Origin of the sequence: Flagellimonas onchidii (assembly GCF_004804315.1) — a bacterium.
Classification (GTDB): domain Bacteria; phylum Bacteroidota; class Bacteroidia; order Flavobacteriales; family Flavobacteriaceae; genus Flagellimonas; species Flagellimonas onchidii.
Genome location: NZ_SRXX01000004.1, coordinates 57,672 through 115,342, shown reverse-complemented (window position 1 = coordinate 115,342; position 57,671 = coordinate 57,672). Strand labels below are relative to the sequence as shown.

Sequence of the window (57,671 nt, the reverse complement as noted above, 5' to 3'; positions counted from 1 at the left end):
CTGAATCACGAGGTGTTGCCCAATGTGGAATTGCGTACGGCCTATAAGTTTTATGATGTGAAAACGGATTATCAAACGGGGCTTTTACAAAAACCGTTGCAAGCCAGACATCGATTTTTCACCAATATTGGCTATAACACAACTCCGACCGAAAACGGATCACAATGGCGTTTTGACCATACGTTGCATGCTCTTGGAGAGCAACGATTACCGAGTACTTCTTCGAACCCTTTCAATTTTCAATTGGCGGATTTCGCCGATGGATATAGCTTAATGAATGCCCAAGTGACCAAGGTCTTTTCAAAGAAATTTGAGGTCTATTTGGGAGGTGAGAATTTGACTAATTTTAGGCAAGATAATCCAGTTTTAGGGTCCAATGACCCTTTTGGAACAAACTTTGACACAACCATTGTATATGCCCCAATTTTTGGACGAATGGTGTATGCAGGTTTTAGATTTAAATCCTAACAACTTAAATATATAATGATGAAAAATAAAGTTTTGATTTTAATATGCGTACTGGTTTCAACAATTGGTTTGGCACAGGATAAGAATAAAAAGATGGCGTTTGAGGTAGATGGCAAATGCGAAATGTGCAAAATGCGAATTGAGAAAGCTGCTTTGGGTGTGCCCGGTGTTAAATACGCCCTTTGGGATATCCCGTCGCACCAACTATCACTGGTAGTTGATGAGCGAAAGACCGATGTCATGAAGATAAAAACGGCTTTGGTAACGGCCGGACACGATACCAAAGAATTAAAGGCTACTCAAGAGGCATATGACAATATTCATCCTTGCTGCAAATACCGGGAAGATGATTCGGACGATAGTGATAAGCATTAAAAAATCATGAAACATTCGTATAAAGTCACAGGAATGACCTGTGAGGGATGTGTGGCTTCTGTAAAGGAAAAACTTTCAAAAGTGAAGGGAGTTACAGATGTCGATGTGGATTTGGAGGCTTCAATGGCGCATATCACTGTGGAAAGCCATATTCCCATAGCAGATTTTAGAGCGGTATTACCAGATAAATATGGGATTCACGAACAGTTTCAAAAGGAAGTTGTATCAACTGTCGGGGAAATGATGGGAGAAAAATCAAAATGGGTGCAATTACGTCCGTTATTCCTGATTTTCGCCTATTTATTTACGGCTTCTATTTTGTTGAACTATCAAGATTGGAATCTTGGTGAAGCTATGCTGGACTTTATGGGATTGTTCTACATTGTCTTTAGCTTTTTTAAGTTTTTGGACTTGAAAGGATTCCCGGAGAGTTTCAGAATGTACGACCCTTTGGCCAAGGTCTTGCCTGCATATGGTTGGATATACCCTTTCTTGGAATTGGGTTTGGGTTTTTTATTTTTAATGCGCATTCAAGTGACCGCAGCTTTAGTTATCACTGTTGTTATTTTGGGCATTACAACCATTGGAGTAACCAAAACCTTGTTGGATAAGAAAAGTATTCGCTGTGCGTGTTTGGGAACCGCCCTAAACCTGCCCATGACCGAGGCCACGTTTATTGAAAATGCAATTATGTTGGTTATGGCATTTTCAATGCTTTTTCAGATGTTGTGATAAGGAAAATGCATAAAAAAACCGCTTCAATTAATTGAAGCGGTTTTGAAAGTTTATTGGTTCTTGATTTATTTTATTTTAATGACGAACGCTTTGGTCTTTAAAAGTTTGGGTTTTAGGCCATCAGGGATTTCAAAAACTACACCTTTTTCTGATTTCTTGGATTTGATCCTGCTGCTAAACCCTAATATGCTAGCTCTTGTTTTTCCTTTTGGATGATAATCTGGAAAGACGATTTCATTGGGCAAAGAATCCTGACCTTTCTCAACCAAATAAACAAGATAAACGGAGCCATCAGGTTTTGAGGTTATACATACATTATCGAATTTGTAGGGAGCCATGGAACGGGTGCCATAAATCGCCTCGCTATTTATTTCCATCCAATCGCCAATTTCTTCAAGAAGTTGATAAGCACCTTGATCCCATTCACCTTTTGGGCTAGGTGCAATATTCAAAAGAAGATTTCCTCCTTTGGCAACGATATCCACAAGAGTATGCACAGCCTCTCGTCCTGACATATATTTTGCATTGAATGAATAAGACCATCCTCCGCCAGCGATAATACAGGATTCCCAAGGGTATGGCAACGGTTTTTCGGGAACTCTGTTTTCGGGGGTCAAATAGTTCTGGTTTTTGCCATGAACAGCCCTGTCGACGACAATCAATCCGGGTTGTTTTTCTCTGGCCTTTTCAACCAATTCATCCATTTTAATGTCTTGGTTGATGTTTCTGGTTTTTAAATAACCCGTTTTATTGTTTTTCATTTGCCTATCGTACCAACTGCTAATTGTAGAAGCGGTTTTTTTGGCAACCCAACCGCCATCCAGCCAAAGGATGTCCACTTTGCCGTAATCTGTTAGCAATTCCAATATTTGGTTATGGGTAAAATCCACAAATTCTTGCCATTTTTCAGGCTTGGATTCCGGCTCATAATTTACATTTCGGTCACGAGGGGGGTAGTAAGGATCCCAATAAGCGGGCATGTGCCAATCTGGTTTTGAAAAATAGGCACCAGCCCAAAAATTCTGCGCTCTAAACGCATCAAAAATCTCTTTGGTCACATTGGCTTTGGGATGGGTTGAAAAGGGAGTTTCCGGGCCGGTAATTTTGTAATCCGTGTACTTGGTATCGAACATGGAAAAGCCATCATGATGCTTTGTGGTAAAGACAACATATTTCATTCCCGCATGCTTTGCTGCTTTTGCCCATTTTTCGGGGTCAAATCCAGTTGGATTAAAGGTCTTCTGTAGATCTTCATACTCCTTTTTATAGGCAAAATAATTTTCGGGATTGGATCCCTTTGTTCGCTCACACCAACCATACTCTTCTGGGCAAATGGACCAAGATTCAACAATACCCCATTGGCTATAAGGACCCCAATGCATCAATAGCCCAAACTTTAAGTCTTGCCATTTTTCCAGTTTTTCCAATACCAGAGGGTCGGTTTCGGGAACGTAGCGTTCATCCTCATAAATTGCTTGCGACCAGCTTATGTTGGTTGCAAATATTGTACAAGTCAATAAGGCCATCAGTAATGGCAAACGATTCTTCATTCTTTTGGTTTTATATTAATTGATTATGATCTCATCTGAAAAAACCCATGAGGGCAGCCCGGCGGCATGGTGCCAATATGGGGTTTCGGTATTTTTAGCATGAACTTTGATATAGCGTAAGTCTTTCGGGTTAAATTTTAAGTCAAAATAGTTGATGTCGTTGACCTTACTTTTTTTATTCAATGGAGAAGGGTTTTTTACCTTTCCTAATTCTTTGAAGTTAACCTTGTCGTTAGAGCCATAATAGGTAACTGAAGAAGGAAAAAATACAACATGGTTGGTCACTTGTAAAAAGGCCATGGAGATGTCACTAATATTCTGTGTTTCACCTAAATCAATAATAACTTCCATGTCATTCCCCTCATATCCCAACCAATTTGCGTAGAAACTGCTTCCGCCCAGGGCACTATCGGTCAAAACCATGGGGTCTTCATCGGCATATTTTTTAGGTTGGGTCAAGCTTACCACTTTTTTCCCTTTCGCTTTGTTAGGTCTTTGTGCAACTTTTAATGCTGACATATAATTTGAAGCATACTCGTTTACGGTAAACCTCATTTCATTCATCATTGTGATATTGTTATTTCGTGCCGTATTGATGAAATTATCTAGTAATGTGGCCACCATTGGGTTTATGGTCTGTTTGGCAGTTTCATCTTCTACCATTAAACTATAGTTTTCCGTAAGGTTCTTTCTGCATGCTTCCAATACTGCATAATCGACACCCAGCCTAGCCATTTTAACCCTAGCCACAATCGACGGTTTGTCAGCTACTGCTTTTTCGGCTTGATCAAATAAGTTGGAATACTCTTCCAGTAAGCTTGGATTTAAATAGGAGGAAAACGCTTCCGATGGGTCTCCGTACAGGAACAGAAAGAAGTCTGGATGTTCCTTAATTTTTGAATGAATCAAATCCACGTAACTTTTTACAAATGGACCCGCTTCTTGATAATACCCATTGGTAAATTCAGTTAATAGTGAATTAAAATCCAAATCTGGGTTCCAAAGCAGTTTTGCGGTGATGTATGAACGAAGCTCAAAAAGTTCACTTGGATTATTGCTGTGCTGTTCAAAAACCCATTTGGCATTGTTGTCTCTAAAGAGACGAATATTGGGCTGGATAGTGCCAATGTTGGGAAAAGGTGCCAAAAAGTTGGTGAATTGGGTGGTGTAATCCCAAATTCTTATGTTGTCGGTGAGCTTGCCCCATCCGATGAGATCATCAGCAAAATCCTTGCATTTTTCAGCAATTGGAGCGCTTCGGTCACATTCTATGGAACAAAGAGTGATCAATACATTTGATGCGGGCTTAATTTTAGGGGGCTTTCGGGTGTATTGATAAGCTAATGTTGAAATGGTTTTTTCGGGAAAGTTAGCTGCAACCTTGTTCACGAAATGAATCATTGAACCCGCTGGACTACCTTCTTCTAAATCGATTTTCCTGCAATTATCACATTGACAATGCTGCTGATTGTCATCTTGGCTTACTGAAATAACCGATGTTTTCGGATTTCTTTTAAAATAGGCAGCTACAGAATCCTTAACTATTTCCAAAACGGTCTCGTTGGTAAGGCAAAGTTGTGTAGGTAGTCTTTTGCCATCTCTTAGCGCATAGTATTCAGGGTGTGATTTATAGAACGTTTCTTCCGGCATAAATCTGTGAAAAGTATGTACCCGGGCATTAGGAACATAATAAGGGAAGGCTTCGTAAGTAACTTTTAACTGATCTGCAAAATCATGATTGTCATAAAAAAGTCTAGAGTGTACTGTTCTTGTTGTTATTTCAGGGATGTAGCTAAAATTCAGATTGTCTAGAGCAACCGTTCTTAAAGTTGGAACCGATTCAACTCCTGGAGCGTACCATTTACATCCTAAATAACTTTCAAAAAACTCGAAAACGGCATTTTGTGTTGCAAGATCAGATTCACCGTAAATGAACAAATCGTTGTTTTGTGACTCAATTCTTATTTCATGGGGTTGAAGATTTTCTTCTTTCGGGATTCCAACATATATTTTTCCCTTCTTTATATTTTGATCGTCCTCTGAAACAACAGCCAGTTCTGCCTTACTTACCTTTTGAAGGTACTGCTGAAGAGTTTGTGCTGATTTATTGATGGTTTCACTTGCATCTTTTGGGATGACAATTTCATAGTTGGTTTTTCCATTTTTGGCAAGGGTCAACCCGTTGTCCGAACAAGAACAGAGGCAGAGTGCAAAAAGAACTAAGATTAATGGAATTAGCTTTTTCATTGAAGTAGTTTGGTGGTTATTTTGGCTATTTTTTGGTTGAAGCGTCGTAAATGGATTTTAAAAGACTGTTCTTTTCTTTGGTGTCATTGCCCAATTGCCAGAACATTATGCCCCCTAGTTTCTTTTTCATGGCATATTCTGTTTTTAAGCGCACGGAAACAGAATCGTCATAGCTTATGAAAATACTGTCTTTGGCATTATAGATGTAGGGCGCCTTTGCAATTGGATCCCAATACCTTTTATAATCTTCATTGGGTTCAAATTCTTTGCGGATTTGTTTATAGGTACTCCATCCGATGTGAGCTCCCGAATTCATTTGGTAGAGTCCGTTATTTTCAGGATGAGCACCTTTCCAGGCCCTTCCATAAAATGCAGCACCTATTATGATTTGTTCCTTTTTCACGCCTTTATCCATGCAATAGGCGACAATTTTTTCAGCAGATTGAGGCTCATAAGCATCTCGATCTTTATCTGAGGTTTTTCTTCTTTCTTCTACATATTTCCATGCAGGAGTGTTTTGAACATCCTTTTCTTTGATCCAGCCCAACGCGGTATGATGTCCTGTAAAGGGCGAGTTGGAACCAATCTGATCATAGGTCATTACATTCATGTAATTGGCATACCTCATTACCTCACCAATCTCAATATTCTTGTAATACGGTTTCCATCCTGCAGAAGCAAAAGTCAATGTTTGTTCCCTGTCTAGACCGTCAAGAGCTTCCCTAAGTTCTTTCATCAATGATGTGAAATTTTGTTTGTCTTCGGGGCGTGCACCTGTTCCTGCTGCAGGAATAGCGGGATATTCCCAATCGATATCAATTCCGTCCAATTCATATTTTTTGTTGAATTCAACCACACTTTGTACAAATTTCTTTCGATTTTCTGCGGTATGTGACATGTCTGAAAAGCCATCGGCTCCCCATCCACCACAAGCAATCATTACCTTTAAATGTGGATGATTCTTTCTTTGAGCGACCAACTGACTGAGTTTTCTGCCAGTTTCTTCATTTTTGAACTTCATTTCACCATCAATGACCTTTGTAAAAGAGAAGATAATATGGGTCAACTGCTCCAACGGTAATTGCTCAGGTCTATAATCTAGCTCTGGAACATAATAAGCCATTACGGCAAAAGAAGGTCTTTTATCCGTCTCTGAGGAGCTCATAAACGAGGCGAATATTACTAAAATAAAAATGGGAATATAGATTCTTGAGTACTTCATTTCAGATGAAAATTATCAACTTTAAAAAGTAGTCAATAAAAGACGTATTTGCGAAAGTATTAGACAGAGGACATTTGGGAAAGTACCAACAACGGATTTGGAAAGAAATAGTTTTTGAGAGTTTAAGGTATAAAAAAAGCCCACAAAATTTTGCGGGCTTTTTTTATTATGGTTGTTTGGAATTACATCATTCCTGGCATTCCACCGCCTCCTCCCATTGGAGGCATTGCTGGAGCATCTTCCTTGATATCGGTCAATGCACATTCCGTGGTCAAGATCATTCCTGAAACAGAAGCAGCATTTTCTAAAGCAACACGTGTCACCTTTTTAGGGTCGATGATCCCTGCTTTCATCATTTCAACATACTTGTCTGATTTGGCATCATATCCAAAATCAGCTTTTCCATCCAAAATTTTGGCCACGACCACTGAACCTTCTCCACCAGCATTTTCAACTATGGTGCGAAGTGGAGATTCAATAGCTCTTGCCACAATCTGTAATCCAGTTGCTTCATCATCATTTGCTGTTTCTACTTTTGAAAGTACGGACTTGGCTCTAACCAAAGCAACTCCACCACCAGCAACGATACCTTCTTCTACCGCAGCTCTTGTCGCATGAAGCGCGTCATCTACACGATCTTTTTTCTCCTTCATTTCAACTTCAGATGCAGCACCTACATAAAGAACGGCAACCCCACCAGCCAATTTGGCCAAACGCTCTTGGAGTTTTTCCTTGTCGTAGTCAGAGGTAGTCGTCTCAATCTGGGATTTGATTTGGTTCACACGAGTTTTGATGTTCTTGGCATCACCAGCACCATTAACAATGGTTGTATTGTCTTTATCGATGGTAACTCTTTCAGTGGTACCCAACATGTCTATAGTGGCTGCTTCTAAAGAGAAACCTCTTTCTTCAGAAATTACGGTGCCGTTGGTCAAAATTGCGATGTCTTCCAACATGGCCTTTCTTCTGTCACCGAATCCAGGAGCTTTTACAGCTGCAATTTTCAATGAGCCTCTTAGTTTGTTCACGACCAAGGTGGCCAAAGCTTCACCATCTACATCTTCAGCAATGATTAACAAAGGTTTCCCTGATTGCGCAACAGGCTCCAATACTGGAAGTAAATCCTTCATGGAAGAGATTTTCTTGTCGAACAACAAGATGTAAGGGTTCTCCAAATCGGCAATCATCTTTTCAGAATCTGTTACGAAGTATGGAGATAGGTAACCTCTGTCAAACTGCATACCCTCAACAACGTCAACATAAGTATCGGTTCCTTTGGCTTCTTCCACGGTGATCACACCTTCTTTTCCAACTTTTCCAAAAGCTTGCGCGATCAAATCACCGATGGTCTCATCGTTATTGGCAGAAATTGCTGCTACTTGTTTGATTTTCTCTGAGGAATCTCCAACTTTTTTGGATTGTTTCGATAGATTTTCAACGATGGCGTCTACTGCTTTGTCGATACCTCTTTTAAGATCCATTGGATTGGCACCAGCAGCTACGTTTTTAAGACCTTCTTTTACGATGGCCTGAGCAAGTACGGTCGCTGTTGTGGTTCCGTCACCTGCAAGGTCATTAGTCTTGGAAGCTACTTCCTTAACCATTTGTGCACCCATGTTCTCAAGGGCGTCTTCCAATTCGATTTCTTTTGCAACGGTAACACCATCTTTGGTAACTTGTGGAGCTCCGAAAGATTTACTGATGATTACGTTTCTACCTTTTGGTCCTAATGTAACCTTTACAGCATTGGCCAAAGCATCTACACCTCTTTTTAGGCCATCACGTGCTTCTATATCGAACTTAATATCTTTTGCCATTTTTCTCTTAGTTGATTTTTAATTAAACAATTGCTAAAATGTCACTTTCACGCATTATCAAGTAATCGGAACCGTCCAATTTTAATTCGGTGCCCGCGTACTTGCCATAAAGAACCGTGTCACCAACTTTTACAGTGACAGCCTCATCTTTGGTTCCCGGGCCAACAGCTACTACTTTTCCTTTTTGAGGTTTTTCTTTTGCGGTATCTGGGATGATGATACCAGAAGCTGTTTTGGTCTCGGCTTCAACAGGCTCGATAAGAACCCTATCTGCCAATGGTTTGATGTTAACTTTAGCCATATTATTAATCTTTAGGTATTTGTTTTAAAAATTCTCGAAACTTTGGGCAGAAATTATGCCATTACCAAAAAACTGACAGGTTTATAAAGCAAAAATGCCAGCTTGTCATTTCAAGCTGGCATTATGTATTTGCTGTGTCATTATTTTAGTTGATGCTGTCAGAAGGATTTGTAGCCGGAACTTGTTCTGGTATTTCTTCTGGAACTGATTCAGGAATGGTTGTTTCAACATCATCTCCTTGTAACAACTTGGAATCTGCTTGGCTATAATTTCCCTTTAGGGAAACGTTGGAAAGCAGAATCAATACAATCAACAAAGTGGCAAGGGTCCATGTACTTTTATCCAAAAAGTCCCCCGTTTTTTTTACTCCACCTACAACTTGGTTTCCACCACCGCCAAATGAAGAAGATAATCCACCTCCTTTTGGGTTTTGGACCATGATTACCAAAACCAATAGAAGACAAACTATGATGATCAGTATTAAAAAAATTGTAAACGTGCTCATTTTTCTATCTTATTCTTTTTCTTTCTGCAGCTTCTTCACCGCCCGAATTTGATCTGCAAAGAAACCACTTTTTTCTGGATATTTCAAACTCAATATTTTAAAGGCCTGAATGGCCTTTTTATACTTTTTTTGCTCCAGATAAACCTTGGCCAAAGTTTCGGTCATCAACTCATTTTTGTCCATTTTTACGGACTCTTTGATGTTGACTTTTGCTTTAGATTCTTGATTAGGGACAATCTTTGGCCTACTTTCTATAAACTTGTCCAACAGGTCGAATTTTTGCTTTTTGTCAAGCTCAACCGAGGATGGGGCAACGTGTTCTTCTTCCTGATTTTTGGAGGTGAGCTGGAGCCATTCGGTAAAGGAGTGCTTTTCTTTTTTTGTAAATGGGATGGGTTTTCCCAATTCCAAGTCTACTTCTGGTTTAGATTGTTCTGTTACTGGCGGGTCAGATTCTTTCTCAGAGTCTTTGGATTCAAACAAGGCTGGATCTAAAATCTGTTCCGCATCTTGAACATTTTGAGGCAGAGCTTCTTCAGACCCCCCTAGGATGGATTCTGCATTAGGATTTGGTTCGATTTCTTCGGAAACGGCTTTTTTGTCCTTTAGTTTGGGGACTCTGCCCGCTATGGTGTCGGCAATATTATTTTGAGCAAATTCTTGAGAAGTTATAAAATCAAAAAGCACATCCCTGTCAGCCGTATAAGCAGCGGCTACCTTTAAGGCTCCATTGTATTTATAGCTGTCCAGATTTTTCAATCCCTTTAGGTGAAGTGCGCGAGCTGCCTGAAAGTAGGGATATTCCTGAAGAATGCCCTCCAGTTCCCTAGTCTGTTTTGGAGACAGAATTGTGTCTGATTTTTGAAGAATCTGTATGAAATCGGATACGTTCATGTTTACCAATTGCCCAAAGAAGCATTAAAAATATCTTGCGTTATACGTTCAAAAATTTCTTCGTGCGCCGCTGCCTGAACCGCGGTAAGTGAAGCCGCAGCATCAAAATCATGGAAAAATGAAAAACGGCGCTCAAAATCTGCATCTTCCTTGGTTTTGTTGAAAAAGCGCACGTTGACACTCATGGTCAAACGGTTTTGAGCGGTACGCTGATCAGCGGTCGCGGTCATCGGAGTTACACGGTATTCCACAATCTCCCCTTCATATAATAAATCCCCATTGCTTCCCGTCAATGACAAGCTCGTTAAGTTATTGATCAAATCTTGAAGGGCCAAGGTAAAGTCACGACCAAGCCCTGGTTGTATAGTCGACCCTGGATTTTGGTCGGCATAATTTTGGAAGAAGTTTACTTGAAATGTTGTGGCGGTTCCAATATCAGCTCCTGAGAAGTTATAGACCCCGCAGCTATTGGAGCTAAAAAGGATACTTAGGAACAATATTTTTATACCAGAATGTTTCATTATGTTCAAAGTTCAAGTTCAAAAATCAAATATAAATACAAAATCAAGGAAAAAAGCTTGGGTTTGAGGGTAAGGTGTTCAATCCAAAAATCCATTAATCCAAAAAGCTATAAATCGTACTGTTTAATCTTTCGATATAGCGTTCGCTCAGAAATTCCAAGTTCAGAAGCGGCAGCTTTTCGTTTACCTCGATTCCGCTCCAAAGATTTCTTTATCAGTTCGATTTCCTTTTCCTGTAAAGATAAAGTTTCTTCTTCTTCAATTTCTTCCGCAAAATGGTAACGGTCTTCCTGCGGTTCTGCAACTACTTGGGGAGATTCAACAACAGGTTCTGGAAGATGAAGTATTTCGGTTACACTATCTTCTTGCGGAGTAACTTCTTCCTCTTTATTGCCGTATATTTTTCGGATGAGATTTTCGTTCTCTTCTTGAACTTTTTCTGTATCGTTGTTTTTCAACAATTCCAAAGTCAATTTTTTAAGATCGTTCAAATCTCCCTTCATGTCAAAGAGCACTTTGTAAAGAATTTCCCTTTCGTTGCTGAAATCACTATCCTTTTTGCTTTGTTCCACCACCGCTGGTAGATTGGTGTTGCTAGCATTGGGAAGGTAGCTGTTGAGGGTGCCGGCAGAAACGGTACGATGTTCTTCCAAGACTGAAATTTGTTCGGCAATATTTCTCAGCTGCCGTATGTTACCAGGCCATCTATACTTCTGAAGCAATTGAACTGCTTGGTCATCCAATCGGATGGTAGGCATTTTGTATTTCTGTCCAAAATCTGAAGCAAACTTTCGAAATAATAGATGAATGTCTTCTCTTCGCTCGCGCAATGGAGGGATATTGATTTCGACAGTGCTCAATCTATAATAAAGGTCTTCTCGGAACTTTTCCTTTTTAATGGCCTCAAACATATTGATATTGGTTGCTGCCACAATTCGCACATTGGTTTTTTGAACTTGCGAAGACCCTACTTTCAGGAATTCTCCATTCTCCAAAACTCTCAACAAACGTACTTGGGTAGTAAGGGGAAGCTCTCCAACTTCATCTAAAAAAATGGTACCTCCATCGGCAACTTCAAAATAACCGCTTCGGGTTTGGGTAGCACCTGTAAAAGCCCCCTTTTCGTGTCCAAAAAGCTCACTGTCGATGGTTCCTTCAGGAATGGCCCCGCAGTTTACGGCTATATATTTTGCGTGCTTACGATGTGATAAAGAATGTATGATTTTTGGAATAGCTTCTTTACCCACACCGCTTTCTCCAGTTACCAAAACCGAAATATCGGTAGGGGCAACTTGAATAGCTTTTTCTAAGGCACGATTTAGCTTTACATCGTTTCCAATGAGTTCAAAGCGTTGTTTTATGGATTGTATTGATTCCATATTTTTGTCATTCCTGTTCAAGCAGGAATCTTTTATTGTTTAAAAAATGGATTCCGCAACAGATACGGAATGACATTTATTATTAGTTATTTTCACTGAGCCCAACCGCTTCACCGATTAATGTAGCTGAGGTACATTCGTTGATTTTTACGTTCACAAAATCGCCGACTTTATAGTTTTCCTTGGGAAAAACAACCACGGTGTTTTGCGAATTTCGCCCCATCCAGTGGGCATCGGATTTTTTAGAAGAACCCTCAATTAAAACCTCTTCTATTTTTCCAATATGTTCCTGGGTTCTGAATAGACCATGTCGTTGTTGTAAATCGATAATTTCCCTCAATCGTCTTTTTTTGGTTTCCTCAGGAATATCATCGTCCATTTTTCTTTCTGCCAAGGTTCCAGGTCGTTCAGAATAGGCAAACATAAAACCGAAGTCGTATTTCACATATTCCATTAGACTTAAGGTGTCTTGGTGATCTTCTTCGGTTTCTGTAGGGAACCCCGTTATCATATCTTGACTGATGGCGCAATCGGGTATGATTTTTCGGATGTTGTCTATCAATTCAAAGTATTCCTCTCGTGTATGAAGACGGTTCATCGCTTTCAGAATTCGATTGCTTCCACTTTGTACAGGTAGATGGATGTATTTGCAAATGTTGTTGTATTTCGCCATTGCTTCGATAACGTCCAAAGTCATATCCTGTGGATTGGAAGTGGAAAAACGGATACGCATTTTAGGCTGGGCCTCTGCTACAAGTTCCAAGAGTTTGGCAAAGTTGACCGAGGTAGCCTTTTGCATATCGGAAGCCTTTTCAAAATCTTTCTTCAATCCGCCCCCATACCAAAGGTAACTATCAACATTTTGCCCTAAAAGCGTGATTTCTTTGAAACCTTTATTCCAAAGTTCATTTACTTCTTCCAAGATAGACTGTGGGTCTCGGCTTCGTTCACGTCCTCGTGTAAAGGGTACTACGCAAAATGTGCACATGTTGTCGCATCCACGAGTAATGGAAACAAAGGCGGTAACTCCGTTCGAATTCAATCTTACGGGAGCAACATCACCATAGGTTTCGTCTTTGGAGAGGATAACATTTACAGCATTTCTACCTTCATCGATTTCTTGGATGAGGTTTGGGAGGTCTTTATAGGCGTCTGGCCCAACGACCATGTCAACGATTTTTTCTTCTTCCAGAAACTTACTTTTCAAACGTTCGGCCATGCAACCCAATACCCCGACCTTCATTCCTGGATTGGTTCTTTTTACCGCGTTGAATTTTTCCAATCGCTTGCGTACCGTCGTTTCTGCTTTTTCACGAATGGAGCAGGTGTTCACCAAGACCAAATCTGCTTCTTCAAGAAGCTGGGTGGTGTTAAATCCTTCTTTTGCTAAGATGGAAGCTACAATTTCACTATCGGAGAAGTTCATTTGACAACCATAACTTTCTATGTAAAGTTTTCGGTTGTTGTTCTCGTTCTTTTCCAGTGTCAAGGTACTTCCTTGCTGACTTTCATCTATGATTTTCTCAGTTCCTTCGTTCGTTGTCATTTCGCTCTAATGGTCTGCAAAGATAGTGCATATTCCAGTTTAGTGACAATTTGGCAGTTAAATTTTGCACAAAGTTGAACGCAACGTTGACAAGGTGTTTTTATCTATATGATGTTATCTATCCAAAAAACATAAACAACTATGAAAAAGAAAATCCTGTTTATTTTAACTCTGACCACTTTGGTTTTTGTCTCCTGTGACAAAAACGATGACAATGATGGCTACGCAGAATATTTAGTAGCCAAACCTTTGGTAATCAATAAAGCTGAATTCGCCAATAGTGTTGATATAATTGCACCCCGCCCCATTGAGGAATCTGGCAAGGTCTATACTTATAAAGATTACATTTTTATAAATGATAAATTTCAAGGAATTCATGTGATAAACAATAGCAATCCTTCACAACCTCGAAAAATGGGTTTTATCGAGATTCCTGGTAACGTGGACATTTCGGTAAAAGACGATTTTTTATATGCAGATAGCCTATCCGATTTAATCGTGATTGATATATCGAACATAACAGATATCAAATTTGTAAAACGATTGGAGAATGTACTTCATAATAACATTTTCTGGCCGTTTGAAGCTGACATCGTTGAAAATGCGGATTTTGATTATGAAACTGAAATTTTGATAGGGTGGAAAACCGTCACCGAAAGAAGGTTGATTTCTGAGGTTGAGGAAAACAGAAACATAGATATCATGTTTGGAGACTTGGCTTTGGCAAATACTGCAGAAAGAAGTACAACTGGCCAGGGAGGTTCTTTGGCACGGTTCAAGATTGTGGATGACTACCTGTACGCTGTGGATAGCCACAACATTAATATTTTTAATATTTCAGACTTGGACAATCCGCAAGATTTAGAAGATGTTTACGCAGGGTTTGATATTGAAACTATATTTAATCGGGGCAACCATCTGTTTTTAGGAAGCATGCGAGGTATGTATATATATGATATTACCACTCCCGACAAACCAACCTTGGTGTCAGAGTTTGAGCATGGGACCGCTTGTGACCCGGTAGTGGTTGATGGTGATTATGCATATGTCACCCTACGTGGCGGAAATGGTTGTGGAGCATTGGAAAGTGGTCTGTTCATTGTGGACATTTCGGATATAGCAAATCCCGAATTGGCCAAAACATATCCAATGGATGAACCCTACGGTTTGGGAATCAAGGATGAAAAACTATTTGTATGCGATGGAAAATCAGGACTTAAGGTTTACGATAAAACGGACATTGAGGACTTAAAGACATTAAATCACTTTAAAGATATTGTTACGTTTGATGTGATTCCATTGGAGAGTCATTTGATTATGGTTGGAGACGAAATTCTATACCAATATGAATACTTGGATGATAGAATCAGGCTTCTGAGCCAGATAGGGCTCAATTAGAAAGACACAATATTGTACTTGAATATCCCGTTTTTTAGCGGGATATTTTTTTGGTTGGGATTTGATAAAAAATCCGAAATCGAAAAATTCATATACTTTTGTTACCTCAAAATCCAATGCATGCCTAAGAATTTAGTAATAGTTGAGTCACCTGCAAAGGCAAAGACCATAGAGCGTTTTTTGGGAAAGGACTACCAAGTTGAATCCAGTTTCGGACATATTGTAGACCTCCCATCCAAAGAGCTTGGCGTAGATGTAGATAATGATTTTAAGCCAAAATATATAGTTGATAAGGAAAAGAAGGCCTTGGTCAAAAAACTGAAAGATCTTGCCCAAAAATCTGAGACCATATGGTTGGCAAGTGATGAAGACCGAGAGGGAGAAGCTATTTCTTGGCATTTGGCCGAAGCTCTTAAATTGGATAGGGACAAGACCAAGCGGATTGTTTTCAACTCCATTACCAAATCGGCTATTCAAAAAGCAATTGAAAACCCAAGGGAGATCAATTATAATTTGGTAAATGCGCAACAGGCCAGAAGAGTTTTAGATCGACTCGTAGGGTATGAACTTTCACCGGTACTTTGGAAAAAAATTAAGCCGGGATTATCTGCGGGACGTGTACAATCGGTTGCGGTAAGATTGATTGTTGAGCGAGAAAGGGAGATTGAGGTGTTTACTCCTGAAGCTTCCTTCAGGATACGAGCCGAGTTCAAAACAAACAATGGGAGTGTTTTTTCTGCAAAGCTGAACAAGACATTTGACACGAAAGAAGCTGCAGAATCATTTCTCAAACAAAATATAGGAGCCGATTTTTCCGTAGCAAATTTGGATAAAAAGCCGGCCAAAAAATCACCAGCACCACCATTTACGACATCAACCTTGCAACAAGAAGCCTCGCGGAAATTGTTTTTCTCGGTGAGTCGTACCATGCAGGTCGCGCAGCGATTGTATGAAGCAGGTCTCATTACCTATATGAGAACGGATAGTGTAAACCTGTCCAATGAAGCTTTAAATGCTGCTAAGGATGCCATTATAAATAACTATGGCGAGTCTTACAGCAAGGTTCGTAACTATACGGGCAAATCAAAAGGCGCACAAGAAGCGCACGAGGCCATTAGACCTACGGATATGAAATTGTCATCACCTTCTTTGGAGCGTGATCAGGCAAAATTGTATGAACTGATTTGGAAAAGAACTTTGGCTTCCCAAATGAGCGATGCACAATTAGAGCGTACCAATGTTAAGGTAAAGTCAACCTCACATAACGAATTATTTGTCGCAACGGGTGAGGTAGTGAAGTTCGATGGGTTTCTAAAAGTATATTTGGAAGGAATCGATGAAGAGGATAGGGTAGAGGAACAAGAAGGAATGCTTCCGGCACTTGCCGTTGGAGAGGCGTTGCAAAATAATTTCATTACGGCAACCGAACGTTTCTCAAGGCCACCATACAGATATACCGAAGCATCTTTGGTAAAAAAATTGGAAGAATTGGGAATCGGAAGACCATCCACTTACGCCCCGACCATATCCACGATTCAAAATAGAGGATATGTGGAAAAAGGTACCGTGGAAGGCACGGAGCGCAAATATGTACAATTGGTTCTTGAAGCAGGAAATTTTGCCGAAAAGCAACTTTCAGAAATGATAGGTTCCGATAAAGGAAAACTGGTTCCTACCGATATTGGTATGATTGTCAACGATTTCTTGGTAAGCAACTTCAAAACCATATTGGATTATAACTTTACTGCCAAGGTTGAAGAGAATTTTGATGAAATTGCTACAGGAGATGAAGATTGGCAAAAGATGATGAAGGATTTCTACAAAGATTTCCACCCCAATGTTTTGGATGTTGAGGAAAACGCTGATCGTGCTAGTGGTGAACGTGTCTTGGGGACTGATCCCAAATCCGGAAGACAGGTTGCTGCCAGATTGGGTCGTTTTGGCCCTATGGTTCAAATAGGCACGGTGGATGAAGAGGAAAAACCTTTGTTTGCCAGTCTGTTGCCAGAGCAATCTATTACTACCATAACCTTTGAAGAAGCTATGGAGCTTTTTGAACTCCCAAGAAAGTTGGGAACTTATGAAGGCGAAGAGGTAGAAGCCAACGTAGGCCGCTTCGGGCCTTATGTACGGTTTGGCAAGAAATTTATTTCCTTGGCCAAGGGCGAAAGTGCCTTTGATGTAGATATGGACCGTGCCATTGAGTTGATTAAAGAAAAACAAAAGGCTGATGCACCTATTGCTACCTACGAAGGAAAAGAAGTAACCAAAGGTGTGGGTCGTTTTGGACCTTTCATAAAATGGGACGGGATGTTCATCAATGTGAACAAAAAGTACGATTTTGACCATCTTTCACAATCGGACATCAACGAGCTGATTGAAGCTAAGAAAATCAAAGAGGCCGAAAAACTGGTGCAGGAATGGCCCGAGGAAAAAATCAGAATAGAAAAAGCTCGTTGGGGCAGGCACAATATTATCAAGGGACGAATTAAGGTTGAGTTGTCCAAAGATGTGGACGCAACTAAAATATCCTTGGAAGAAGCACAAGCACTTATAGAAAAGAAAAGTCCTAAGAAAAAAACAAAAGCCAAAGCAAAGGCAAAAAAATAAGAGATGGCATTCGATTTTTTGATTCCCGTCAAGAAAAAAGTCCTGGCATTTTCAGAATTATTGCCGCCCCAGGCACTTGGCAAGAACATTCATAAACATACCGAGAAAAAAGGACTTCCGGTCTTTGCCAATGCTACGGTTGCCATATTTGGGGTGCAAGAATCCAGAAACGCATTCGAGAAAAAAACCGAGAAACTGGATTTGAATGAAATTCGTATTCAACTCTATCGGTTAATGATGGGCAACTGGAACTCGACCATTTTGGATATTGGTGATGTGGAAGAAGGTGATACGGTTGAGGATACTTACTTTGTGGTCAAGGAAATTGTGGCTGGGCTTCTGGAAGAGAATATCATACCTATTATTATAGGAGCCACACAAGACATTACATTTCCAGCTTACAGGGCTTTCGACGGTATTAGGGATATGGTCAATCTGGTATCTATAGATAGCCGATTCGATTTTGGAGAGGATGATGAACTGATTTCATCTCATTCCTATATGTCCAAAATCATCACAGATAAACCCAATAACCTGTATAATTTTTCCAATATTGGTTATCAAAGTTATTTTAATGCCCAGGAAGAGATGGACTTAATGGAACGTCTTTTCTTTGATGCTTACCGATTGGGAGAGATTGCTGCCAACATAGAACTTGCAGAACCGGTGCTAAGAAATTCCCATATTGTGAGTTTGGACCTTAGAGCCATCCGGGCAGGGGAGATGGGGTTACACCCTAATTTTTCGCCCAATGGATTTACCGGAAGGGAAATTTGTGCCATTGCACGCTATGCCGGAATAAGCGATAAAGTTTCCTTGTTCGGAATTTATGAAGCTGAAAATTCTTCACAGACATTTCAAATGATTGCGCAAATCATATGGTATTTTATTGAAGGCATCAGTTTTAGGGTCAAAGAATTCCCAAGCTCTAAAAGTGAGGACTTTACCAAATTCACAGTGCCAACTGATACCGAAGAACTCGTCTTCTACAAGAGTCATGTTACCGAACGTTGGTGGGTAGAAGTTCCTTCAATTTTGCCTGAACATACTAAAACAAATTCGGTGGCGTTATTACCTTGCACCGAAGGGGACTATTTGGCTGCTTGCAACCAGAACATTCCAGAAAGGTGGTATAAGGCCTACAGAAAGGGCTTTAACTAAATAAACTAAATTTTAAGCATTAAGTGTTTTTACACAATAAATTGTTCAAAAATCAGTTTTGATGAATAATGAATTTGTGTAGCACAGTTTATAATCTTAAATCGAAAATTTAACCTAAAGTATGAGAAAGCTATTCTTTTCATCAATAGCATTTGTTTTTTTACTCGCAAGTTGCGGTTCAAATTCAAATTCAAAAGGTGAACTGGTCGGGGTCAAGGGAAAAAAATGGTACCCGGAAAAACCCTATGGGATGGAACTGATTCCCCGAGGCTCCTTTGTTATGGGTAAAGCTGAAGAGGATCAGGCAAAAGTATTGAACGCCCCTACAAGAACCGTTACCGTACGTTCCTTTTATATGGATGATACGGAAATCACAAATAGTGAGTATCGACAGTTTGTGGAGTGGGTGAAAGATTCTATTACTAGAACTAAATTGGCCATCTTGGCTGATGAACTCGGTTTTGGACCAGAGGATGAAGGTATAGGTGAATATGGATTCAAGGATACCGATACCACCAAAATCTCCGTTTACGAAAAATATATGCTCGATAATTATGCAGGTCTTGGTGAAACAGGATACGAAGGAAGAGCATTGAATACAGATGTTGATTTGGTATGGGATACCTCTGAATACCCAGATGAATACTATGCAGAGGTTATGGATTCCCTATATATCGCTGAAGAAGAGAGCTACAATGGTTTGCGCACAATAGATGTTACCCAGTTGAAATACAAATACAGCTGGATGGACATTGAAGCAGCGGCAAGGGCCAAAACAGGACGAAGAAAAGACTTTATCAAGCAAGAAGAATTGGAAATCTATCCTGACACCACGGTTTGGATTAAGGATTTTGAATATTCTTATAATGAACCCATGCACAATGATTACTTCTGGCACGATGCGTACAGTGATTACCCTGTAGTTGGGGTGAACTGGATGCAGGCCAAGGCATTTTGTAACTGGAGAACCAAATTCAAGAACGATGACCAAAAAAGTCGTGGTAAGCAATTTGTGAATCAGTTTAGATTGCCCACCGAAGCCGAATGGGAGTATGCCGCAAGAGGTGGTATCGAAGGAGGTACATATCCTTGGGGTGGACCATATGTGATAAGTGATACAGGTTGTTTTATGGCCAATTTTAAACCACAACGTGGAGATTATGCTGCTGATGCTGCTTTGTATACAGTAGAGGCAAAATCTTATGAGCCCAATGAGTACAACCTTTACAACATGGCCGGTAACGTAGCTGAGTGGACAAGCTCTAGCTTTGATCAAGGAGCCTACGAATACCTGTCGACCATGAATCCGAATATTGGGTCAGGTCAAAATCAGAGAAAAGTAATTAGAGGAGGATCTTGGAAAGATGTTGCTTATTTCTTGCAAGTAAGTACCAGGGATTATGAATACCAAGACTCTGCCCGAAGCTATATCGGATTCAGAACCGTTCAAGATTACATGGGCGAAGAAGATTCCACTAAAGGTCAGGGACTTCCAAACTAATTGCAAAAGAGAGAGAGAACATTATATAAACATAGTAACCAAATACTTATTTATATAACTTAATTAAAACTAGAATTATGGCACAGTCAAAATCAACAAAAAAGCTGTTTAACATGGCCTACGGGCTTGGAGCATCGGTAGTAATTATTGGTGCATTATTTAAGATCCTTCACTGGGAATTCGGACCACTGAACGGTGGAATATTACTTGCTATTGGACTTATTACTGAAGCATTGATCTTCGCCATCTCTGCGTTTGAACCAGTAGATGACGAGTACGATTGGTCTTTGGTTTATCCTGAATTGGCAAACGGTCAAGCTAAAGGAAACAAGAATGACGCTAAGCAAGCTAAGGAAGCTGAAGGTCTTCTTTCCAGAAAATTGGATGATCTATTAAAAGAAGCGAATATCGATTCTGAGCTTTTCACAAGTTTAGGAGATAGCATCAAGAATTTTGAAGGTGCAGCTAAGGGTATCGCTCCAACTACAGATGCTATCCAACACACTAAGAAGTACTCTGAAGAGTTGTCTCATGCAGCCGCTCAAATGGAATCTTTGAACAGCTTGTACAAAGTACAATTGGAAAGTGCTAGCCGTCAAGCTTCTATCAACGAAGAAGTGGTGCAGAACGCAGGCGCTCTTAAAGAGCAAATGGAATCTTTGGCTACCAACCTTTCTTCATTGAACGGAGTTTACGGAGGTATGCTTTCTGCCATGAGCAAAAACTAATTAGGGTTTAATTGATATACCAAACCCCAGATCAAATTAATTATTAATTCTAATTAGAAAATAACATGGCATCAGGAAAAGAAACCCCACGTCAGAAGATGATCAACCTTATGTACTTGATCTTCATCGCGATGTTGGCATTAAATATGAGTAAGGAAGTACTGGCCGCATTCGGATTGATGAATGCCAAGCTGGAGACTTCTAACGAAAAAGCCGAAGCAAACAATTTAGCCTATTTTGAAGGTCTTGGGACCAAGGCATCTGAAGATGCGATAAAGTACGGTCCTTTGTATGAAAAGGCTCAAATAGTTCAAAAATTATCCCTAGAGTACTATGAGTACTTGGAGGAGTTGAAAAAGGGTATGTTGGCCGATCAAGAAGACCCTAACAACTATGTTGTTATGGACAAGTCAGACTATTTGGACAACCTATTTTTTCAAGGAGATAATCTAAAGCCCGAAGGTAAAAAGTTCTTGGATAACGTGACCAATTATAGGGAAAAAATATCTGCTGCGCTTCCAGAAAACATGTCTGAGATCAAGAGTGCTGTTCAAACCCGTTTTGAAACTGGTGATGCGAATGGTAAGGTTAAAAGACAAAGAGATGATGTCCTGGTAGATTGGATGAACTATCACTTTGAGGGTTACCCATTGGTAGCTTCGTTGACAAAAGTTACGCAACTACAAGCGGACATTATGTCCACTGAGCAAGAAGTATTGAAAGGACTACTCGAAGGTAACCTTACCGAAGCAGTTTCTTTGAAAAACTTTGCTACTTCCCTTGATGCTTCTAAATCGGCATTCTATGCTGGTGAGAAGTACGATGGTAAAATTATTATCAGTAAGACGGATAACTCTTCAAAGCCAGTTAGAGCTGAGTTAAAATTGGATGGCAGAAACTTGACGGATGGAAAGGATTATGTTTTGGAAGAAGGTGGAATCAAAATGTTGATCAGTGCTGGTTCAGCTGGTGATCATACTATTTCAGGTACCATGTTCTTTATGCAAGATGGTGAGGAGATTCCTGTTGAAGTGAACAACACTTTTGCTACAATCACTAAACCTAATGCTGCGGTAATCTCTGCTGACAAGATGAATGTTGTGTATCGTGGAGTTGCTAACCCAATGACAATCTCAATCCCTGGTATTCCAGATAACAAAGTCAATGCAAGAGCAACTGGTTTAACAAGAAGAAGCGGTAGCAACTACATTATGAATCCTGGTAAAGGAAGAACAGTTACCATTACAGCTTCAGGTACACTACCTGATGGTCAAGGCATCTCTACCAAATCCGAATTTAGGATTAAAGATATCCCAAGACCAGGTGGTACCATACGTGGTGAGGCTGGTAGTGTTAAAATGCCAAGAAGAAACCTTGAGATTTCTACTGTCGGTGCAATGTTGGAAGACTTTGATTTTGACTTGAACCTAGCCGTTAACGGATTTAAGTTCAAGGTGCCAGGTCAGCCTACCATCGTAGTAAAAGGAAACAAGTTGAACAGCCAAGCTAAATCTGCTTTGAAAAGAGCTAGAAGAGGTGATGCCGTTCAAGTATTTGACATACAAGCTTACATTACCAACAACAGAACATACAAGTTGAAAAAAGTATCTCCTGTAGTTGTGGAGCTTACAAACTAATAAAGTATAGAAGTTAGTAAATCATGAATTGGAAAAATGCATTTTTAATTGGAGCTTTAAGCTTATTACCAGTATCAATAATGGCTCAGGCGAATATTTTGAACGCCAAATTGCCAGATGATATTGGGAAAAAGACCGAAGCTCAAATAGAGCAAGACAATGATGCTCCCCTAAAGTATGGTTATGTGGATGATAGGGATATCCTTTGGTCCAAAACCGTGTGGGAGGTGATTGACTTGGATGAGCGTGTTAATTTTCCATTATACTACCCAACCGATACCATAGGTATTGGAGCGGATAGAAGGTCATTGTACCATGTTTTGATGAAGAACATCAAAAATGGAAAACTGACCGAGGTATACACGGACTCATACTTCACTGAAAAGCGAAAGTTTGAGGATTTAACCGCTACATTGAGCAAAGTCGATACTACCGACCTCGGATATGAGCAATTGAATGCTGGGGAACAGATTTCTGCGGAATTTATCAACCAAAGAGATTTGAACGCAGCTGATATTGAAGAATATCGTATAAAGGGTATTTGGTACTTCGATAAGCGTCAGGGAGAGTTAAAATACCGGCTATTGGGTATAGCTCCGGTAGCTCCCGATGTAAACTTTATCGATGACGAATCCGTAGATCCTGGTGAGAATAAAGTAGAATTGTTTTGGGTCTGGTATCCAGCCGCAAGACAAATTCTACACGATGCAAAGGTGTATAACCAGCGCAACTCCGCCAGACCAATTTCTTATGATATGCTGTTGAACGCTCGTCGTTTCAATGGAGTAATCTATAAGGAAGACAATGTTCACGGTGACCGTGAGATTGATGACTACGTTTTCGACAATGCCTTGTTCCAATTATTGGAAGCCAAAAGAATCAAAGAGGTTATCCGAGACAGGGAGCAAGATATGTGGGCTTACTAAGCCAAAGATTAAAATTTCCAATTCAAATCATACAGACGCCGCACAAATGTGCGGCGTTTTTTATTACATGTGTTAAATGTTCCTTTCGCTGTCACCCTGAGCGCAGTCAAAGGGAAGAAAGGTGTCCGCTTTAGTGGACGGAAAGGGTTATCCTTCTCATTCGTCAATTCAAAACAGGCATCCGTCAATTTCGGCGGGCTTTTCAGTCCCGAAACCTATAGCTTCACTTACCCACACTGAATTTATTTCAGTGTTTCAGTATCGTGCCAAAGAATCATTAAAACGATTTTTAGCTTAAAAAATGGATGTAAACGAAATTAGATTTTATCATTCTAAAAAAAGCTCAATACTCTTAAGTATTTTTTTGGGCATTTGCTTTCTGACAAGTTTAGTTTTCACCTTACTTTTTCTGAAAGACTTTATAAGTAATTTGGATTCAATTGAAAGGATAGGAATTTTTCTATTTGTATCTACTTTTCCTGTCCTTTTATCATTTGTCCTTGCAAACTTATTTTTTAGAAGCGTACGAAATAGAAAGCCAATTTGTATAATAAATCAAAAAAAAATGATACATATTGAATTTGATAAGCATGCAACAATAACTAAAGAAATATTGCTCAGGAAAATAAGTGAAGTGAAAAACCGAAAAGGACTATTTGGGGAATGTTTTATAAAAATTAAAACAAAAGATGGTAACAACTATCCAATTGTATATATAAACAGTTTTTTGTCTATTGGAGATAAAATTGCGATAATAAAAGAATTGAATAAGCGAATAACTGCAAACAAAAAAGTGTTGTTGTAATCACTGTAGATTTGATTACGTCTAAATCCACCCGGGTATCGCGAATGTCAGTACTAAATCAGAAATCGACAAATATAAACCTGTGACTAACGGTTATACTAGACTTATAAGTGCAGCCCTTTCATTTAGACACATTTTGACCACAAAAAGAAAAAGCGAGACCTATACCTTTCATCCTTCACCCACCACCCAACATTCGTGACAATTAGTGTAATTCGTGTCAATCCGCAAATAAACCAACGCACTATGCGTAATTATTTGGTAATAGGCCTAGGTTTGGCTGGTATTTTCTTTCGCCAAAAATTTGAAGCCTTATGCAAAGGAAAGGAACCCAAAACCAATTTTTTCCTCTCATTCGTCAATTCAAAATGGGCATCCGTCAATTTGGGTGGATTTTTAATCCCGATAGCTATAACTTCACTTATCGGTTGCTAAACAATCATTAAAACAATTTTTAGCTTATAGCTTTATAACTAATGAAAACCATAATATCACTTTGTGTTGGATTATTCATTTTGAGTCTGAGTTGCCCCAACTCATCGAGCAGTTTATCAGAAAGTCTAGATAACTGTTCTTGCGACACAATAAGGGTAAAAGAAACAATTCTTTCCCAAGATTATTTGTCAATCGATAAATACGATACTAATTCGTTTATTCCAGGCAGTTTATATTCTCTTTCATCAGAAGAAAATAGATTGCTTTGGTTTAGAGACATCGAAAGCCCAGATACAACTAAATTCACACCTTATTGGAATGATTATGTTCCGAATAATTACCACGCTAGCAATTCCGACTTTATTAAATATTATAAAGATGATAAGGATATAGAAATGGCTTTCCAATTTGGGCCTGGTGGTGTTATGTGGACATATTATTCTTTTGTGATTAAAAAAATAGAATGCTGTTATGTCATTACTCACTCCTCTTTTACACATGCGCGATTCAGATACAGAGCGTACGCTTTTCTCAACAATTCAGAAATGGATAAACTTCGGAATGTTTTAGAGCCATATAAACAGACGCTGATTCCGTCTAAGAAAGAATATGGTTATCATGGACATTTTATTGATAATAGAAATGGCAAAATCTTTTTTATTGACTTCGAAAAAGAAGTTGATTCAACCAATAATCCTACAAAAGAAATTATGAAGTTGTACAATTTCTTGGATGATTCAATAAAATGGAACGTCACATATAGCACGTAAGATAGCTATAACACTAGCCAAAATCCATAATTTGAGCTGTGTCGTAAATTCGTATTTTTGTCAAACCGATAAGCGCAATCCCTCCCGTTCTAGCATTTTTGACTCAAAAAAAGAAAAGAAAAACCTGTCAATCAATAGGCGATTCAGCATCCTTCATCGAACACCCAACATTCGTGACAATTGGTGCAATTCGTGTCAATCCGCAAATAAACCAACGCACTATGCGTAATTATTTGGTAATAGGCCTAGGTTTGGCTGGTATTTCCTTCTGTGAAAAATCAGAAATCTTGCGCAAAAGAAAAGAACTCAAAACCAATTTTTTCCTCTCATTTGTCAATTCAAAACAGGCATCCGTCAATTTCGGTGGGCTTTTCAGTCCCGAAACCTATAGCTTCACTTACCCGCACTGAATTTATTTCAGTGTTTCAGTATCGTGCCAAAGAATCATTAAAACGGATTTACATCCTTTTTAGTTGTGTGTCAGCAACAAACAGAAATTGAATAAATTTAGAATGCTTTCAAGTTTAAATTTACTTCAAAGAATAATTTTATTAGTATTTGGAATTTGTCTTGTTCTAAACATTTATTATCAATATGATATAAAAGACGAGAAAACAATTCTTAACCCTAACCCTTGGGAAAGTTTTCCAAAAGAAGAGAATCATCAATGGATAAATGCTGGATTATTTGAATTAAGGTCTTACCAAACAGAAGTCAACTCTTTTCACAGGAATAATTTTTGGGGATTAACCTATGACATATTTTGTGAAATTAGATGCAAAGAAGAAAATCATAGTGAATTAAAAAATAGTATCAGTTCATTTTATATAAATCAATCCCTTGCAGAAGCACAATCCATTCAAAATGCAAAACATATTAAATTTCATAATACAGATTTGATTTTTTCAGAATACGCTTTCGGGGATAATATCAATTTCTACAAATCGTCAGAATATAAAGGATATTACAAGTCTAATTCCGGTCTGAATATCCAATTCCATTCATCTTATTTTACACCAAAATATATTAAGTTAAATCTTGATGATCAAACTGCAATTTGGGTAAAAACAAATCCTTTATTATTGTTCAATAGCTTTGTGGTTAGCTCGGTCTTTTTCAGTTTAGGAATCATTTTATTGTTCGCTTTGGCCATTTATGGTGGATATGAATCTTTTGTGTTTTTAATTGTTCCTTTGTTTTATTTCTCCTTTAGTGATTATTATGTATGGTTTTACTTTTTGTTCCTTTTTTGCTTAAGCATCTTCTTTAAAATAAAAATGAGAGCAATTACTGTCAAATGGCTACATCTACCATTTTTGTATTGGAAGGCTCTTCCTATAGTTTTTGTTGGACTGGTGCTATTTACTCATAAATGGGAAAAAGAATTTAGCTGGGATGGATTGTTTTTTGAATCACTGCTTGCTCTTTTTTATATGTTTATCACTTGGCTCATGGCTTATGTGAGTTCATCAAGCATCTACGCAATTTATATGTATATTTTCTGTGGAGAAAAGGATATTGATAACCTGACATTTATTGATTTTTCTTCCAATATGGATGTAGGATATGGGGGTAGACGAATTCCTTATTATGAGTCTACAATTAAGTTTAAGGGTACGATTGTTTATAATGTTAAGATGAATTATTCCTGTTGCTTTAAGGCAAAAAAGAATGAAGAAGTTAACATTTCTAAATACAGAACAGACAACAAAGGGAATTATCTATTTTACTGACAATGCCGAATATATAACCTAGGCCATGTGTAATACGATCAAATGGTAAAACCAAAAGTTCATTGCCCTTCACCCACCACCCAACATTCGTGACAATTAGTGTAATTCGTGTCAACCCGTGGACACTATATTCAACATCTACCCGAGATGCCTACTTTTGCACCATGGTTGACTATTTAGTTGTAGGCCTTGGATTGGCCGGAATTTCCTTTTGTGAAAAATTAGAAGCTGAGGGCAAGTCCTTTAGAGTAATATCTGATAATTCCCAACAAGCTTCGTTGGTTGCCGGGGGGCTTTATAACCCTGTTATTCTGAAAAGGTTTACCATGGCGTGGAAGGCCAAAGAGCAACTGGAAAAAGCAATGCCATTTTACCAAGGATTGGAAAGGAAGTTGAACGTCAAATTGGATGAGAAAATTCCTGTACTCAGAAAGTTTGCCTCTATCGAAGAGCAAAACACATGGTTTGAGGCTGCGGATAAACCTGGACTTGATTATTTCTTGTCCACTAACATCATTAAAAACGAAAACCCCAGTATTGATGCTCCTTTTGGTTTTGGTGAAGTAAAGCACACAGGGCGCATACATACAAACACTTTAATTGCTTCGTATGGCGAATACTTAGAGCAAAATGGGCTTTTGCAAAAGGAAACTTTTGATTTTTCTTGTTCTGAAGCCTTTAATGACCATATTTCCTATAAATCGATAAAAGCCAAGCAAATTGTTTTTGCCACAGGCTACGGGCTTAAAAACAGTCCCTTTTTCAACTATTTACCATTAAATGGCACCAAAGGAGAGTTACTTACCATAAAAGCCCCGGATTATAAGGAAACCAGAGTTGTCAAATCTTCGGTTTTTACCATTCCTTTGGGAGATGATTTATACTTAGTGGGAGCAACGTACAAATGGAAAGATAAAACCAATATGCCTACCGAAGATGCTAAAAATGAGCTTCTAGAAAAATTGAAAACCTTTCTCCAATGTGACTTTGAAATTGTGAACCACGTAGCGGGAATAAGACCTACTGTTGTGGATAGAAGACCTTTGGTGGGCCAACATCCGGAACACAAAAACATGTACGTTTTAAATGGTTTTGGCTCACGGGGAGTAATGATAGCGCCCTACGCTTCTGAACAATTGTTCGATTATATTGAAACGGGCAATGAACTCGACTCGGAAATCAATATCGATAGATTTACCAAAAAGTATTATTCCAATTGATTTTGTGTCTCTGGTTCGTATTTAAAAAAGAAGTTGATCCAAATATTTCTTGATAAACGAATGATTACCGGCAAAAAAACAACTAGCGTCAACACAATCGCTATAAAGGTACTTACCAGAGAAGCCCCGAAAATCACAAATGCTATTACAAAGGCCGCTGTTGCAAATGCTATCCCGACAGCATAACTTACATACATCGAACCATAAAAAAAAGAAGGCTCTATTTTGTATTTGGTATCGCAATGCGAACATCTTTCATGCATGTTAAAAAGCTGTGATAGCATATAAGGGTTCTTATTGGTGTACATGCTCTCCTGATGGCATTTAGGACAACTTCCTGTTAAAATACTGTAGAGTTTGTTTCCTTTTTTTAACATTTGCAGCGATTTTGTGCAAAATTACGGATTCGTGCACATTTGTGCAGAACATAAGCCCATATAAAATGCTAAATATCCATAACCTTTCAGTCTCTTTTGGTGGAGAATATCTTTTTGAGGAAATCGCTTTCAGATTAAATGGCGGCGATCGTGTGGGACTTATTGGTAAAAATGGTGCTGGAAAATCAACCTTGCTGAAATTACTTTCTAAAGAAATGGGCCCTGATACAGGTACTATAGCAATGGAAAAGGACATCAAGATTGGTTTTTTAAAGCAGGATATTGATTTTGAACACGGAAGAACCGTTTTGGAAGAATCATATCAGGCATTTCATGAAATCAAGAGCCTGGAGTTAAAGCTCGAACAGATTAACCAAGAACTTGCCGAGCGAACGGATTATGAAAGTGACGGCTACAATCAGTTGATGGTAGATTTGACTGACATTACGCATCGTTATGAAATTTTGGGTGGATATAACTACCAGGGAGATACGGAAAAGGTTTTATTGGGGCTGGGTTTTAAACGAGGCGATTTTGACAAACTCACTGATACTTTTTCCGGTGGATGGCGGATGCGTATCGAATTGGCAAAACTTTTATTGCAAAACAACGATGTGCTGCTGTTAGATGAGCCTACCAACCACTTGGATATCGAATCCATTATTTGGTTGGAACAATTTCTAAAAAACTATTCTGGTGCCGTGGTAATCGTATCCCACGACAAAATGTTCTTGGATAATGTGACTAACAGAACTATTGAAATATCCTTGGGTAGAATTTACGATTACAACAAGCCCTATTCAAAATTCCTAGAGCTTAGAAAGGAAATCAAGGAACAGCAACTGAATGCCCAGAAAAACCAGGAAAAACAAATTCAGCAAACCGAAAGGCTCATTGAAAAGTTCCGTGCCAAGGCCACAAAAGCCTCAATGGCGCAATCCCTGATTAAAAAACTGGACAAAATTGAACGTATTGAGGTCGATGAAGAGGACAATAGCGTTATGAATGTCCGTTTTCCTGTGTCCATAACACCTGGTAAAGTGGTGGCCGAATTGGAAGAACTTTCCAAAAGTTACGGACCAAAAGAAGTGCTTACAGGAATAGATTTGTTGGTTGAGCGTGGCAGTAAAACGGCATTCGTGGGTCAAAACGGGCAAGGGAAGACCACTTTGGCCAAGATTATGGTCGGTGAATTGGACTACACGGGAAACTTAAAGATTGGGCACAACGTTCAAATAGGCTATTTTGCCCAAAATCAGGCTGAATACCTTGATGGAGGCAAGACCATTTTGGATACCATGATCGATGCCGCCAACGAAAGTAACAGGAGTAAGGTAAGGGATATTTTAGGATCCTTTTTGTTTAGGGGAGATGAAGTAGATAAACAGGTAAAAGTACTTTCCGGGGGAGAGCGTAACCGATTGGCTCTAGCCAAAATGCTTTTGCAGCCCTTCAATGTTTTGGTAATGGACGAACCTACCAACCACCTTGATATCAAATCTAAAAATGTATTGAAACAAGCTTTGCAAAAGTTTGAAGGTACTTTGATATTGGTTTCGCACGACCGTGATTTTCTACAGGGGTTGACGGATAGGGTATACGAATTCAAGGATGGGAACATCAAAGAATACCTCGGTGATATCGACTTTTATTTGGAGCAACGTAAAGCTGAGGATTTTAGAAAAATCGAAAAGGGGGACAAAAAAATTCAACCCAAAGCAGAAACAAGCCCAAAACAAAATGATTATCAAGCGCAAAAGAAGATAAAGTCCCTTAAGAACAAATTAAGTGGATTGGAAAAGAAAATTGCGCAACTGGAAAAGGACATAGCCACTATTGACCATGAGATGCTCATGGATTACGATGCCACTATAGCAAAACCCGGCTTTTTTGATGATTATCAGGGCAAAAAGGTAGTGTTGGAGACTTTGATGGAAGATTGGGAAAAACTCTCTGAGGAGCTGGAACAGCTGGATTAAGCTTGAGAATAAGTCCGTACACCACACTTTTGGACACATTTACAACATAATTTCAGGGATACACTAAATTAATTTGTAAACCCCTTGATTCCATCCTTAATTTGTAGGTAAATTCTTATATATTGAATTTGCAACCTCTATGAAACTGACCATTTTAACGTTTTTGTTCTTGCTGATTACCGGAGTTGGGTTATCAAATGCGGAAATTTCACAAAAGGAGAAAAGTGCATTGATAGAACTGTTCCAAAGTACTAATGGAAAAAGTTGGAGTACACCATGGGACCTAAATGCCCCGGTGCATACTTGGAAAGGAATTAAGTTGGTCGATGGTCATGTGGTAGAAATAAATCTGTTCAGAAACAATTTGGCGGGAACATTACCGGAAAGTTTGGGGAGGCTGAGATATCTCACTCATTTGAACTTGGCATTCAATAATATTACAGGGGTTTTGCCAAAAGACATTGTAAAGCTCAAAAGACTCAGAGTGCTCAGATTGGAAATGAATCGCATAAAAGGTTCTTTACCTGTTGGAATAGGACAGCTTCAAGAACTTGAGGTGTTTTCCATGTTCAATAATTTTCTCAACGGGTCAATTCCACCAACATTTGGAAATCTGACAAATCTTAAAGAATTGAACCTGTCCAGCAACAACCTCAAAGGAATCATTCCAAATTCAATTGGAAATTTGACCAAGCTGGAAGCGTTGGGGCTTTTTGAAAATAACCTTGAAGGGTCTATTCCCGAGGAAATGGGAAAATTGGGCGAGTTGCGCGAGTTGGTATTGGCAAATAATCAATTGGGTGGTGAAATCCCTGCTGAATTCAGCCAGTTGGCGAGCCTTAAGATTCTACAGATTCAAAATAATCGGTTTGATTCTTATACAGGACTCAGACAAATGAACACAAAACAATTTTTGGTCTTTGATACCGATGAGAAGACTTTAAATCCAAAATTCAACGATATACAGCTTCAACGTACCCGCATGGCGGATACAAAATTTGAAGATGATGACGATAATGAGTAGTTAGTTATACTTTAGTTTGTTTGGTTTGGGGATACAGGCGTGTATCCCCTTTTTTTGTGTTTATAAATAGCACGGCAGCGCAACAATTTATGAAATATTTAACCTATTTCACATCATTGAGCCAATAGCTTTGCAAAGCTAATTCTCTCCAACAATGCGCAAGTTGATTATTTCCGTCATAGTGGGCGGTCTCATTATTTTTGGGTCTATATATTTTGCTGGGCTCATAGCCGGAAGCAAAAAAGACAGAAGGCCAAAATCCCAAAAAGTTGTAAAGACAGTTTTTGTTGATACTGTAAAAAATGGTACAATTCCTATTATTATTCCGGCCAATGGTAACCTAAAGGCGAAAAGAAGGGTCGAATTATTTTCAGAGGTCCAAGGCGTTTTTAGGTCGGGAAGCAAGTTGTTTCGGACAGGACAGGAATATAATGCCGGACAAACATTGATTCGTATCGACGCCAATGAATATTATGCCAGTGTACAATCGGCAAAAAGTAACCTATACAATTTGTTGACATCCATTATGCCGGACCTACGATTGGATTATCAAGAGGTCTATCCAAAATGGCAAACCTATCTCAATAGTTTCGATTTGAACAAAACTACGCCCAAGTTACCCAAAATGGACTCGGAGAAAGAGAAATTCTTTATTTCTGGAAGGGGAGTGATGAGCAGTTATTACAATGTAAAAAACTTGGAACAACGTTTATCTAAATACACCATTTCTGCACCCTTTAAAGGGGTGTTGACAGATGCGTTGGTGACTGAGGGAACTTTAATACGTTCTGGGCAAAAACTGGGTGAATATATCAATACCGGTGTTTATGAATTGGAAGTTTCTGTAAGTAAGACTTTTGGCGATTTCTTAAAGGTTGGAAAGCAAGTAGAGCTATTCAATTTGGATAAGAGTCAAACATATATGGGAAAAGTAACCCGCGTAAATGGAAGGGTAGACCAGACTTCACAAACCATTACGGTTTTCATTGAAGTTAGCAATAGCGACCTAAAAGAAGGGCAATATTTGGAAGCCAAACTAGAGGCGAGGGAAGAACCTAATGCCATAGAGATTGACCGTTCCCTGTTATTGGAGAACAACCAAATCTTTGTGGTCAGAGATTCCATTCTTGATCTGATAGATGTGAAACCGGTTTATTTTACAGATAAAAAGGTGGTCTTAAAGAATGTTCCAGATAGTGAGGTTATCGTTGCCAAGGTGATGACAGGTGCCTATGAGGGTATGTTGGTCAAGATTTTTGACGGGACAAAACCTCCTAAAAAAGCGAAATCGTGAAAAAGGTCATTTCCTATTTTATAAAATACCATGTTGCGGTGAATGTGATTATCATCGCATTCTTCATTTTTGGACTTGTAGGGGCCTTTTCGTTGAAATCCTCCTTCTTTCCTTTGGTGGGATCTAAGAATGTTCTGATCAACGTAACATACCCTGGGGCTTCCCCTCAGGAAGTGGAGGAAGGCATCATACTAAAAATTGAAGATAACCTAAAGGGGCTTCAAGGTGTGGAACGTGTTACTTCTACCTCAAGGGAAAATAGTGGTTCCATCAATGTTGAGATTGAAAAAGGAAGGGATATTGACTTTATGCTATTGGAAGTCAAAAATGCAGTCGATAGGGTGCCGACCTTCCCAACCGGAATGGAACCTTTGGTAGTTTCTAAGTTGGAACCTGTAAGGCCTACGATTTCCTTTGCTGTAAGCGGCGAAAATATTCCACTTACTACTCTAAAACAAATTGGACGTCAAATAGAAAATGATCTTAGAGCTATTGATGGAATTTCTCAGATTGACATTTCTGGCTATCCCGACGAAGAGATTGAAATTGCTGTTGATGAAAACCGCCTTTTGGCCTTTGATGTTTCGTTCAATGAGGTAGCCCAAGCTGTTTCAAATGTCAATATTCTGGTTACAGGGGGAAACATCAAGACAAATGCTGAGGAATATTTGATTCGCGCCAACAATCGGTCCTATTACGGTGATGAACTATCTAATGTAATTGTTAGGGCGGACGCCAGTGGAAAAACAATCCGGTTAAAAGATGTTGCCACGATTCGTGACCGCTTTTCTGAAACACCAAATGCTTCCTATTATAACGATGGTTTGTCGGTTACAGCAACTGTGACAAGTACCAATACGGAAGATTTGATTGGTTCGGCCGAAAAAGTAAAGGAATATATATCGGATTTCAACCAAAAATACACCAATGTCCATTTAGATGTGGTACGCGACCTTTCCAAAACATTGACACAACGTACCGACTTACTTACCGAAAATGCTATTGTGGGAATGATTTTGGTACTGATCTTTCTTTCATTGTTCCTAAATACCAGATTGGCATTTTGGGTGGCGTTTGGCTTGCCCGTAGCATTTTTGGGGATGTTCATTTTTGCTCCCATGTTCAATGTGACCATCAATGTATTGTCGCTGTTCGGGATGATTATTGTAATAGGTATTTTGGTTGATGATGGGATTGTCATTGCAGAAAACATCTATCAACATTACGAAAAGGGAAAAACCCCGATAAGGGCAGCAATTGACGGGACCATGGAGGTGATTCCACCGATTCTTTCAGCAATCATCACAACTATTTTGGCATTTTCAATCTTCCTTTTTTTGGATGGTCGAATAGGGGATTTCTTTGGGGAAGTGTCGGTAATAGTAATGTTGACGTTGATAGTCTCATTAGTGGAGGCGTTAATCATTCTGCCGGCGCACTTGGCGCATTCCAAAGCATTACAACCACAAAAAGAAGGGCCAAAATCGAGTATTGGACAAGCTTTTGCAAAACTTAGAATCATCAACAAAAAGGGTGATCAGGCCATGGCTTGGATGCGGGACAAATTATACAGTCCTGCTCTACGATTTGCACTGGATTATAAATTGTTGACGTTCGCACTGTTTTTTATGGCTTTGGCCTTGACTTTTGGGTCTATTGGGGGCGGTATCATTAGAACCTCTTTTTTCCCGAGGATAGCAAGTGACCGGATTCAGGTTGATTTGCAAATGCCCAATGGAACCAATGAAAAGGTCACAGATTCCATCATAAGTGTGATTCAAGAAAAAGCTAAAATCGTTAATGAAGAGTTGACCGAAGAGTATTTGAAAGGGACAGATAAAGAACTCTTTCAAAACATGCTCAAGAATGTAGGCCCGGGCTCGTCAACGGCATCACTGGTAATCAATTTACTCCCAGGGGAGGAACGCCCTGATGAAGTTGTAGCAAATTTGGTGACAGGAAGATTACGGGAATTGGTCGGCCCGGTCATTGGTGTGGAAAATCTTATTTACGGATCTGGAGGAAATTTTGGGGGAGATCCCGTTTCCGTGTCGCTTTTAGGGAACAATATAGCCGAGCTCAAAGCAGCAAAAGCGGAGTTAAAGACTGCAATGTTGAACAATGCCCTATTAAAGGATGTGGCGGACAATGACCCAGCCGGAATCAAGGAAATTCGATTGAAACTTAAAGAAAATGCTTATTTACTGGGTCTTGACCTTCGAACAGTAATGAATCAGGTAAGGGCAGGATTTTTTGGAACGCAGGCGCAACGCTTCCAACGTGGACAAGATGAAATTCGCGTTTGGGTACGTTATGATCGAGAAAACAGATCTTCGATAGCAGATTTGGACGAAATGCGCATTTTGGCACCCAATGGTGAACGCATTCCGTTGAAGGAGATAGCGAACTATACCATCGAACGGGGAGATGTGGCAATCAATCATTTGGACAGTCAAAGGGAAATCCAGGTTTCATCCGACTTAACCGACCCGAATACCACTAGCGGTACGGATGCCATGACATGGATAAAAGATGAGGTGATGCCAGATATTCAATCTAAATACCCCTCGATTACACCCTCTTACGAAGGACAAAATAGGGAAGCAAACAAACTTTTGGATTCACTCACCTTTGTTGGCCTTTCGGTGTTGCTCTTAATTTATATCACCATAGCGTTCACTTTTAGAAGTTTCAGTCAACCGCTATTGTTGATATTATTGGTGCCGTTTAGTTTGACAGCTGTAGCCTGGGGACATTGGTTTCATGGCTTTCCAATCAATATTTTGTCCATGTTGGGAATTATTGCGTTAATCGGAATCATGGTGAATGATGGCCTTGTACTCATTGGTAAGTTCAACATCAACCTAAGAAATGGCCTTAATTTCGACGAAGCTTTGTACGAAGCAGGACGTTCCCGCTTCCGTGCAATATTTTTAACTTCTGTCACTACCATTGCCGGCCTGGCACCATTACTTCTGGAAAAAAGTAGACAAGCTCAATTCTTAAAGCCCATGGCCATTTCCATAGCTTACGGAATAGGCTTTGCTACCGTGCTCACTTTGTTGATGTTGCCCTTGTTTCTTTCGTTTGGAAACCACGTGAAAGTTTTGGCAAAAAGAGCATGGACAGGCGAAAAGGCTACCCGGGAAGAAGTGGAGCGTGCCATAAAGGAACAGAACGAAGAATTGCATATGTTGGAAGAAGGTACGCATCAGTCCAATGGGAGTGCAAGTAATGGTGAACTGAAACAAGAATCTTCAAAAGCTTTAGAAGAAACAATAGAATGAGAAGTACTTTTTATATCCTATCCCTTGTTTTTCTGACTCAAATATGTGTTGCACAAGCTCAAGATAAATTGCTTCCAAAAGAAGAGGCAATAGCTTTGGCGTTGGAGCAAAATCTTGGAATACGGGTTGCAAAAAACACCCTAAAAATAAACGAAAACAATGCCAGTATCCTAAATTCTGGGTATTTGCCCACGGTTACTGCCAATGCAGGCGGAAGCATTGATCGACAAAACACAGAAGGACAATTCGCAAGCGGGGATTCCCGAACTGCCGAAGGAGTAGAAACTAGGCGATATAATGCTTCTGTGAACGTTAATTATACGCTTTTTGATGGATTGAACCGCCATTATAGTTACAAAAGCTTTCAAGAACGCTCAAAGCAATCTGAATTGGAAGTCAGGCAAACTATTGAAAATACCATTTTACAACTGTTCTCTGTGTATTATGAGGCTGCACGGCTTACAGAGAACACCAAAAACTTGGAGCAAGCGCTGGAGATTTCAAAGGACAGGTTGAAAAGAGCCCGTTTTCAATTTGAATATGGACAAAATACAGGACTGGATGTGTTGAATGCCGAAGTGGACATCAACACCGACAGTATAAACCTGTTGAATTCGCAGCAGCAATTGCGCAATACGATGCGAGATTTAAATCTTGTATTGAACCAAGATTTGACGGCACAATTTGTAACGGATACCACGGTTAATTTCGTTCCTGGGCTGCAAATGGAAAATATGCACAACGATGCCAAACAGAACAATATTCGATTGCAATTGGTAGAAAAGGATATGAATATTTTAAGGTATGATGTAAAGGCCGCCAAAAGTGTCTTCTTGCCAACAATTGGGCTTACTGGTACATATGGATGGAATGAATCCAATAATAATAGCCCCTTAGCTTTCTTGATTCAAAATACTTCGACAGGATTGACAGGTGCTGTAAACTTGTCGTGGAATATTTTTGATGGCGGACGGGGCATTACTGGAATAAAGAACGTTAAAATTGGTTATGAGAACCAAGAATTACTGAAAAAACAAACCGAATTGGAGGTAGAACGGGATATTAGAAATGCCTGGGACAGTTATACCAATGCCCTGTATGTTTTTGAGGTACAGGAAAAAAACCTTCAGACCAATCAGGACAATTTTAATCGTACCAACGAAAAGTATAAATTGGGCCAAGTGACCTCTATAGAGTTTAGACAAGCACAATTAAATCTGCTCAATGCTGAATTGGCGAAAAGTCAGGCCAAATACAGCGCTAAATTGGCAGAACTTCAAATGCTTCAGGTAAGTGGACAATTGTTGAATGTGGAGTTTTGACCCATGTTTGAGTACTTTTTTCAATGCCCTTACTGGACGAGCTTCAAAGTTACATATTGAATTTGGGGAGAAGGAATTCACCGCAGCGCTTCACGGTATGTAAAGAGTGTAATGCACTATGCCAAAATAATGGGTATTCAGGCTTGTTCGAGAGGACTTCGACATAGTTTTGCCGTATATGCCGTTTCTAGGGCGCCTCTTACAATGGTAAAAAAATGGCTCGGTCACGCTAAATTAGAAACTACCGAAATCTACCTGAATGTTATTGGTCATGAAGAAAGAGAAATAGCCAAAAGGATTTGGCAGTAATTATTGCAAAGAAGATTTACTACTGTCATCTGTTCATAAGCAACTACACGAGCTCGAGGAAAACCTGATACAAATGGACGGTTTGATGAAAGCGTTGCAACAGGTTTTACCTGATGGCGAAGTACATAATACTGTGGCCGATGCTCTTGAGCAAAGATTAGAGTGCTTTCAAAAACAATTTTACCATCATTGGGAAACGTTATCTGGTCAAGAAAGGGATTAGAGAATGCGTTTTTGCTTATAGCATTCTGGATTTGATAAATTTGATATTGGTCTTGGTCACACCATGATTAGATGCCAAATTTTCCCATTGGCTGAGCGAATGTTTGGTCTGCTCTATGATTTCTTCAATTTTTTTCTTTTTCAAATTTGCCTCTGCGCCCAACCTAATCAAGTGTTCCGGAGTAGGGGATTGTCCTTCACCCATCACCATGGTACTTTGATGTCCTCTAGGGCCGGATGAAAAGGTTAAATCGTAAGCTGGGGAGAATTTCCATTCCCCTTTGGCATCCATCAAGAATGAAAAGTTCTTTCCATGGTCGTCACGGTTATGTGACAGGACGTTAAAGACCGCCAGTCTGTACATTTTTTCCACTTCACGAATGTCTTGGGTCAATACGCCCGTCAGGGTGAGCAAATCTTCATAATCCAGGGAGGGAACCCTGAAATTGGAATGCAGTACACCGCTTGCCGTATGGACATGTAATTTTTGATTACCGTTTCTGTCAAAACGCTGCGTGGCAAAATAACCGGCCCCTTTTTTGGCCCCAAACAAGTGAACAGGCATCATTTCAATGCCTGCTTCCTTGGCCATAAGGGCATAGACATATTCAATGGCACCTGCATCCGTTCCATCATTGCTATTGGCAAATTTGACGAGCCAATGCTCATAACCATCAATCAGAGTATGTTTACCGGAAACAATGTTCTCTTTTGAAGCATCCAGCCCGATCAGTGCTTTGGGCCGCGCACCGGCAGAAGAACCGTTCAAATCAAATAGTTCTTGTAAAACCTCACTTGCTCCACCTTCCAGAACATCTTGTGTCTGCTGTGAAAGGATATCAAGGTCAACGGCCCCATGTTCCTTTTCCAAATTGGAATGATCCGGTTCGTAGACAAGCGCACCGAGCCCGCTCATCCCTACATGGGCCAAACGGTCCAGTGGCGTAAAATCCTCCGGCAATAGATTTTGGCTGCGTACATACCTGTCGAAAAGCAACCTGCCCCAACCATCGGGCAAGCTATCGTTAAAGACACCGGGCAAGCCCTCAAAAGGCCTATGATCGAAAACTTGAAGTCCGCTGTCCAAAGGGAGTTTTAAGGGGGATATTTCCAAACCTGAGCGAAGAAAGCTGGTATCATATTCAAAATATATCTTGCCCTCCCTTTCGGCCAAACGGCCAACAGGTATCACATCAGTATCAAACTGAAGCCCTGCCTTTAATTCTTCTATGGAGATATAACTGCTCATTCGCGCCAGCCCCGTTTAGGTTTCTTTTCCTGTTTTTTATCCAAGACCTCATCAATGGACGAAAACTCGTTTTCCAAAGGCTGTGTTGCTTCAATAAGTTTTTCCAAGCGCCCCAGTGCCATGGCGATCTTGAAAAAAGACTCAAGCGAGATCACTCCTTTTTGCTCAAACTTTTTCAAAGATGCATAGCTTACACCTGAACGCTCGGATAATCCTTTTTGGGTATATCCTTTTTCAAGTCGAAGTGCCCTGATATTTTGAGCGACCTTGTTTTGTGCTTTTTTTGATGTAATAAGTGATATCATAATAGCAATAATATTCAAATATAATCATTAATTGCTATTATAGAGGTATTTATAAGTAAAAATCAAGAAATTTGATATTGAGAAAGCCAATCGATTTTTTCTTTTTTGCAAATTGGCTATATATTTGTCCTTGAGGACTTTCAAAACAAAATACTCCCCCCCCTGATAAGCTTTTAGAAAGTCTTGCGACCACAAAGCAATGGGATTTTCCGTAGCCGATAAACTAAAAAACGAAATAAAGAAAAGCTCAAAACCACAGGAGGTAGTTTATTATTTCTATGCAACTGAAGAGGCATATGAAATGTATAAAACCTCATTGGATGGTTTGTTGCAATCACCATGTATGGACTTTATGGTCGGTCAATACATTTCATCGGAGTTGAGAAATCCCGAGATTGATGAAGAGGTGTTTGATGTTGAAAGATACGCCATCATAACCCAAACAGAATACGGCAGGCTCCATCTAAATATTTGTCACAAGGTCAAGGAAAATGTCTTGGGCCCAGCATTGACTAGGCACAAAAAGTGGCATGAGCTTCAGGAAAAGAATGAAAATAGCAAAAATCCAAAGTATTAAGTTAAGGACATTTTGTGAAATTCGACCTTGCGTTTACTGACATTACTCATGAATATGTTTACAAAAGCTAACCCCATACCTGTTTGCCCTTACTTATGAAGAAAATCATTTCTTCTTTACCCTTTGTGAGATTCTTGAGCCATAGTGCCGGATTTCCTGGAATCGTGTATTTCAAAACATCTGATTTTGCACGTTGTTTACCTAGGGATTTCCATTCATCAGCCCAATAAAAAAGTTCATAGGTATCTCCCTTTTCTATAGTGTTAAAGGAGCTTCGGAACATATAGCTAATTTTGGAAATTTGTTCAGGCTTATTTAAATCCAGACCAATCCAAAATGGTCCGTCATAATTGAAATTTGTTCGGATATTTTCATCAAATACATTTTCTAAGATTCCTATATCGTGATTAGTATTTGAAATAGGTGTGCCACACAACAAGTTTCCGTCTCTGCCATGAAAAGACAGTTCAGCTATTCCGTTTCCTCTTTCAGCTCCAAACCCTATTCCCTTTGTTGTATAATATCTTACAAACCTAAATTTATCATTTTTCTCAACTCTAGTGGTTTCGAAGCGACTTGGCAAATCATTTATCTTGAACAAGGTTGTATATTTCTTAAAATCTTTATCATTTGAAGCTTGGAACTCGGCATCTTGCATGGCCATTGCAAAAGCCATTTCTCCGTCGTTTAATCCCACCTTTCTGTATAACGCCACTTTATGAGGTTTGTCCGTATCGGCTTTCAAAACATCAACTATTCCATTATCATTTAGGAATACGGGTGGAGCCGCAGGAACATAACGGTTGTTTTTATAATAAGCCGGAAGGTAAATATTCCTCACTCCCATATCCATGAAAGATGCTTTCCCTTTTTTTATCTTGCTAACAGCAACGGCATTCCATTTTTTAGAACCGTTGTCAAAATGACATAAATATAGGTGGGTTATCCCATCCAGAGAACTATCCAATGCTATCTCAATTTTGTGGGATGGAATTTGTGAAATCCCGGTAACATCTTTGATGTCTCTTCTCTGGAAGAAAGGCGGAATATTTTTTTTTGGATAATCTTCAGGGAAAATTGAATTGTTTATGCCATAGGTCATCATGTAGACTTTAGCAACTTTAAATGAGCTCAAATACACCGAATTGAAAACACTGGAGGCTTTAGTTGGGTTGGTTTCTGTTCCTTGAAAATCCACTAGGCGTTTATCCTTATCCAAAATAACGTTCCATGAATGTCCACCGAATTCGGTGACCTGAGCTACAGGGATACCTTGTGAACGCATGGCATAGGTAGTAAGGTTTCCCATGTCATAACAAGTTCCTACCTTTGCATCATAAAGCTCGCTGAGAGGAAGATCTGGATAATCTGACATTGAGGCCCAATCATTCCTGAACCATTTAAGGCTATCGTTCATAATTTGTGCCAGTCGAACCAGATTCCTTTTATCATCCTCTTTTAAGTCATTCAACCAACTGTACTTTTCATGCTGTGCTTTACGCCAATTTTCCAGTGGTTCATTAGTTCCTCTATAGGGTAAAACAAACTCACAAAACTCATCGAAGGAAAGGTGTTGAGCCCAAGGTTTTACCCTCCATATATTAAAAGCGTGGTCTATGTTTTCAATTAGGAAATTGGATGTGATTACTTCGACGTCCCGTATTTTAGGTAATTCCGACATATTTAATTTTCCATGCACTTGGCACAACGAATCCCAGTAACTTTTAACGCTGAACTTGCCAGGCATTGATGTGCTAGTGTTTGTCATTACCTCTATTCCCACATTGTACGCTGAATCCAGTGCTGATAGGATTTTTCTGTGCGGCCCTATTTTTGAATGGTCATATGAATATTTGTTGACCATATTTTTTATGAGGAACTGTGCCGCCTTTAGTTTTAGACTGTACTTGGGTTTTTCGTAGTAGGCAATGACCTTTTCTAGTTCTTTACGATTCTTTCCGGCCAATTCAAAGGCATTTTTCAATGTGTTTTCTGTATAGTCCTTTTTACATGAATACAGCAGAAATAAGAAAATGCTAACGAGTACTAATGGAATGACTCTTTTCATAAATCTGGTTCTTATGGAAATCATATTTTTAAAATATTAAGATGAAATTTTATCTTTTGTTATAGCTTTTCCCATGATTAGGTTGTCATCTTAAACGTTCATGACCGTTGAACAATTGGGTATTATATTTTTCATGTAAGTTTTGGTAAAAATTTCTGGATATAGTATCGTCTACTTTGCCATAGTAATCTATAAAGTACTTGAAGATTTCTTGATGCGGGATTGAAGGAGCCGCATAATATAATAAGTCATTTGGAATATAGGTATTTGTAATTGTCCTTAAACCGGACAAGACCCTATTTTTTTCATATGAACTAGAAGTCACATAACCATAAGCGTGTAGTGCGTCCTTATAAAGTAGTATTATACTGTTTTCGTCATTTCCAAGTTTGCCAATGAAACGTGCTTGATACAATTTTGGTAAAAAATCTCCATTACTTAAAAAAATGGCTTTTTTGTATAAATTTTTTGCTACTGATGTATCCCTATTTTCTTCTAAATATGCAAGATATGTCCATGCTCTATAGAGATTGGGAAGTTCTGCGGTAACTTCACGCAATAATTTCCTAGAATTTTCAGGATTTTCTTTCAACAGTAATCTTGCTAAACGTGCTTTTAGGATTGGATTATTATCTTGCTCTATAACTTGTTTAAGCCCTTCGATAGCTTCTTTTTTTGCTGACAAAGCCGTTTCAGGATACTTATGTGAAATTTCTTTGTAGAAAGGAGATTCCAAAACGTCTGGAGAATATCTGAGCACCTTACTCAAGTTGGATTTAATATTTGTGTGATTGTTGTTTTGAAGATCAAATAATATTTTGCTTATTCGATATGTACTGTTATAGGGGTTTAATTCGAGGGATTTTTTAAAGTACATTTCAGAACTGTCTTTTTGATTCAAAGCAAGGTGGATCCAACCCATGTTATGGAGGCTTTCGTCATCGAATGGATTTGACCTTAGCACAGTCATCAAGTATTTTTTTGATAGGCTTAAAGTGTCTTTTTCAAGGACATTAAACTCTAAGATATTTGGGTGTCTACATGAGAGTTTCATTTGTAGTGCTTTTTTCGAAAGGATAAATGCTTTGTGTTTGTTTAAAACAATGTTATTTGGTTCAATTTCTAAGGCTTTGTTCAAAGAATTGTTGGCAGTCAGTTTTTCTTCTTTTTTGTATAAGTCAACAAATAAGTTATTGGATTTATTTAATTTAGTACTTCGTATATGAATATGTGCTATGCATAAAGCCATACCTAGCACTATGGTTAACAGTCCAGCATTTAACGGTTTGGACAATTTGATTTTTTTCAATTCAATATCATATGGAATTAGAAGAAAAACTAGATGAAAAAACAAAAGATAAACAGCGTTGTCACTAAACAAAGAGGAAAAAGTCAAATCTCGTACCAAAAAAACTACCAAACCGGAAAAAATGAGTGTCAACTCTAGTTTTTCTTTTTTGGTTCTGTTCTTATTTCTTATGCCTCTTGAAATTATTAGAGCACAAATCACAAATAGGGAAAGATAGGCAACAAAACCTAGGATCCCTTTTTCAATTAATAATTGTAGATAAGTGTTGTCGGTCTTTGAGGAAAATGCTGAATCTTCGGCCACAAATGGTCTTGTATCCCTTGCTAAAATAAAATTACCATTCCCCCAACCACTAATAGGTTTGTCTTTAACGAATTGAAATGAATGCTCCCAACGATCAATTCTTCCGGAAGTACTTCGCTGCTGAGAAGAGGTTTTGTTAAAGGCAAAAGTGGTCGTCACAGAATCTCTTGTAACGGGAATAAGAAAAATTACCACAGAAACAATAAAAACACTAAAGACTAATGGTGCTTTCTTACAATTTTTAAAACCTAGATAACCGGATAAGATAACAAATAACGATAAGCTTATATAAACTCCTCTCGAGAAAGAAACAAAGATGCAGAAAACATTTAGCGATAAAATCAAAAATGTAAATAACTTATATTTTAGTTCTACCTCCCTATAAGATTGTATTGTGTTATGTGCAAGCAATAGGATTAGTACACTTGCCCATAAGTTATTCAGGTGCCCAATTGGAGTGTATAAATTTTTGAAATTTACTAATTTGCTGAAGCCAACGTTTGTCAGGCTCATCTTGAAGTAAAGAAAAGATAGAATATTAAGTATAAAAAGAAAAAAACTTAGTAAAGTAATGGCTTTTACAATTTGAAACCTTATCTGTTTTTTTTTTTTGATTAAGTACTTGTATAAAAAAAACAGCAGGACTAAAATCAAAGGCCTTGAATACAAGTCGATGCCAAAAGATGTATAAGGGGAGTTACAATAGGTGAAAATCTGGCTTAACAATATAAGGAATAGAGCCAAATCCAAAAGAGTTATGGAATACGTCTTATTGCTCAAAACAATGTTGTTTAAACAAAATGCATTACTAAGAAACAGAACACAAAAGGTGTGGCATAGGCGATACTTCTAGAATAGTTTAGGTTTTCATCATTTTTTTTAAGGATAAGAATAAAAAGAATAATTCCTATTGAGGCAAAAAGAATATCACTCAGGCTGTTTAAGAACTTAAAAGATGACTCATTGCCTATTATTGAAACAAGCTCAACTTCAGATGAGATGTTCTTGATTTTAGTTGAATATATTACCGTTATAATAAATTTAGATAGTTCTCCAACCAAGAAAGTATAAATCAATACAGTTGAAGCTCTTTTAAAAGCTTTTAGAGTTGCAGCTTTTTCTTTAAATATCCCGGATATTAGATGTGAGGCGGATACAGACAAAATGAGAAGTATGCTGAAAAAAAAGGTGCCGATTCCCAAAGTGGTATATGACCCAATCCTAACCAAGTTTGAATTGTCCAGCGTCGCAGAATTTAATATGATTTCTGCTTTAATGATTCCGATAATTAATATCACAATTGCCGTTATGAAGATTTGATTTATTAACTTTTTTATATTTATCATGGTAACAAAATTTGTTGGGTGTTAGTTTTGGTCTATATATTTTTGAGATATATAAAATTGCGAATGAAGTCTCTTCCTCATTTTAAAACCAAGAAGTATTGGAGATATATGTTGTGACACCAATCGTTAAGCTCAATAAAAAAATTCCAAAAACTCTATATCCTTTGGTTATATCTCTAAATGATATAATGAATACTATGTTTGCTAGGAACAGTATGAATAATTCGGAGACACTATTGTAAAAAAACCAGTCCGTATTATAAAGTTGACTTTGGAATGTAGTGTCAATGTCAATATCGGGTAATTCTTTGCTAAGGTAAAATACAACTAAAAACACTTTAATAAACTCTCCTGACATCAAAACGTAAATAAAATTTTGATAAGATTTGGAAAATTCATTCAACTCAATTGAGCCTGTAAAAATTTCAGAAAATTTAATGGCATCGAACATCAATATGCAAACTAGGGCGATTAATCCCAAAACTATACAGGAAACAAGCAAACTAATTAACATAGTTGTGTAACTAGCAAAAGTTGCAATGTTCTTTACGTCATCATTAAAAAAATTTAGTATTAAATGGTTTTTTGCTGCACCACAAACTAAAGACGTTAATCCGAAAATCAATATTGTTTTCACAATTTCGGATAAAGATTTTCTTGGCATATGGCTTATAGGTTAGTTTCTATTATTGCTGAAAAAACAAGCAGAATTATTGGCAAAAAAAAACTTGATAATTTGGGTAACAAACTCAAGATTAACATTTCACCTTTTAATATTGTTTTAAGAATAGTAAAGCCTTTAAACCCAATACTTCCAAACAAAAGTAGACTGATTATCTCTGTTGGACTGTGTAATAAGCCATACAGGATTTTTGAATATGGCATTTCTAGTGATATACAATTATTGATGATTTCTGAAAGAATATAGCCATTCCAGACAAAAATAATTGCTGAGATGATTCCCCCGCTTAAAAGACCTCCTATTGAAATTAAAAGTCCTACTTGTAAATTGGTAAGCAAAATATTTTGATAATTGTGCTCTTGCTCAAAAATCACAATTTTATCGGTGGGTTTATTACTTGTATTTGGGTTAAGGTCATCTTGTTTTTTTGGCAGATTATACGATAAAGTTGAACTTAAAGCACCAATCAACCAAAAGGCAATTCCGACACAAATAAAGAATTTGCGCTCCTTCATAAACTGTGAATGTGTTCAATCCTTTTAGATAAAGGAGGGTGAGTTGGACCGCCTTTTGCTACACTTCCGTCAGAAAGTTCATCTAATTTTTCTAAGCATGTTATTATACTTTCTTTTCCAACCACGGATGCTGCATAACCATCCGCTTCGTATTCGTGTTTTTTTTGTGCTTTAGTTGTCAACATCCACATGAACAACCCATAAAACAATGCGCCGTGAAAACCTCTAATAAGATGAACGTAAGTTGGGTATTTATCTATAACTAAATCGGTGTAAAAAGAAGTTGTATATCCAACTAAAAAAACAAATAGAGTTACTAGGTAAAGTTTAAGTAAATGCTTTTTTTTATGGTGTCCTACTTCATGGGCAATTAGAGCTCCAAGATTATTTTCACCCATATCTTCTATCAAATCTTTGCTTATTATAACAGCTTGCGTAAACCGGAGAACTCCTAAAGCATATGCATTTTTAAAATTTTCATTGGTCACAAACAATTTGTATTTTCCAAGGATATCTTGATATTTTTGCTCAATCAAAGGCATTTTATAAAGCCCTTTTCCTCTAATAATAAGTATGGGTTGAATAGAAAACCAATAAGCAGGAATAACGGACAAAATAACAAATACAAAAACGTTAAAATAGATAGTATTCAACTTTAATTCTGAAAAATACTCTAAGGCAAAAATTATAAAGTAAAAGAGTATTGAAAGTATGGCCAAATCGGCTAGAATAATCTTTCTATTAATAATATCTGGACTTTTGAGCTTTCCCTTTGAAAAGAAAAAAATAAACAGATTTACCAGAATATATAGGGCGCTTAGTGAAACAGATATAGCTACCGTTTTCATATAAAAAAATCCTTGTTTAGTATTTTTTAATCAATTGACGAACTAGGAGTTCAAGTTATCTTTTTGAAATTAAAAAGGAAGGACTTTTTTAGTCCTTCCTTTTCAAGAGCCGTTTTAAAGTGCTCCTATACCAGCACCTATGGCAGTTCCAATTCCAGGGGCAATTGATGAGCCAATTAAGGCTCCAACTTTTGCTCCAGCCCATCTGCCTGCCATACCAGCAGCAACCCCAGTGGCAGCCGCAGCACCTCTTTGTAAATGAGTGTTTTCGGTTACCTGACTAGCCAACCAAGAGCCAACCTGAGCTTCTGAAGTTTGGCGTACAGATTGTGCGGAAAACAGCAGTATTCCTACTGCTAATAAGCCTAAAAAAGATTTTTTTGTCTTCATAAAAACTGTTTAATACTATCTACTCTATTGAAGGATTTTCGATTTTCTCCTATAAAAACGCGAGGAAAATTAGAGAGAGATCAAAACTAAATCAAAAATTAATCCGTAAAAAAAATACGGGAAAACCAGAATTGGCAGGTAATTAATGAAACAATTACTTGTCAAGTTTCTCTAATGATTTGAAAATTTCAAATAGAAAAAGAATATTTACAAAGTCCATGATAATGTAGGCAATGATTACTGATTATTAAAATGGCATGGTCATAGAAAAACTAGTTTTCTTATTTTACAATTTATTTCTCTTGCCCATTAACTCCCGAAGTGACCAATGGATTACAACTATATAATAATCAAACTGATAATTGAATCATATCGTGCTTCAAACCATTTTTTGGGAACTGCTATACATGAATTAAAGTAAAAACTGAAGTGGTTTTTAAGAAAAACTCATGGGGAATTGATTTTTTTGTGACGAGTTTCCTTTATTATTAAGATTTGAGAAAAGTAAAAGGGTTGTTAAATCAAATTCATACAACATATAAATATTTAATAATCAGTTGGATACAGCTATAATTTCCATATCAGAAACTAAAAATAATTAATATTATAATTTAAGTGTGCAAGTTTGAATCTGGATTTTTAATAAAACACAATTGGATTTAAAAAAAAGATTTTATGGTGAGTTAGATAATCATTTTTTCACGAGCTTTTTGCAAGAGATTTTCATTGTCGGTATTGGACAATTTAAAAACTTTGACAATATTTTGTTTTCGTTTCTCTATTGTAGATAATGATAGATTAAGATGTTCGGTGAGGTTTTTTGTTTTGATGCCTTGGGCAAGTAGATTCAACAATATACGATCCGTTTGGTCTAATTGAAGCATTCCGTTTGCTTGTTCCTTGAGAAAGCGAGCTACTGTTTTACTATAATATGCCCCATCGTTAAGGATCTCACATATCATAAAAGTAAGCTTACCTTGATTTTCAAGCTCATCTTTGATTACAAAACCTTCTGGATTGACAAATTGAAAAATATCGTAAAAGCGCAAATGGCTTACTATTGATGTAATGAAAATGATTCTTGTGCCGGGCATGATTTTTCTAATAAATAGACCCAAATCTTGCCCATCGTTAACTGTTTTGGTTTCTAAGTCACGTAGTCTTAAATCTAGAATAGCCAAATCTAGTTTGAAATCGGATTTCTGAAAAGTTTGGATTTTTTGTTTAGCTGTAGTAAAAGAATGAATAGTACAAATATTGAAATTATAGTCCTTTATTTCATTCAAAACCATCTTATAATAGTTGCACAACAATGGTTCATCCTCAACAATGAGTATATTGGTGTTTTTCATTTACTAGTAGTTTGGCAAAACTAAATAGTTGTCTAAAGTCATAAATAATTACATCATTTCCTATTAAAGAATACGTAAATCATTAGAAGTAAACTAAGAAAACAACATTTCTACTTTTTTATTTTACGTATATAGCATCTAACGTAGAATACTACTAATTGTTTCACATATGTTTCACATAAGAGATAAAAAAAGGGCTTCAATCTCTTGAAACCCTTTTTTTACTAGTAGCGGGAACTGGACTCGAACCAGTGACCTTCGGGTTATGAGCCCGACGAGCTACCTACTGCTCTATCCCGCGATGTGGACAGCAAATATACAACCGTTTTTTGTTTATTTCCAAATAATAATCCATATTCACGTAATCCTTTTGGTCAAGTCCGGTTGAAATCCATAAATTCGGATTTTACTTTATGGAAGCTATCAACAACTTTTTATCCGAAATGTTGCCCTATACAGAATGGGCAATGCTAATACTTTTAATTGGTGGAGGCATATTTCTTGTTTTTCAATCTAGGTTTTTACCCTATCGATATTTCGGTCATGCCATAGCTATTACTTCAGGTAAATACGATTCGGAAGGGGCCAAAGGAGATGTGAGCCATTTACAAGCACTGTCAGCGGCAGTTGCGGCCACAGTGGGATTGGGTAATATCTCAGGTGTGGCCATTGCCATTTATATGGGTGGACCTGGAGTAGTATTTTGGATATGGGTCACGGCATTGATTGGAATGTGCATCAAGTTTTATTCATGTAGTTTGTCCATAATGTTTAGAGGTACAGATTCTGATGATAAATTACAGGGCGGCCCTATGTTCTATATTACCCAAGGAATTGGAAAAAAGGCCAAACCCTTAGCTACTTTTTTCTGTATCGCTGGCCTTTTTGGCTTTTTAGGTGTATTTACCGCCAATCAGTTTACCCAAACTTTTATGAATGTGGTAAATCCTAATGAGAGTTTGGCCTTGCTGGGAGATTTTAATTGGAAATTGATTGTTGGTATTGTTTTAGCAGTAATTACCTCATTCGTTATTTTTGGAGGGTTAAAAAAAATAGCCAAAGTGGCTTCGGCAATAGTTCCCATTATGGTTTTGGTTTATTTTATTGCGGTTTTAGTCGTGATTGTAAACAATGCGTCTGGGATTTTTCCTTCGTTAAAACTAATTATTACTGAGGCTTTTAATTTTGAAACCATGGTCAAAGGTGGTTTTTGGGGATTAGTGATCCTAGGTGTGCGTCGCGCGATGTTCTCCAATGAGGCAGGACTGGGAAGTGCACCTATGTACCATGGTCAGTCCAAAACTGATGAACCAATTCAAGAGGGTTTGGTGGCTATGTTGGGTCCTTTTATCGATACAATAATTGTTTGTACACTAACGGCTATTGTAATTATTCTGAGTGGAGCTTATTTGGAGGCGGAAAGCAATGGAATTTTAATGACATTAATTGCCTTTAAGAAGTCTTTGTTCGGCTATGGAGATGTACTCTTGATGATAATAGTATCAGCCTTTGCACTGTCCACCTTGTTTACCTATTCATATTATGGGGTAAAATGCCTTTCTTTCTTAACCAACGCTAAGATTGGGAAATACTACAACTGGTATTTTGTGGCCACTATTGTTTTTGCAGCGGTGGCCTCGGTAGATTTAGTCATTAACTTGATTGATTTGGCTTATGCACTAATGGTAATTCCCAACATGATTGCAGTATTGTTGTTGGCACCCAAAGTGAACAAGGCGGCCAAGGAATATTTCTCAAAACTTAGGGATGGAAAAGCATAAAGCAGGATTTGTAAACATAATTGGCAACCCCAATGTGGGTAAATCAACTTTGATGAATGCCTTTGTGGGAGAGAAGCTTTCCATAATCACCTCAAAAGCGCAGACGACCCGACATCGAATTTTGGGGATTGTCAATGGTGATGATTTTCAGGTGATATTGTCTGATACCCCGGGAATCATCAAGCCTGCTTATGAGTTGCAGACCTCCATGATGGATTTTGTAAAGTCAGCCTTTGAAGATGCCGATGTATTGCTTTACATGGTCGAAATAGGGGAAAAGGGGTTGAAGGACGAAGCCTTCTTTAAAAAAATAGAAAATAGTAAAATACCGGTGTTATTGTTGCTCAATAAAATAGATACTTCCGAACAGCAGGTTTTGGAGGAGCAGATTCAGCATTGGCAAAGCTTGCTTCCCAAGGCGGAAATACACCCTGTTTCAGCATTGGAAAACTTCAACGTAAAAGAAGTTTTTGAACGGATTTTAGAACTGTTACCGGAAGGACCACCATATTACCCCAAAGATCAATTAACAGATAAACCAGAACGATTTTTCGTCAATGAAACCATTCGGGAAAAAATACTACTGCATTACAAAAAAGAGATTCCCTATGCGGTTGAGGTGGAAACGGAAGAATTTATTGAGGATAAAGATATTATCCGTATCCGTTCTGTGATAATGGTTGAGCGCGACACCCAAAAAGGAATTATCATTGGCCACAAGGGAAGCGCATTGAAAAGAGTTGGAATGGAGGCACGAAAAGATTTGGAGAAATTCTTTGATAAACAAGTGCATATTGAGCTCTATGTCAAGGTGAACAAAAACTGGCGGAGTAATTCTCGTCAGCTAAGACGCTTTGGATACAATAACTAAAGCTCTAAACCCTTTTAAAATCTGATACTAATTTCCGTAGATAGGTTTTGAGTTGTTCCATTTGAGGTTTTCCCTTTTCTTTTCCCATTCTTCCAAAGGCGTAAAGAGAGAACCATACAATTATCAAAAACACCATTCCTACAATCCATAATGTAATATCCTTGCCCAAAGAATAATTGGAATAGGCAAAAGCAGCAAGAATCAAGAATAGCGTTCCAACACCAAAGTGTAAAAACATAAAAAATGTCCAGAGCGTAGGGTTGGGACCAAAAACACCATGAATTTTACTTACACCTTTTTCAAAAGAAGTAAGCTCCAAATGAAGTTGGGGAGTCCAAAAAGTAGTGCTCTTTTTTTTGAATCGGATATAGATGTGTTCATCTAAGCGTTTTACCATAAATGGATCCTCGGAACAATCATCAAAAATTTGCTTTAGCCGGTCTAACTCAGTGTTTAGGGATAGCTCAAATCGGGGTCGTAAAACAATTTCATTGGTTAAATCGCTCATAAATAAATGGTTGACATTGATGAAAAAAGGTATCATTTTTTCTTCATAAATAATGGTATTTTTGCCAAAATTTAATGCTGATGGGCGCCATTGTAGCCATTGTTGGAAGACCAAACGTAGGGAAATCCACTTTTTTTAACCGATTGATTCAACGTCGCGAAGCAATTGTCGACGCGGTGAGTGGAGTTACCCGCGATCGCCACTATGGCAAGAGTGATTGGAACGGAAAGGAATTTTCGTTAATCGATACCGGGGGATATGTGGTTGGTAGTGATGATATCTTTGAACAAGAGATTGATAAACAGGTAGAACTGGCTATTGAAGAAGCAGATGCCATTATTTTTATGGTGGACGTGGAATCAGGTGTTACTGGAATGGACGAGGATGTATCCCGATTGCTTCGAAAAGTAGACAAACCTGTTTTCCTGGCGGTGAACAAAGTAGACAATGCCCAACGGGAAGCTGATGCTGTAGAATTCTATGCTTTAGGATTGGGGGAGTATTATACCCTGTCCAGTATCAATGGTAGTGGGACAGGAGAACTTTTGGATGCCTTGGCAGAAGTGCTTCCCGAGGCCGAAGAGGAAGAAAGTGACTTACCTCGATTCGCAGTGGTTGGTCGTCCCAATGCTGGGAAATCGTCCTTTATCAATGCACTCATAGGTGAAGATAGGTACATAGTTACTGATATTGCCGGAACTACACGGGACAGTATCGATACCAAATACAATCGCTTTGGGTTTGAGTTCAACTTGGTGGATACTGCTGGAATACGAAGAAAAGCCAAGGTCAAGGAAGACTTGGAGTTTTACTCCGTGATGCGTTCCGTTAGGGCCATTGAACATTGTGATGTTTGTATCTTATTATTGGACGCAACCCGTGGTTTTGATGGCCAAGTACAAAATATTTTCTGGCTGGCGCAGCGGAACAACAAAGGTGTTGTTATTTTGGTAAATAAATGGGATTTGGTGGAAAAAGAGACCAACTCTGTACGTGATTATGAGGCTAAAATCAAAAAGAGCATTGAGCCATTTGACGATGTTCCAATTCTTTTTATATCTGTACTTACTAAACAACGGATATTCAAGGCAATTGAAACTGCAGTCGAGGTGTATAAAAACCGCTCAAAGAAGATAGTGACCCGAAAACTCAACGATATAATGCTTCCCATCATTGAGCATACCCCACCACCAGCCTATAAAGGAAAATTTGTTAAGATTAAATTCTGCACCCAACTACCCACACAACATCCTCAATTCGCTTTTTTCTGCAATCTACCACAATATGTAAGAGACCCTTATAAGCGCTTTTTGGAAAACAAGCTTAGGGAAAATTTTGATTTCAGTGGTGTACCTATAACCATCTTCATGCGAAAAAAGTAACAATAAACTAGCATTTTGATGAGTTTAGCATTTTTTAGATTAAAGTTATGTTAAGGTTGGATTGGTTTTTGATGACATAATATACTTTGCGACGAGTTATTCATCAATCAAAACCATAACCAAAACTACTACATGCGGAAAGTTCTGTTGACGATTCTGGGAACAGTATTTATTTTTTCAGTTTCTCAAGCACAAAACTTTAATATCAAGGGAAAAATTGTCGATGCCAATACCGGGTCAGTGTTGGAAGGCACCACAGTATATGCCGAAACCATTAAAGACAGTACCCTAATAACCTATTCTGTTTCCGATGCCAAAGGTTTTTTTGTTATTGAGGGAAAGACAAGGCTAAAGGAAATTAATGTTTTCTTTTCCTTCACAGGATATGAGACCTTGAAAATGAAGCTTTCTCCAAAAAGAAATCTGGATTTAGGGGAGATTAAGTTAAATGAGCAGGTACAACAGCTCAAAGGTGTGTACGTTACCGGCGATCGTATACCTATAAAGATCAAAAACGATACCCTAGAATTTAACGCAAGCTCCTTTAAAACCCGTCCCGATGCTACTGTTGAAGATGTTTTAAAAAGACTCCCGGGAGTCGAAGTAGATAGTGACGGAAAAATAACTTCCAATGGAAAGGAAGTCGACAAAGTTCTGGTGAACGGCCAAGTATTCTTTAGCAAGGATCCTAAAGTGGCCACAAAAAGCCTTCCAAAGGAAGTGATTGATAAAATCCAAATTTTGGATACTAAAACCAAGACCCAAGAGTTTACCGGTGAGGAAGGGGATGGCGATACAAAAACTATAAATCTTACCATCAAAGAGGATAAGAATAAGGGATATTTGGGAAGAGTATCGGCAGGGTATGGTACCGACGAAAGATATCAGGCCAATGGACTTCTTAATTATTTCAGGGATCAAGAACGGGTCAGTGTCATAGCTGGAAGCAATAATATAAACAATGCAGGTTTCTCTTTTGATGAGATTTACGATATGGTCGGAAGAAGTTCTAGAAGAGGAATCTCAATGAACAATCAAGGTGGTTTTTCGGTAGGGGGGCTTTCTTTTGGTTTCGGACAGGGAATTGTCACCTCTTCCAACATAGGGGCTAGCTATGCAAATCAAAAAAAAGGTGCCTACAGAACCGATGCCAACTATTTTATGGCTTTGAGTGATTCTTTTAACGATGAAAAAACGCTTCGGGAAAACATTTTGAATACCGGAAGCTTTTTTACAGAAACCGACTCAGATTTTAACGGTACAACAAATTCAAATCAAGGGGGTGCCAATCTGGAATTTGATATTGACAAGACTTTACGGGTTTCGATTCAGCCACAATTGGGCGTCACCCATACAGACTCTGAAACGGCCAGAAGGACAATATCTACTGATGATTTAGGTGATGTAATAAATACAAACAGCGTTTTGAACAAAAACAACCGAATGAACCGCAGTTTTACCAATAACCTCAGTATTCTTAAAAAGCTGGATACAATTGGAAGCTTTTTGAGGCTATCGTTCAGCAATGATAACTCGAAAGAAAAAAGTAATGCGGACTTTAATTCGGAAACCAATGTTTTTGGTGATAACCCCGTGACCGAATCTTTGAACCAGCAGACAGCTGTGGACAATTCAATTGATTCTTATCGTCTTGAGGGAACCTATCGATTGGCGCTTTCAAAAGTTTTTTCAATGGAATTCGGCTATTTGTACAATAATAGCAAAAGGGAGAATGCTAGAAATGTTTTTGATTTTGATGATGCAACCGGAAGATATTCAGATTTCAACCAGGCACTTAGCTCGGATTTTAAATTCACCAATGCCCAGAACACGCCTTCGTTAAGCTTTAGAACCAGAACGGACAAGCTAAATATTAATATTACTGCACGTTACACTAATACTGATTTGGCCAATACTGATTTTTTACAGAACAGTTCTTTTGCCAAGAACTACAACAATCTGTTAGTAAATTCTTCATTTAGATACACCATTGGTCGCAATAAAAGATTGAGCATGGGCTTAAGAACGGGGTTGAATGTTCCGCAGATAAATGAACTTCAACCGGTTCCCAATATTAACAACCCGCTCAACATTATAATAGGTAACCCAAATCTAAGGCCTTCTATAAACCGTAGGGTCTATTTTAACTACAACAATTACAATTGGAGGGAAAAGATAGGATTATTTGTTTATATGGGCTTGTCATATACAGATGACCGGGTATCGCCAACAACCACTACGGATGAAAACTTTATCAGAACCACTCGCTACGTCAACGTCGATGGAAATTATAACCATTACGGAGGTATGGGGTATTCCAAAGAACTAAAAAAGGATAGTACGCTAACCGTTCGATTTAATTTTAGGCCAAATTTTAATATTCAAAAAAATGTAGGGTTCAATAATGGAGATCGTTTGGAAGCTAAGCGATTTACGATTACCCCTAGAATAAGTACACTTTTCAATTTCAAAGAGTTGATCACCCTTGAACCTGAATATTCCATCTCGCTGAATTCCACGAGATATAATTTGGATCATCTGTCCGACATTAATTTCACGTCACACAACCTTAAGTTAAAAACCACCACATATTGGCCCAAGAATGTGGTGTGGGGCAATGATATTGGTTATAACTACAACGGAAATGTAGGTGAAGGCTTTGATAAAGATGCCATTTTCTGGAACATGAGCATTGGTTTGCAAATGATGAAAAAGAAAGCCACATTAAAAGTATTGGGGTACGATATCTTAAACCAGAACATCAATACCAGAAGAACCACAGGTGAAGATTTTATTCAAGACTTTCAAGGAACGGTGTTACAGCGCTATTTTATGACCAGTTTTACATATAAATTCGACCAGTTTGGTGGAAAAAAATCCAAACCCAGTAGATTTGGCTTTTAAATGATTTGATATGTCATTCCCACTAAAACGGAAGTCTCTTGTTTTTGAATAGTTAAACTCATGACGAGTCTATTATTTTAGATTGATCCAAAATAACATAACTCAATATAAAGGCACTCAAACAAACAATTATTGGGTAAATGGATTCAAAAAAAGTGTAATATAAAATCTCGGAGTCCAAAAATGTAGACCAACAAGCATGTCTAAATGTAAATTCATGTTTGTTTATTAAAAACCAAAAAGCACATAAAAAAGCGATTAAAACATAGAAACGAGTTCTTTTTTGAAAAACCACACAAATGATCATGGTTGCAATAAATTGAATAGGCATTAAAATCTCAATAGCTTCTATTATTCCACTTTTTGCATCAAAGCAAGACAAGCCGCTCGGAAGAAACCAATACATTTGGATAGCTCCAAATAAAGCAGCAAGTAAGCTGATAACAACACTCTTTTTTATGTTTTTTAATGACATGTCTATTGGGTATTATATGTTTCAGTATCTACAGTCATTATGAGAAGGTGAAAAACTTAGATATATTAGTTAATCCTCCGAAGCCATTTGCACCTTTAAATTTTGCTGTATCCTGTTGCCCTCGTCATCAACAGCGGTAAGGTGATAATCCCCAATTGGTGTTTCCCGAATCATTTCGTGAAAGTTGGTGGTGGATCCTAGATAGGTTTCATCCAGATACCAATGTACGGTGCTTTCGGGTTGTTGATGTGCCAATTTAAATATGATTTCCTTCGAGGCCTGCCCTAAATCCCGTGGTAAAAGAATAGTCTCGTTCTTTTTTGGAAAAACAAATTCCATTAACTGCCTTTCCTCGGCATAACAACCCTCCAAAAAGGGAGGTGAACTTTTATAATTAGGGTTGTAATGAGTATAGTAATGCTCCATAACGGGAGGCAAGCTAAACCAGCTTTTTTGTACCATATCTGCCAAAGGATAACAACCGGAATTTACCCTGAATTTCTCCGTT

Annotated in this window: 50 protein-coding genes and 1 tRNA gene (2 of these 51 cut by a window edge); 26 read left to right on the top strand and 25 right to left on the bottom strand. The window is 38.3% G+C overall.

The window, feature by feature from the left end; translation table 11 throughout:
- The 3 genes in view from E4661_RS05780 to E4661_RS05770 are tightly spaced (at most 18 nt apart) and all read left to right on the top strand, a layout consistent with a single transcriptional unit that may run on beyond the window.
- On the top strand, positions 1-468 hold the 3' end of the coding sequence (locus tag E4661_RS05780; RefSeq protein WP_136465882.1) for a TonB-dependent receptor. It extends 1,767 nt beyond the left edge of the window; only the last 468 of its 2,235 coding nucleotides appear in the window; its start codon lies beyond the left edge, outside the window; it ends in the stop codon at positions 466-468.
- 18 nt (positions 469-486) lie between these two features.
- A complete protein-coding gene (locus tag E4661_RS05775) occupies positions 487-843 on the top strand; it encodes a heavy-metal-associated domain-containing protein (RefSeq protein WP_168796337.1) in 357 nt (118 codons plus the stop codon).
- 6 nt (positions 844-849) lie between these two features.
- Positions 850-1,575, top strand: a complete 726-nt coding sequence (locus tag E4661_RS05770; protein WP_136465880.1) for a heavy-metal-associated domain-containing protein — start codon at positions 850-852, stop codon at positions 1,573-1,575.
- Between the two features lie 68 nt (positions 1,576-1,643).
- Here the strand turns inward: E4661_RS05770 and E4661_RS05765 are convergent, their stop codons facing one another.
- From E4661_RS05765 to miaB, 10 genes are all read right to left on the bottom strand, one after another.
- Positions 1,644-3,128 carry an alpha-L-fucosidase gene (locus tag E4661_RS05765; RefSeq protein ID WP_136465879.1) on the bottom strand — a complete coding sequence of 495 codons (1,485 nt, stop codon included), beginning with the start codon at positions 3,126-3,128 and terminating at the stop codon, positions 1,644-1,646.
- A 15-nt stretch (positions 3,129-3,143) separates the two neighbouring features.
- Positions 3,144-5,375 (bottom strand): DUF4838 domain-containing protein, encoded by a 2,232-nt coding sequence (locus E4661_RS05760; protein WP_136465878.1) that lies wholly within the window; start codon positions 5,373-5,375, stop codon positions 3,144-3,146.
- Positions 5,376-5,400: 25 nt separating this feature from the next.
- Positions 5,401-6,597, bottom strand: coding sequence for a glycoside hydrolase family 18 protein (locus E4661_RS05755; RefSeq protein WP_136465877.1), 1,197 nt, complete (start codon positions 6,595-6,597; stop codon positions 5,401-5,403).
- Positions 6,598-6,779: 182 nt separating this feature from the next.
- Positions 6,780-8,414, bottom strand: a complete 1,635-nt coding sequence (gene groL, locus E4661_RS05750) for a chaperonin GroEL (RefSeq protein ID WP_136465876.1) — start codon at positions 8,412-8,414, stop codon at positions 6,780-6,782.
- 22 nt (positions 8,415-8,436) lie between these two features.
- Positions 8,437-8,715, bottom strand: a complete 279-nt coding sequence (locus E4661_RS05745) for a co-chaperone GroES (protein WP_136465875.1) — start codon at positions 8,713-8,715, stop codon at positions 8,437-8,439.
- Positions 8,716-8,860: 145 nt separating this feature from the next.
- The gene (gene secG, locus E4661_RS05740) at positions 8,861-9,220 is read right to left on the bottom strand and encodes a preprotein translocase subunit SecG (RefSeq protein WP_136465874.1); all 360 of its coding nucleotides are present in this window, start codon (positions 9,218-9,220) and stop codon (positions 8,861-8,863) included.
- A gap of 9 nt (positions 9,221-9,229) precedes the next feature.
- Positions 9,230-10,114, bottom strand: a complete 885-nt coding sequence (locus tag E4661_RS05735) for a hypothetical protein (RefSeq protein WP_136465873.1) — start codon at positions 10,112-10,114, stop codon at positions 9,230-9,232.
- Between the two features lie 2 nt (positions 10,115-10,116).
- Positions 10,117-10,635, bottom strand: coding sequence for an LptE family protein (locus tag E4661_RS05730; protein WP_136465872.1), 519 nt, complete (start codon positions 10,633-10,635; stop codon positions 10,117-10,119).
- A gap of 107 nt (positions 10,636-10,742) precedes the next feature.
- Positions 10,743-12,014, bottom strand: coding sequence for a sigma-54 interaction domain-containing protein (locus E4661_RS05725; RefSeq protein WP_136465871.1), 1,272 nt, complete (start codon positions 12,012-12,014; stop codon positions 10,743-10,745).
- 82 nt (positions 12,015-12,096) lie between these two features.
- Entirely contained in the window at positions 12,097-13,560 is a 1,464-nt protein-coding gene (miaB, locus tag E4661_RS05720; RefSeq protein ID WP_136465870.1) for a tRNA (N6-isopentenyl adenosine(37)-C2)-methylthiotransferase MiaB, read from the bottom strand.
- Positions 13,561-13,701: 141 nt separating this feature from the next.
- On the opposite strand from miaB, the gene E4661_RS05715 reads away from it, so the two are divergent.
- The 12 genes from E4661_RS05715 (at position 13,702) to E4661_RS05665 (ending at position 28,484) form a co-directional block, all read left to right on the top strand.
- Positions 13,702-14,958 (top strand): LVIVD repeat-containing protein, encoded by a 1,257-nt coding sequence (locus E4661_RS05715; protein ID WP_136465869.1) that lies wholly within the window; start codon positions 13,702-13,704, stop codon positions 14,956-14,958.
- A 120-nt stretch (positions 14,959-15,078) separates the two neighbouring features.
- Positions 15,079-17,568, top strand: a complete 2,490-nt coding sequence (topA, locus tag E4661_RS05710) for a type I DNA topoisomerase (RefSeq protein WP_136465868.1) — start codon at positions 15,079-15,081, stop codon at positions 17,566-17,568.
- 3 nt (positions 17,569-17,571) lie between these two features.
- A complete protein-coding gene (locus E4661_RS05705) occupies positions 17,572-18,729 on the top strand; it encodes a formimidoylglutamase (RefSeq protein ID WP_136465867.1) in 1,158 nt (385 codons plus the stop codon).
- A gap of 121 nt (positions 18,730-18,850) precedes the next feature.
- The gene (gene porK, locus E4661_RS05700) at positions 18,851-20,230 is read left to right on the top strand and encodes a T9SS ring complex lipoprotein PorK/GldK (RefSeq protein ID WP_136465866.1); all 1,380 of its coding nucleotides are present in this window, start codon (positions 18,851-18,853) and stop codon (positions 20,228-20,230) included.
- A 77-nt stretch (positions 20,231-20,307) separates the two neighbouring features.
- Positions 20,308-20,958, top strand: a complete 651-nt coding sequence (porL, locus tag E4661_RS05695; RefSeq protein ID WP_136465865.1) for a type IX secretion system motor protein PorL/GldL — start codon at positions 20,308-20,310, stop codon at positions 20,956-20,958.
- A 65-nt stretch (positions 20,959-21,023) separates the two neighbouring features.
- Positions 21,024-22,595 (top strand): type IX secretion system motor protein PorM/GldM, encoded by a 1,572-nt coding sequence (porM, locus tag E4661_RS05690; protein WP_136465864.1) that lies wholly within the window; start codon positions 21,024-21,026, stop codon positions 22,593-22,595.
- Between the two features lie 23 nt (positions 22,596-22,618).
- Positions 22,619-23,521: a type IX secretion system ring subunit PorN/GldN gene (gene porN / locus E4661_RS05685; RefSeq protein ID WP_136465863.1), complete on the top strand. Its 903-nt coding sequence runs from the start codon at positions 22,619-22,621 to the stop codon at positions 23,519-23,521.
- A gap of 565 nt (positions 23,522-24,086) precedes the next feature.
- Positions 24,087-24,326 carry a hypothetical protein gene (locus tag E4661_RS19260; protein ID WP_205728926.1) on the top strand — a complete coding sequence of 80 codons (240 nt, stop codon included), beginning with the start codon at positions 24,087-24,089 and terminating at the stop codon, positions 24,324-24,326.
- Between the two features lie 476 nt (positions 24,327-24,802).
- Positions 24,803-25,531, top strand: a complete 729-nt coding sequence (locus tag E4661_RS05675) for a hypothetical protein (RefSeq protein WP_136465861.1) — start codon at positions 24,803-24,805, stop codon at positions 25,529-25,531.
- Positions 25,532-25,752: 221 nt separating this feature from the next.
- Positions 25,753-25,941 (top strand): hypothetical protein, encoded by a 189-nt coding sequence (locus E4661_RS19255; RefSeq protein WP_205728925.1) that lies wholly within the window; start codon positions 25,753-25,755, stop codon positions 25,939-25,941.
- An 87-nt stretch (positions 25,942-26,028) separates the two neighbouring features.
- Entirely contained in the window at positions 26,029-27,264 is a 1,236-nt protein-coding gene (locus E4661_RS05670) for a hypothetical protein (RefSeq protein WP_136465860.1), read from the top strand.
- A gap of 164 nt (positions 27,265-27,428) precedes the next feature.
- Positions 27,429-28,484: an NAD(P)/FAD-dependent oxidoreductase gene (locus tag E4661_RS05665; RefSeq protein ID WP_136465859.1), complete on the top strand. Its 1,056-nt coding sequence runs from the start codon at positions 27,429-27,431 to the stop codon at positions 28,482-28,484.
- Here E4661_RS05665 and E4661_RS05660 read toward each other — a convergent pair.
- A complete protein-coding gene (locus tag E4661_RS05660) occupies positions 28,472-28,861 on the bottom strand; it encodes a DUF983 domain-containing protein (protein ID WP_136465858.1) in 390 nt (129 codons plus the stop codon). The genes E4661_RS05665 and E4661_RS05660 overlap by 13 nt on opposite strands.
- Before the next feature lie 65 nt (positions 28,862-28,926).
- Between E4661_RS05660 and E4661_RS05655 the strand changes: the two genes are divergently transcribed.
- From E4661_RS05655 to E4661_RS19045, 6 genes are all read left to right on the top strand, one after another.
- The gene (locus tag E4661_RS05655; RefSeq protein ID WP_136465857.1) at positions 28,927-30,840 is read left to right on the top strand and encodes an ABC-F family ATP-binding cassette domain-containing protein; all 1,914 of its coding nucleotides are present in this window, start codon (positions 28,927-28,929) and stop codon (positions 30,838-30,840) included.
- Positions 30,841-30,979: 139 nt separating this feature from the next.
- Positions 30,980-31,864: a leucine-rich repeat domain-containing protein gene (locus E4661_RS05650; protein WP_136465856.1), complete on the top strand. Its 885-nt coding sequence runs from the start codon at positions 30,980-30,982 to the stop codon at positions 31,862-31,864.
- A gap of 154 nt (positions 31,865-32,018) precedes the next feature.
- A complete protein-coding gene (locus E4661_RS05645; RefSeq protein ID WP_136465855.1) occupies positions 32,019-33,158 on the top strand; it encodes an efflux RND transporter periplasmic adaptor subunit in 1,140 nt (379 codons plus the stop codon).
- On the top strand, positions 33,155-36,445 hold the full coding sequence (locus E4661_RS05640) for an efflux RND transporter permease subunit (RefSeq protein ID WP_136465854.1): 3,291 nt from the start codon (positions 33,155-33,157) through the stop codon (positions 36,443-36,445). The genes E4661_RS05645 and E4661_RS05640 overlap by 4 nt, the downstream gene beginning before the upstream one ends.
- Complete coding sequence (locus tag E4661_RS05635; protein WP_136465853.1) at positions 36,442-37,767, top strand: TolC family protein; 1,326 nt, start codon at positions 36,442-36,444, stop codon at positions 37,765-37,767. Before E4661_RS05640 ends, E4661_RS05635 begins: the two co-directional genes overlap by 4 nt.
- Before the next feature lie 382 nt (positions 37,768-38,149).
- Positions 38,150-38,299 (top strand): hypothetical protein, encoded by a 150-nt coding sequence (locus E4661_RS19045; RefSeq protein ID WP_168796335.1) that lies wholly within the window; start codon positions 38,150-38,152, stop codon positions 38,297-38,299.
- A 15-nt stretch (positions 38,300-38,314) separates the two neighbouring features.
- Here E4661_RS19045 and E4661_RS05625 read toward each other — a convergent pair whose 3' ends face one another.
- Together E4661_RS05625 and E4661_RS05620 are read right to left on the bottom strand one after the other, a co-directional pair.
- Positions 38,315-39,547 (bottom strand): type II toxin-antitoxin system HipA family toxin, encoded by a 1,233-nt coding sequence (locus tag E4661_RS05625; protein ID WP_136465851.1) that lies wholly within the window; start codon positions 39,545-39,547, stop codon positions 38,315-38,317.
- Positions 39,544-39,852, bottom strand: coding sequence for a helix-turn-helix domain-containing protein (locus E4661_RS05620; RefSeq protein WP_205728924.1), 309 nt, complete (start codon positions 39,850-39,852; stop codon positions 39,544-39,546). Before E4661_RS05620 ends, E4661_RS05625 begins: the two co-directional genes overlap by 4 nt.
- A gap of 199 nt (positions 39,853-40,051) precedes the next feature.
- Between E4661_RS05620 and E4661_RS05615 the strand changes: the two genes are divergently transcribed.
- Complete coding sequence (locus E4661_RS05615; protein WP_136465850.1) at positions 40,052-40,429, top strand: hypothetical protein; 378 nt, start codon at positions 40,052-40,054, stop codon at positions 40,427-40,429.
- A gap of 67 nt (positions 40,430-40,496) precedes the next feature.
- Here the strand turns inward: E4661_RS05615 and E4661_RS05610 are convergent, their stop codons facing one another.
- The 9 genes from E4661_RS05610 to E4661_RS05570 form a co-directional block, all read right to left on the bottom strand.
- Positions 40,497-42,497: a transglutaminase domain-containing protein gene (locus E4661_RS05610; protein ID WP_136465849.1), complete on the bottom strand. Its 2,001-nt coding sequence runs from the start codon at positions 42,495-42,497 to the stop codon at positions 40,497-40,499.
- A gap of 85 nt (positions 42,498-42,582) precedes the next feature.
- Entirely contained in the window at positions 42,583-44,763 is a 2,181-nt protein-coding gene (locus E4661_RS05605) for an O-antigen ligase family protein (RefSeq protein ID WP_136465848.1), read from the bottom strand.
- Positions 44,764-44,900: 137 nt separating this feature from the next.
- A complete protein-coding gene (locus E4661_RS05600; RefSeq protein ID WP_136465847.1) occupies positions 44,901-45,455 on the bottom strand; it encodes a hypothetical protein in 555 nt (184 codons plus the stop codon).
- A gap of 82 nt (positions 45,456-45,537) precedes the next feature.
- On the bottom strand, positions 45,538-46,119 hold the full coding sequence (locus tag E4661_RS05595; RefSeq protein WP_136465846.1) for a hypothetical protein: 582 nt from the start codon (positions 46,117-46,119) through the stop codon (positions 45,538-45,540).
- A 5-nt stretch (positions 46,120-46,124) separates the two neighbouring features.
- The gene (locus E4661_RS05590) at positions 46,125-46,652 is read right to left on the bottom strand and encodes a stage II sporulation protein M (protein WP_136465845.1); all 528 of its coding nucleotides are present in this window, start codon (positions 46,650-46,652) and stop codon (positions 46,125-46,127) included.
- Positions 46,649-47,500: a M48 family metalloprotease gene (locus tag E4661_RS05585; protein WP_136465844.1), complete on the bottom strand. Its 852-nt coding sequence runs from the start codon at positions 47,498-47,500 to the stop codon at positions 46,649-46,651. Before E4661_RS05585 ends, E4661_RS05590 begins: the two co-directional genes overlap by 4 nt.
- Positions 47,501-47,614: 114 nt before the next feature.
- Positions 47,615-47,890, bottom strand: coding sequence for a hypothetical protein (locus E4661_RS05580; protein ID WP_136465843.1), 276 nt, complete (start codon positions 47,888-47,890; stop codon positions 47,615-47,617).
- 683 nt (positions 47,891-48,573) lie between these two features.
- Positions 48,574-49,242, bottom strand: a complete 669-nt coding sequence (locus E4661_RS05575; protein ID WP_136465842.1) for a response regulator transcription factor — start codon at positions 49,240-49,242, stop codon at positions 48,574-48,576.
- A gap of 228 nt (positions 49,243-49,470) precedes the next feature.
- Positions 49,471-49,543, bottom strand: a tRNA-Met gene (locus E4661_RS05570).
- A gap of 112 nt (positions 49,544-49,655) precedes the next feature.
- Between E4661_RS05570 and E4661_RS05565 the strand changes: the two genes are divergently transcribed.
- Positions 49,656-51,023, top strand: coding sequence for an alanine/glycine:cation symporter family protein (locus E4661_RS05565; protein ID WP_136465841.1), 1,368 nt, complete (start codon positions 49,656-49,658; stop codon positions 51,021-51,023).
- Positions 51,010-51,894 (top strand): GTPase Era, encoded by an 885-nt coding sequence (era, locus tag E4661_RS05560; RefSeq protein ID WP_136465840.1) that lies wholly within the window; start codon positions 51,010-51,012, stop codon positions 51,892-51,894. The genes E4661_RS05565 and era overlap by 14 nt, the downstream gene beginning before the upstream one ends.
- 4 nt (positions 51,895-51,898) lie before the next feature.
- Here the strand turns inward: era and E4661_RS05555 are convergent, their stop codons facing one another.
- A complete protein-coding gene (locus E4661_RS05555) occupies positions 51,899-52,402 on the bottom strand; it encodes a GTP-binding protein (RefSeq protein ID WP_136465839.1) in 504 nt (167 codons plus the stop codon).
- Positions 52,403-52,482: 80 nt separating this feature from the next.
- Here E4661_RS05555 and der point away from each other — a divergent pair, with 80 nt between their 5' ends.
- Both der and E4661_RS05545 read left to right on the top strand, forming a co-directional pair.
- On the top strand, positions 52,483-53,784 hold the full coding sequence (gene der / locus E4661_RS05550; RefSeq protein WP_136465838.1) for a ribosome biogenesis GTPase Der: 1,302 nt from the start codon (positions 52,483-52,485) through the stop codon (positions 53,782-53,784).
- Between the two features lie 132 nt (positions 53,785-53,916).
- Positions 53,917-56,688, top strand: coding sequence for an outer membrane beta-barrel protein (locus tag E4661_RS05545; RefSeq protein ID WP_136465837.1), 2,772 nt, complete (start codon positions 53,917-53,919; stop codon positions 56,686-56,688).
- 58 nt (positions 56,689-56,746) lie between these two features.
- Here the strand turns inward: E4661_RS05545 and E4661_RS05540 are convergent, their stop codons facing one another.
- Positions 56,747-57,163, bottom strand: coding sequence for a hypothetical protein (locus E4661_RS05540; protein WP_136465836.1), 417 nt, complete (start codon positions 57,161-57,163; stop codon positions 56,747-56,749).
- A 69-nt stretch (positions 57,164-57,232) separates the two neighbouring features.
- Positions 57,233-57,671, bottom strand: the 3' portion of a protein-coding gene (gene pbpC, locus E4661_RS05535; protein WP_205728930.1) for a penicillin-binding protein 1C. The gene runs 1,931 nt beyond the window's last position; the window shows 439 of its 2,370 coding nt (coding positions 1,932-2,370); the start codon falls outside the window, past its right edge; its stop codon occupies positions 57,233-57,235.

What these genes read in the sequence shown, in the direction of transcription:
- porM (WP_136465864.1), top strand. Translation starts at nt 21,024, where the DNA reads ATGGCATCAGGAAAAGAAACCCCACGTCAGAAGATGATCAACCTTATG.
- E4661_RS05590 (WP_136465845.1), bottom strand. Translation starts at nt 46,652, where the DNA reads ATGAAGGAGCGCAAATTCTTTATTTGTGTCGGAATTGCCTTTTGGTTG.
- E4661_RS05645 (WP_136465855.1), top strand. Translation starts at nt 32,019, where the DNA reads ATGCGCAAGTTGATTATTTCCGTCATAGTGGGCGGTCTCATTATTTTT.
- E4661_RS05635 (WP_136465853.1), top strand. Translation starts at nt 36,442, where the DNA reads ATGAGAAGTACTTTTTATATCCTATCCCTTGTTTTTCTGACTCAAATA.
- miaB (WP_136465870.1), bottom strand. Translation starts at nt 13,560, where the DNA reads ATGACAACGAACGAAGGAACTGAGAAAATCATAGATGAAAGTCAGCAA.
- E4661_RS19045 (WP_168796335.1), top strand. Translation starts at nt 38,150, where the DNA reads ATGGACGGTTTGATGAAAGCGTTGCAACAGGTTTTACCTGATGGCGAA.
- E4661_RS05595 (WP_136465846.1), bottom strand. Translation starts at nt 46,119, where the DNA reads ATGCCAAGAAAATCTTTATCCGAAATTGTGAAAACAATATTGATTTTC.
- E4661_RS05675 (WP_136465861.1), top strand. Translation starts at nt 24,803, where the DNA reads ATGAAAACCATAATATCACTTTGTGTTGGATTATTCATTTTGAGTCTG.
- E4661_RS05650 (WP_136465856.1), top strand. Translation starts at nt 30,980, where the DNA reads ATGAAACTGACCATTTTAACGTTTTTGTTCTTGCTGATTACCGGAGTT.
- E4661_RS05575 (WP_136465842.1), bottom strand. Translation starts at nt 49,242, where the DNA reads ATGAAAAACACCAATATACTCATTGTTGAGGATGAACCATTGTTGTGC.
- porL (WP_136465865.1), top strand. Translation starts at nt 20,308, where the DNA reads ATGGCACAGTCAAAATCAACAAAAAAGCTGTTTAACATGGCCTACGGG.
- E4661_RS05555 (WP_136465839.1), bottom strand. Translation starts at nt 52,402, where the DNA reads ATGAGCGATTTAACCAATGAAATTGTTTTACGACCCCGATTTGAGCTA.
- E4661_RS05715 (WP_136465869.1), top strand. Translation starts at nt 13,702, where the DNA reads ATGAAAAAGAAAATCCTGTTTATTTTAACTCTGACCACTTTGGTTTTT.
- topA (WP_136465868.1), top strand. Translation starts at nt 15,079, where the DNA reads ATGCCTAAGAATTTAGTAATAGTTGAGTCACCTGCAAAGGCAAAGACC.
- era (WP_136465840.1), top strand. Translation starts at nt 51,010, where the DNA reads ATGGAAAAGCATAAAGCAGGATTTGTAAACATAATTGGCAACCCCAAT.
- E4661_RS05755 (WP_136465877.1), bottom strand. Translation starts at nt 6,597, where the DNA reads ATGAAGTACTCAAGAATCTATATTCCCATTTTTATTTTAGTAATATTC.
- E4661_RS05725 (WP_136465871.1), bottom strand. Translation starts at nt 12,014, where the DNA reads ATGGAATCAATACAATCCATAAAACAACGCTTTGAACTCATTGGAAAC.
- E4661_RS05665 (WP_136465859.1), top strand. Translation starts at nt 27,429, where the DNA reads ATGGTTGACTATTTAGTTGTAGGCCTTGGATTGGCCGGAATTTCCTTT.
- groL (WP_136465876.1), bottom strand. Translation starts at nt 8,414, where the DNA reads ATGGCAAAAGATATTAAGTTCGATATAGAAGCACGTGATGGCCTAAAA.
- E4661_RS05765 (WP_136465879.1), bottom strand. Translation starts at nt 3,128, where the DNA reads ATGAAGAATCGTTTGCCATTACTGATGGCCTTATTGACTTGTACAATA.
- E4661_RS05760 (WP_136465878.1), bottom strand. Translation starts at nt 5,375, where the DNA reads ATGAAAAAGCTAATTCCATTAATCTTAGTTCTTTTTGCACTCTGCCTC.
- E4661_RS05770 (WP_136465880.1), top strand. Translation starts at nt 850, where the DNA reads ATGAAACATTCGTATAAAGTCACAGGAATGACCTGTGAGGGATGTGTG.
- E4661_RS05585 (WP_136465844.1), bottom strand. Translation starts at nt 47,500, where the DNA reads ATGAAAACGGTAGCTATATCTGTTTCACTAAGCGCCCTATATATTCTG.
- der (WP_136465838.1), top strand. Translation starts at nt 52,483, where the DNA reads ATGGGCGCCATTGTAGCCATTGTTGGAAGACCAAACGTAGGGAAATCC.
- E4661_RS05625 (WP_136465851.1), bottom strand. Translation starts at nt 39,547, where the DNA reads ATGAGCAGTTATATCTCCATAGAAGAATTAAAGGCAGGGCTTCAGTTT.
- E4661_RS05580 (WP_136465843.1), bottom strand. Translation starts at nt 47,890, where the DNA reads ATGAAGACAAAAAAATCTTTTTTAGGCTTATTAGCAGTAGGAATACTG.
- E4661_RS05565 (WP_136465841.1), top strand. Translation starts at nt 49,656, where the DNA reads ATGGAAGCTATCAACAACTTTTTATCCGAAATGTTGCCCTATACAGAA.
- E4661_RS05775 (WP_168796337.1), top strand. Translation starts at nt 487, where the DNA reads ATGAAAAATAAAGTTTTGATTTTAATATGCGTACTGGTTTCAACAATT.
- E4661_RS05615 (WP_136465850.1), top strand. Translation starts at nt 40,052, where the DNA reads ATGGGATTTTCCGTAGCCGATAAACTAAAAAACGAAATAAAGAAAAGC.
- secG (WP_136465874.1), bottom strand. Translation starts at nt 9,220, where the DNA reads ATGAGCACGTTTACAATTTTTTTAATACTGATCATCATAGTTTGTCTT.
- E4661_RS05660 (WP_136465858.1), bottom strand. Translation starts at nt 28,861, where the DNA reads ATGTTAAAAAAAGGAAACAAACTCTACAGTATTTTAACAGGAAGTTGT.
- E4661_RS19255 (WP_205728925.1), top strand. Translation starts at nt 25,753, where the DNA reads ATGCGTAATTATTTGGTAATAGGCCTAGGTTTGGCTGGTATTTCCTTC.
- E4661_RS05620 (WP_205728924.1), bottom strand. Translation starts at nt 39,852, where the DNA reads ATGATATCACTTATTACATCAAAAAAAGCACAAAACAAGGTCGCTCAA.
- E4661_RS05540 (WP_136465836.1), bottom strand. Translation starts at nt 57,163, where the DNA reads ATGTCATTAAAAAACATAAAAAAGAGTGTTGTTATCAGCTTACTTGCT.
- E4661_RS19260 (WP_205728926.1), top strand. Translation starts at nt 24,087, where the DNA reads ATGATACATATTGAATTTGATAAGCATGCAACAATAACTAAAGAAATA.
- E4661_RS05545 (WP_136465837.1), top strand. Translation starts at nt 53,917, where the DNA reads ATGCGGAAAGTTCTGTTGACGATTCTGGGAACAGTATTTATTTTTTCA.
- porK (WP_136465866.1), top strand. Translation starts at nt 18,851, where the DNA reads ATGAGAAAGCTATTCTTTTCATCAATAGCATTTGTTTTTTTACTCGCA.
- E4661_RS05705 (WP_136465867.1), top strand. Translation starts at nt 17,572, where the DNA reads ATGGCATTCGATTTTTTGATTCCCGTCAAGAAAAAAGTCCTGGCATTT.
- E4661_RS05655 (WP_136465857.1), top strand. Translation starts at nt 28,927, where the DNA reads ATGCTAAATATCCATAACCTTTCAGTCTCTTTTGGTGGAGAATATCTT.
- E4661_RS05610 (WP_136465849.1), bottom strand. Translation starts at nt 42,497, where the DNA reads ATGAAAAGAGTCATTCCATTAGTACTCGTTAGCATTTTCTTATTTCTG.
- E4661_RS05730 (WP_136465872.1), bottom strand. Translation starts at nt 10,635, where the DNA reads ATGAAACATTCTGGTATAAAAATATTGTTCCTAAGTATCCTTTTTAGC.
- E4661_RS05735 (WP_136465873.1), bottom strand. Translation starts at nt 10,114, where the DNA reads ATGAACGTATCCGATTTCATACAGATTCTTCAAAAATCAGACACAATT.
- E4661_RS05745 (WP_136465875.1), bottom strand. Translation starts at nt 8,715, where the DNA reads ATGGCTAAAGTTAACATCAAACCATTGGCAGATAGGGTTCTTATCGAG.
- E4661_RS05600 (WP_136465847.1), bottom strand. Translation starts at nt 45,455, where the DNA reads ATGATAAATATAAAAAAGTTAATAAATCAAATCTTCATAACGGCAATT.
- porN (WP_136465863.1), top strand. Translation starts at nt 22,619, where the DNA reads ATGAATTGGAAAAATGCATTTTTAATTGGAGCTTTAAGCTTATTACCA.